The sequence below is a fragment of the Streptomyces sp. NPDC004284 genome (assembly GCF_042874035.1).
Classification (GTDB): domain Bacteria; phylum Actinomycetota; class Actinomycetes; order Streptomycetales; family Streptomycetaceae; genus Streptomyces.
This window is the reverse complement of the sequence record NZ_JBIAMJ010000008.1, coordinates 111,149-165,605: the sequence shown is the minus strand read 5'-3', so window position 1 is coordinate 165,605 and position 54,457 is coordinate 111,149. Positions and strand designations below refer to the sequence as shown.

The 54,457-nt window shown below is 72.1% G+C and carries 52 protein-coding genes and 8 pseudogenes (1 of these 60 only partly in view); 20 read left to right on the top strand and 40 right to left on the bottom strand.

Features of this window, described 5'->3' with window-relative positions; translation table 11 throughout:
• The first annotated feature begins 195 nt into the window (after positions 1-195).
• A complete protein-coding gene (locus ACFYUS_RS22160) occupies positions 196-1,530 on the top strand; it encodes a globin domain-containing protein (RefSeq protein ID WP_388854573.1) in 1,335 nt (444 codons plus the stop codon).
• 607 nt (positions 1,531-2,137) lie between these two features.
• Here ACFYUS_RS22160 and ACFYUS_RS22155 read toward each other — a convergent pair.
• Positions 2,138-3,148 carry a hypothetical protein gene (locus ACFYUS_RS22155; protein WP_388855154.1) on the bottom strand — a complete coding sequence of 337 codons (1,011 nt, stop codon included), beginning with the start codon at positions 3,146-3,148 and terminating at the stop codon, positions 2,138-2,140.
• Positions 3,149-3,280: 132 nt separating this feature from the next.
• Here ACFYUS_RS22155 and ACFYUS_RS22150 point away from each other — a divergent pair, with 132 nt between their 5' ends.
• Positions 3,281-3,937 carry a TetR/AcrR family transcriptional regulator gene (locus tag ACFYUS_RS22150; RefSeq protein WP_388854570.1) on the top strand — a complete coding sequence of 219 codons (657 nt, stop codon included), beginning with the start codon at positions 3,281-3,283 and terminating at the stop codon, positions 3,935-3,937.
• A 177-nt stretch (positions 3,938-4,114) separates the two neighbouring features.
• Here the strand turns inward: ACFYUS_RS22150 and ACFYUS_RS22145 are convergent, their stop codons facing one another.
• Entirely contained in the window at positions 4,115-5,110 is a 996-nt protein-coding gene (locus ACFYUS_RS22145; protein ID WP_388854567.1) for a hypothetical protein, read from the bottom strand.
• An 819-nt stretch (positions 5,111-5,929) separates the two neighbouring features.
• Here ACFYUS_RS22145 and ACFYUS_RS22140 point away from each other — a divergent pair.
• The gene (locus tag ACFYUS_RS22140; RefSeq protein ID WP_388854564.1) at positions 5,930-8,353 is read left to right on the top strand and encodes an endonuclease/exonuclease/phosphatase family protein; all 2,424 of its coding nucleotides are present in this window, start codon (positions 5,930-5,932) and stop codon (positions 8,351-8,353) included.
• 633 nt (positions 8,354-8,986) lie between these two features.
• Here the strand turns inward: ACFYUS_RS22140 and ACFYUS_RS22135 are convergent.
• The 14 genes and pseudogenes from ACFYUS_RS22135 to ACFYUS_RS22070 all read right to left on the bottom strand — a co-directional run bounded on the left by ACFYUS_RS22135 (position 8,987) and on the right by ACFYUS_RS22070 (position 22,053).
• The gene (locus tag ACFYUS_RS22135) at positions 8,987-10,810 is read right to left on the bottom strand and encodes a complex I subunit 5 family protein (RefSeq protein WP_388854561.1); all 1,824 of its coding nucleotides are present in this window, start codon (positions 10,808-10,810) and stop codon (positions 8,987-8,989) included.
• 3 nt (positions 10,811-10,813) lie between these two features.
• Positions 10,814-11,161, bottom strand: coding sequence for a sodium:proton antiporter (locus tag ACFYUS_RS22130; RefSeq protein ID WP_388854558.1), 348 nt, complete (start codon positions 11,159-11,161; stop codon positions 10,814-10,816).
• Positions 11,161-11,913 (bottom strand): MnhB domain-containing protein, encoded by a 753-nt coding sequence (locus tag ACFYUS_RS22125; RefSeq protein WP_388854555.1) that lies wholly within the window; start codon positions 11,911-11,913, stop codon positions 11,161-11,163. Before ACFYUS_RS22125 ends, ACFYUS_RS22130 begins: the two co-directional genes overlap by 1 nt.
• Complete coding sequence (locus ACFYUS_RS22120; RefSeq protein WP_388854552.1) at positions 11,910-12,206, bottom strand: Na(+)/H(+) antiporter subunit B; 297 nt, start codon at positions 12,204-12,206, stop codon at positions 11,910-11,912. Before ACFYUS_RS22120 ends, ACFYUS_RS22125 begins: the two co-directional genes overlap by 4 nt.
• The gene (locus tag ACFYUS_RS22115) at positions 12,203-12,508 is read right to left on the bottom strand and encodes a monovalent cation/H(+) antiporter subunit G (RefSeq protein ID WP_388854549.1); all 306 of its coding nucleotides are present in this window, start codon (positions 12,506-12,508) and stop codon (positions 12,203-12,205) included. The genes ACFYUS_RS22120 and ACFYUS_RS22115 overlap by 4 nt, the downstream gene beginning before the upstream one ends.
• Positions 12,509-12,549: 41 nt before the next feature.
• Positions 12,550-12,834 (bottom strand): monovalent cation/H+ antiporter complex subunit F, encoded by a 285-nt coding sequence (locus ACFYUS_RS22110; RefSeq protein WP_388854546.1) that lies wholly within the window; start codon positions 12,832-12,834, stop codon positions 12,550-12,552.
• On the bottom strand, positions 12,831-13,283 hold the full coding sequence (locus tag ACFYUS_RS22105) for a hypothetical protein (protein WP_388854543.1): 453 nt from the start codon (positions 13,281-13,283) through the stop codon (positions 12,831-12,833). The genes ACFYUS_RS22110 and ACFYUS_RS22105 overlap by 4 nt, the downstream gene beginning before the upstream one ends.
• Before the next feature lie 179 nt (positions 13,284-13,462).
• Positions 13,463-14,419 (bottom strand): TIGR03557 family F420-dependent LLM class oxidoreductase, encoded by a 957-nt coding sequence (locus tag ACFYUS_RS22100; protein WP_388855151.1) that lies wholly within the window; start codon positions 14,417-14,419, stop codon positions 13,463-13,465.
• Complete coding sequence (locus tag ACFYUS_RS22095) at positions 14,416-14,835, bottom strand: glycoside hydrolase family 15 protein (protein ID WP_388855148.1); 420 nt, start codon at positions 14,833-14,835, stop codon at positions 14,416-14,418. The genes ACFYUS_RS22100 and ACFYUS_RS22095 overlap by 4 nt, the downstream gene beginning before the upstream one ends.
• 121 nt (positions 14,836-14,956) lie before the next feature.
• Positions 14,957-15,235, bottom strand: a pseudogene (locus ACFYUS_RS22090) (trehalase-like domain-containing protein); the annotation flags it as partial.
• Positions 15,232-16,431, bottom strand: a complete 1,200-nt coding sequence (locus tag ACFYUS_RS22085) for an enolase C-terminal domain-like protein (RefSeq protein ID WP_388854540.1) — start codon at positions 16,429-16,431, stop codon at positions 15,232-15,234. The pseudogene ACFYUS_RS22090 and the gene ACFYUS_RS22085, both read right to left, overlap by 4 nt.
• Positions 16,428-19,502 (bottom strand): FAD-binding and (Fe-S)-binding domain-containing protein, encoded by a 3,075-nt coding sequence (locus ACFYUS_RS22080; protein WP_388854537.1) that lies wholly within the window; start codon positions 19,500-19,502, stop codon positions 16,428-16,430. The genes ACFYUS_RS22085 and ACFYUS_RS22080 overlap by 4 nt, the downstream gene beginning before the upstream one ends.
• Positions 19,503-19,505: 3 nt before the next feature.
• A complete protein-coding gene (locus ACFYUS_RS22075) occupies positions 19,506-21,293 on the bottom strand; it encodes a thiamine pyrophosphate-requiring protein (RefSeq protein ID WP_388854534.1) in 1,788 nt (595 codons plus the stop codon).
• Between the two features lie 385 nt (positions 21,294-21,678).
• Positions 21,679-22,053: an STAS domain-containing protein gene (locus ACFYUS_RS22070; protein ID WP_388854532.1), complete on the bottom strand. Its 375-nt coding sequence runs from the start codon at positions 22,051-22,053 to the stop codon at positions 21,679-21,681.
• Positions 22,054-22,180: 127 nt separating this feature from the next.
• Here ACFYUS_RS22070 and ACFYUS_RS22065 point away from each other — a divergent pair, with 127 nt between their 5' ends.
• Both ACFYUS_RS22065 and ACFYUS_RS22060 read left to right on the top strand, forming a co-directional pair.
• The gene (locus tag ACFYUS_RS22065; RefSeq protein WP_388854530.1) at positions 22,181-22,495 is read left to right on the top strand and encodes a MarR family transcriptional regulator; all 315 of its coding nucleotides are present in this window, start codon (positions 22,181-22,183) and stop codon (positions 22,493-22,495) included.
• Positions 22,496-22,686: 191 nt separating this feature from the next.
• Positions 22,687-22,965 carry a hypothetical protein gene (locus ACFYUS_RS22060; protein ID WP_388854527.1) on the top strand — a complete coding sequence of 93 codons (279 nt, stop codon included), beginning with the start codon at positions 22,687-22,689 and terminating at the stop codon, positions 22,963-22,965.
• Positions 22,966-23,118: 153 nt separating this feature from the next.
• Here ACFYUS_RS22060 and ACFYUS_RS22055 read toward each other — a convergent pair whose 3' ends face one another.
• Together ACFYUS_RS22055 and ACFYUS_RS22050 are read right to left on the bottom strand one after the other, a co-directional pair.
• Positions 23,119-23,958, bottom strand: coding sequence for a class II glutamine amidotransferase (locus tag ACFYUS_RS22055; RefSeq protein ID WP_388854524.1), 840 nt, complete (start codon positions 23,956-23,958; stop codon positions 23,119-23,121).
• Between the two features lie 334 nt (positions 23,959-24,292).
• Positions 24,293-24,418: a hypothetical protein gene (locus ACFYUS_RS22050; protein WP_388854521.1), complete on the bottom strand. Its 126-nt coding sequence runs from the start codon at positions 24,416-24,418 to the stop codon at positions 24,293-24,295.
• A gap of 104 nt (positions 24,419-24,522) precedes the next feature.
• Between ACFYUS_RS22050 and ACFYUS_RS22045 the strand changes: the two genes are divergently transcribed.
• The 3 genes from ACFYUS_RS22045 (at position 24,523) to ACFYUS_RS22035 (ending at position 26,631) form a co-directional block, all read left to right on the top strand.
• Positions 24,523-24,678, top strand: a complete 156-nt coding sequence (locus ACFYUS_RS22045; protein ID WP_388854518.1) for a DUF6131 family protein — start codon at positions 24,523-24,525, stop codon at positions 24,676-24,678.
• A gap of 212 nt (positions 24,679-24,890) precedes the next feature.
• A complete protein-coding gene (locus ACFYUS_RS22040) occupies positions 24,891-25,475 on the top strand; it encodes a hypothetical protein (RefSeq protein ID WP_388854515.1) in 585 nt (194 codons plus the stop codon).
• A 541-nt stretch (positions 25,476-26,016) separates the two neighbouring features.
• Entirely contained in the window at positions 26,017-26,631 is a 615-nt protein-coding gene (locus ACFYUS_RS22035) for a hypothetical protein (protein ID WP_388854512.1), read from the top strand.
• A gap of 710 nt (positions 26,632-27,341) precedes the next feature.
• On the opposite strand, the gene ACFYUS_RS22030 is transcribed toward ACFYUS_RS22035, so the two are convergent.
• From ACFYUS_RS22030 to ACFYUS_RS22020, 3 genes are read right to left on the bottom strand one after another with little or no spacing between them, the layout of a single operon-like run.
• Positions 27,342-27,635 carry a DUF1330 domain-containing protein gene (locus ACFYUS_RS22030; protein ID WP_388854509.1) on the bottom strand — a complete coding sequence of 98 codons (294 nt, stop codon included), beginning with the start codon at positions 27,633-27,635 and terminating at the stop codon, positions 27,342-27,344.
• Positions 27,636-27,668: 33 nt separating this feature from the next.
• Positions 27,669-29,102, bottom strand: coding sequence for an MFS transporter (locus tag ACFYUS_RS22025; protein WP_388854506.1), 1,434 nt, complete (start codon positions 29,100-29,102; stop codon positions 27,669-27,671).
• Positions 29,099-29,461, bottom strand: coding sequence for a MarR family winged helix-turn-helix transcriptional regulator (locus ACFYUS_RS22020; protein ID WP_388855146.1), 363 nt, complete (start codon positions 29,459-29,461; stop codon positions 29,099-29,101). The genes ACFYUS_RS22025 and ACFYUS_RS22020 overlap by 4 nt, the downstream gene beginning before the upstream one ends.
• Positions 29,462-29,626: 165 nt before the next feature.
• Between ACFYUS_RS22020 and ACFYUS_RS22015 the strand changes: the two are divergent.
• Positions 29,627-29,757 (top strand): annotated as a pseudogene (locus ACFYUS_RS22015) (transposase); the annotation flags it as partial.
• Between the two features lie 202 nt (positions 29,758-29,959).
• Here the strand turns inward: ACFYUS_RS22015 and ACFYUS_RS22010 are convergent.
• The 7 genes and pseudogenes from ACFYUS_RS22010 to ACFYUS_RS21980 all read right to left on the bottom strand — a co-directional run.
• Positions 29,960-30,175, bottom strand: a pseudogene (locus ACFYUS_RS22010) (metallophosphoesterase); the annotation flags it as partial.
• A 251-nt stretch (positions 30,176-30,426) separates the two neighbouring features.
• The gene (locus ACFYUS_RS22005; RefSeq protein WP_388855143.1) at positions 30,427-30,981 is read right to left on the bottom strand and encodes a DUF6328 family protein; all 555 of its coding nucleotides are present in this window, start codon (positions 30,979-30,981) and stop codon (positions 30,427-30,429) included.
• 5 nt (positions 30,982-30,986) lie between these two features.
• Positions 30,987-32,288 (bottom strand): cytochrome P450, encoded by a 1,302-nt coding sequence (locus tag ACFYUS_RS22000; protein ID WP_388854503.1) that lies wholly within the window; start codon positions 32,286-32,288, stop codon positions 30,987-30,989.
• A 687-nt stretch (positions 32,289-32,975) separates the two neighbouring features.
• Positions 32,976-33,653: an HAD family hydrolase gene (locus tag ACFYUS_RS21995; RefSeq protein ID WP_388854500.1), complete on the bottom strand. Its 678-nt coding sequence runs from the start codon at positions 33,651-33,653 to the stop codon at positions 32,976-32,978.
• Positions 33,654-33,664: 11 nt separating this feature from the next.
• Complete coding sequence (locus tag ACFYUS_RS21990; RefSeq protein WP_388854497.1) at positions 33,665-34,087, bottom strand: hypothetical protein; 423 nt, start codon at positions 34,085-34,087, stop codon at positions 33,665-33,667.
• A gap of 113 nt (positions 34,088-34,200) precedes the next feature.
• Positions 34,201-34,851, bottom strand: a complete 651-nt coding sequence (locus tag ACFYUS_RS21985; RefSeq protein ID WP_388854494.1) for an SRPBCC family protein — start codon at positions 34,849-34,851, stop codon at positions 34,201-34,203.
• A gap of 58 nt (positions 34,852-34,909) precedes the next feature.
• Positions 34,910-35,095, bottom strand: coding sequence for a hypothetical protein (locus ACFYUS_RS21980; protein WP_388854491.1), 186 nt, complete (start codon positions 35,093-35,095; stop codon positions 34,910-34,912).
• A 514-nt stretch (positions 35,096-35,609) separates the two neighbouring features.
• Here ACFYUS_RS21980 and ACFYUS_RS21975 point away from each other — a divergent pair.
• The 4 genes from ACFYUS_RS21975 to ACFYUS_RS21960 all read left to right on the top strand — a co-directional run bounded on the left by ACFYUS_RS21975 (position 35,610) and on the right by ACFYUS_RS21960 (position 38,899).
• The gene (locus ACFYUS_RS21975; RefSeq protein WP_388854488.1) at positions 35,610-36,728 is read left to right on the top strand and encodes a glutamate--cysteine ligase; all 1,119 of its coding nucleotides are present in this window, start codon (positions 35,610-35,612) and stop codon (positions 36,726-36,728) included.
• A 65-nt stretch (positions 36,729-36,793) separates the two neighbouring features.
• Positions 36,794-37,438: a HemK2/MTQ2 family protein methyltransferase gene (locus ACFYUS_RS21970; protein ID WP_388855140.1), complete on the top strand. Its 645-nt coding sequence runs from the start codon at positions 36,794-36,796 to the stop codon at positions 37,436-37,438.
• A gap of 103 nt (positions 37,439-37,541) precedes the next feature.
• The gene (locus ACFYUS_RS21965; protein ID WP_388854485.1) at positions 37,542-37,871 is read left to right on the top strand and encodes a CDGSH iron-sulfur domain-containing protein; all 330 of its coding nucleotides are present in this window, start codon (positions 37,542-37,544) and stop codon (positions 37,869-37,871) included.
• Entirely contained in the window at positions 37,868-38,899 is a 1,032-nt protein-coding gene (locus tag ACFYUS_RS21960; protein ID WP_388854482.1) for an iron-containing redox enzyme family protein, read from the top strand. Before ACFYUS_RS21965 ends, ACFYUS_RS21960 begins: the two co-directional genes overlap by 4 nt.
• 297 nt (positions 38,900-39,196) lie before the next feature.
• Here the strand turns inward: ACFYUS_RS21960 and ACFYUS_RS21955 are convergent, their stop codons facing one another.
• The 4 genes and pseudogenes from ACFYUS_RS21955 to ACFYUS_RS21940 form a co-directional block, all read right to left on the bottom strand.
• Complete coding sequence (locus ACFYUS_RS21955) at positions 39,197-40,207, bottom strand: SDR family oxidoreductase (RefSeq protein WP_388854479.1); 1,011 nt, start codon at positions 40,205-40,207, stop codon at positions 39,197-39,199.
• Between the two features lie 1,219 nt (positions 40,208-41,426).
• Positions 41,427-41,750 (bottom strand): hypothetical protein, encoded by a 324-nt coding sequence (locus ACFYUS_RS21950; protein WP_388855137.1) that lies wholly within the window; start codon positions 41,748-41,750, stop codon positions 41,427-41,429.
• Positions 41,732-41,968 carry a hypothetical protein gene (locus tag ACFYUS_RS21945; protein ID WP_388855197.1) on the bottom strand — a complete coding sequence of 79 codons (237 nt, stop codon included), beginning with the start codon at positions 41,966-41,968 and terminating at the stop codon, positions 41,732-41,734. The genes ACFYUS_RS21950 and ACFYUS_RS21945 overlap by 19 nt, the downstream gene beginning before the upstream one ends.
• Positions 41,969-42,242: 274 nt before the next feature.
• Positions 42,243-42,512 (bottom strand): annotated as a pseudogene (locus ACFYUS_RS21940) (transposase domain-containing protein); the annotation flags it as partial.
• Between the two features lie 246 nt (positions 42,513-42,758).
• Between ACFYUS_RS21940 and ACFYUS_RS21935 the strand changes: the two are divergent.
• Positions 42,759-43,268: a hemerythrin domain-containing protein gene (locus tag ACFYUS_RS21935; RefSeq protein ID WP_388854476.1), complete on the top strand. Its 510-nt coding sequence runs from the start codon at positions 42,759-42,761 to the stop codon at positions 43,266-43,268.
• Between the two features lie 3 nt (positions 43,269-43,271).
• Here ACFYUS_RS21935 and ACFYUS_RS21930 read toward each other — a convergent pair.
• Positions 43,272-43,834: pseudogene (locus tag ACFYUS_RS21930) on the bottom strand (transposase); the annotation flags it as partial.
• Between the two features lie 171 nt (positions 43,835-44,005).
• Between ACFYUS_RS21930 and ACFYUS_RS21925 the strand changes: the two are divergent.
• From ACFYUS_RS21925 to ACFYUS_RS21910, 4 genes and pseudogenes are all read left to right on the top strand, one after another.
• Positions 44,006-44,242 (top strand): helix-turn-helix domain-containing protein, encoded by a 237-nt coding sequence (locus ACFYUS_RS21925; protein WP_388854473.1) that lies wholly within the window; start codon positions 44,006-44,008, stop codon positions 44,240-44,242.
• Positions 44,239-44,631 (top strand): hypothetical protein, encoded by a 393-nt coding sequence (locus ACFYUS_RS21920; protein ID WP_388854470.1) that lies wholly within the window; start codon positions 44,239-44,241, stop codon positions 44,629-44,631. The genes ACFYUS_RS21925 and ACFYUS_RS21920 overlap by 4 nt, the downstream gene beginning before the upstream one ends.
• A gap of 142 nt (positions 44,632-44,773) precedes the next feature.
• Positions 44,774-45,306: pseudogene (locus ACFYUS_RS21915) on the top strand (winged helix-turn-helix domain-containing protein).
• The gene (locus ACFYUS_RS21910) at positions 45,222-45,788 is read left to right on the top strand and encodes a transposase (RefSeq protein WP_388855134.1); all 567 of its coding nucleotides are present in this window, start codon (positions 45,222-45,224) and stop codon (positions 45,786-45,788) included. The pseudogene ACFYUS_RS21915 and the gene ACFYUS_RS21910 overlap by 85 nt, the downstream one beginning before the upstream one ends.
• A 971-nt stretch (positions 45,789-46,759) precedes the next feature.
• Here ACFYUS_RS21910 and ACFYUS_RS21905 read toward each other — a convergent pair.
• The 3 genes and pseudogenes from ACFYUS_RS21905 to ACFYUS_RS21895 form a co-directional block, all read right to left on the bottom strand.
• Positions 46,760-47,198 (bottom strand): annotated as a pseudogene (locus ACFYUS_RS21905) (response regulator transcription factor).
• Positions 47,186-48,430: a histidine kinase gene (locus ACFYUS_RS21900; protein WP_388854467.1), complete on the bottom strand. Its 1,245-nt coding sequence runs from the start codon at positions 48,428-48,430 to the stop codon at positions 47,186-47,188. Before ACFYUS_RS21900 ends, ACFYUS_RS21905 begins: the two are co-directional and overlap by 13 nt.
• A 133-nt stretch (positions 48,431-48,563) precedes the next feature.
• Positions 48,564-48,705, bottom strand: a pseudogene (locus ACFYUS_RS21895) (IS5/IS1182 family transposase); the annotation flags it as partial.
• A gap of 80 nt (positions 48,706-48,785) precedes the next feature.
• On the opposite strand from ACFYUS_RS21895, the gene ACFYUS_RS21890 reads away from it, so the two are divergent.
• Positions 48,786-49,292, top strand: coding sequence for a protein NO VEIN domain-containing protein (locus ACFYUS_RS21890; protein ID WP_388854464.1), 507 nt, complete (start codon positions 48,786-48,788; stop codon positions 49,290-49,292).
• A gap of 96 nt (positions 49,293-49,388) precedes the next feature.
• Here ACFYUS_RS21890 and ACFYUS_RS21885 read toward each other — a convergent pair whose 3' ends face one another.
• Positions 49,389-49,922 carry a hypothetical protein gene (locus tag ACFYUS_RS21885; protein ID WP_388854461.1) on the bottom strand — a complete coding sequence of 178 codons (534 nt, stop codon included), beginning with the start codon at positions 49,920-49,922 and terminating at the stop codon, positions 49,389-49,391.
• Between the two features lie 550 nt (positions 49,923-50,472).
• On the opposite strand from ACFYUS_RS21885, the gene ACFYUS_RS21880 reads away from it, so the two are divergent.
• The gene (locus tag ACFYUS_RS21880) at positions 50,473-51,000 is read left to right on the top strand and encodes a hypothetical protein (RefSeq protein WP_388854458.1); all 528 of its coding nucleotides are present in this window, start codon (positions 50,473-50,475) and stop codon (positions 50,998-51,000) included.
• Between the two features lie 248 nt (positions 51,001-51,248).
• On the opposite strand, the gene ACFYUS_RS21875 is transcribed toward ACFYUS_RS21880, so the two are convergent.
• The 3 genes from ACFYUS_RS21875 to ACFYUS_RS21865 form a co-directional block, all read right to left on the bottom strand.
• A complete protein-coding gene (locus ACFYUS_RS21875; RefSeq protein WP_388854454.1) occupies positions 51,249-52,913 on the bottom strand; it encodes a hypothetical protein in 1,665 nt (554 codons plus the stop codon).
• A gap of 205 nt (positions 52,914-53,118) precedes the next feature.
• Positions 53,119-53,664, bottom strand: coding sequence for an MOSC domain-containing protein (locus tag ACFYUS_RS21870; RefSeq protein ID WP_388854451.1), 546 nt, complete (start codon positions 53,662-53,664; stop codon positions 53,119-53,121).
• 713 nt (positions 53,665-54,377) lie between these two features.
• On the bottom strand, positions 54,378-54,457 hold the end of the coding sequence (locus ACFYUS_RS21865; protein ID WP_388854448.1) for an MFS transporter. The gene runs 730 nt beyond the window's last position; the window shows 80 of its 810 coding nt (coding positions 731-810); the start codon falls outside the window, past its right edge; it ends in the stop codon at positions 54,378-54,380.

The window sequence follows — 54,457 nt, the reverse complement described above, 5'->3', positions numbered from 1 at the left end:
GCAGAGGGACAGCGGTGCAAAACTGATGCGTCTTCCGGTCATGGCCACGGCGTTGTCGCTGCCGCCGTGTCCGTTCGTTGGACGTCTGCGTCCACGGTGTGTCATCCCCCGAGACGGCACTGGAGAGGCCCCGCCGACGTCCGCCGGGCGCGGGGCGGAGACGCGGGACATACGGCAGGGAGAGAGAGCCAGCCCTTGAGCACCATCACAAGCAACGCGTACGACGAGTACCACGCGCTGCTCGCGCGCCAGGATGCGATGCGGCTGCGCCAGCAGCTGCTCCACCCGGCCGGGGCCGTCAGAACGGCGGAGGCCGTCAGAACGGCGGGGGCAGGGCACTCCTTCGACTGGATTCGCGATCAGGAGACGATCAACCGCCATCTGCCGTCGGTGACCCCCTTCGGTGACCTCATTACTCACCTCTACCAGGCGATGTTCGAGCAGCACCCGTATCTGCGCGGGCTGTTTCCCGACTCGATGGCCTTCCAGCAGGCTCATCTGGAACGTGCCTTCTGGTATCTGATCGAGCACCTGGACCGGCCGGACGAGGTGGCCGCGTTCTGCGCTCGCCTGGGCCGGGACCACCGCAAGCTGGGAGTGCGGCCCGTGCACTACGAGGTGTTCGAGTCCTCGCTCGTCGCGGCTCTGCGCCGCAGCGCGGGCGAGCGGTGGGTCGAGGAGCTGGAGCAGGCTTGGGTGCGGATGGTGAGGTTCGCCGTCGCGTCCATGGTCGAAGGCGCGCGCGAGGCATTGGGCGAGCCCGCCTACTGGAACGCGACGGTGACGGAGCACCGGGTGTGCGGTCCCGGTGTCGCCGTCCTCCGGGTCCGCACCGCAGAACCGTTTCCGTACAAGGCCGGGCAGTACGCCAGGCTTGAGTCCCCGCTGCTGCCGCACGCCTGGCGACCGTACTCCGTCGCCTGCGCGCCCCGGGCGGACGGAGAGTTGGAGTTCCACATCCGTCGTACCGGCCCTGGCGGGGTGAGCGATGCGCTGGTGGCAGGCACCCGCGTCGGCGACCTGCTGCGCCTCGGACCGGCGCAGGGATCCATGACGCTGGAGGAGGGCCTGCCGCGCGATGTACTGATCGTGGCGGGCGGGACCGGATGGGCCACCGCCAAGGCACTCCTCGACGAGCTGGCCGTGCGCGGTCCGCGCGGCCGCAGCGCACACCTGTTCCTCGGCGCCCGCACGCTGGACGATCTGTACGACACCGCCGCCCTCTCCGAGCTGGAGAGCCGCCACCCCTGGCTGCGTGTCGTTCCGGTGATCGGCGAGGGCTCCGGGGCCTCCGAGGACGGCTCGCCGGCCGACGCGGTGGCCCGGCACGGCGACTGGTCCGGACACGTCGCCTACGTGAGCGGCCCGCCCGGCATGGTGATCGACACGGTGCAGCGGCTGACGGCCATGAACCTGCCCGCGAGCCGCATTCACTACGACCCGGTCGACGGCGCATCTCTCCCTGTGCCTGGCGAGTCGGTGCAGGGATGGGCGGAGCTTCCCCGTATCGGTGTGGAGCGGCTTGCCTGAACTCAGTCAGGAAGCAGGTCGTGAAGAGGCCGATCGGCCCTTGCCGGTCTTCCGCCTCATGCTGGTGATCGTGACCAGGTCGCTCAGGGGGCAGGGACAGTCCTCGGGCGTGTAGGCGCAGAAGTACATGATCTGGCTCGGGGCGGCGATGGAGCGGCGGATGAGCAGCCATCGGCGGGGGTGGTCGGTGGTGATCCACGCCCTGTCGTAGGAGCGCCGGCCCTTCGCGCCCGCTCCACGCGAGTGGCGGTTCCCTTCTGTCCGGCTCGACCAGGTGCAGTGTCTGGTCCGCGTGCATGCGCCTGCCGTCGGAGGTGGTGAGCTGGTGGTCGACGGGCATCGCGAGCACAGGGCCGATGTCGGCGCCTTCCAAGGACTCGCTTCGCTCCCGGCCGCGTTCGACGTCGCCGACCGGCTGCGTCCGTACACCTCGTCCCCGGTCGTCCGCTTCGGTCTGATCCCGGTGGCCGGCGCGCGTTTCGCATGCGCGAGGGCGAGTGCCGGCTTGGTGGCGAATGCGTGATCCTTGGGATGCCGCTTCCGTCTGCTCGGGATCTGCGCTGCGGCGCAGTGCAGATCCCGAGCCGTGGTCACCGTGCGGGGGCTGTCACCTCCGATACTGCTGCGCCACCGCCGCGAAGGCGGCCTTGGGTTCCCATTCCATGTCGGGGTAGGTCTGCCCCCGGCGCCCTTCGAGGAGTTTGACGATGCCCAGGCCGGCCCGGTCCAAGTCGTCCCGGGGGTCGCCGTCCGGGCGGTGCGGGTAGCCGGGCAGGGCGAACAGGAACACGAACGCGCTGTCCACGCCCTCGGTCTCGAAGATCTCCAGCAGTTCGCTCAGATAGGCGGCCTGGCCGGCCTCGTCACGCTCGTATATGCCGTCCAGCCGTACGGGGGCCTTGGTCTGCGGGTCGTACTCGACCACTTCCAGCACCCGCCCACCGCGGTCTCCCGCGCCGCGGTAGGCCGCGGTGCCGAATCCGGTGATGGCGAGCGGCTTCGGGCCTTGGGCCAGGGTGCGCACCGCGTCCCGGAACCGGTCGGCGACCTCGGCGGAGCGGATCAGTTCGAACGTCACCAGGTCGAAGGGAGTCCAGTCGACCTGCTCGAACTGGATGGATGAGTAGGTGAGTTTGCCCTGGAAGCGCTCGCGGACCGTGGCCGCGGCGTCGCCGAGGAATGCGTTGATGCGCACGCCGAGCTCACGCATCGCTTCGAGTCGCCGCTCGGGGTGGCTCATCAGCTGCTCGACCCGCTCTTCCGGGCTCTCTCCGGGGAGGAACCCCCGGTTCATCACGCTCAGCTCCACCCCTGCGACGAACACGACTGTGGCTCCCTGCTGCCGGAGCCGTTCCGCTCGCTCGGCACAGTCACGGAAGAGCGCGAGGATCTGCTCCGGATCCAGCTCCAGCGGATAGGGCGAGAACCAGACCTCGAGGCCGAGCTCGGCGGCGGCACCGGCGGCCAGCTCCAGTCGGTCCGGGTCGCCGCCGATGATCTGGACCGCGTTGCAGTGCAGGTCGTCGCGGATGATGGCGAGCTCGCGCCGGACCACCGCAAGGTCGAAGTCCTCGCGGGACATCCGGCCGTGGACGACGAATCCGGTGTCGTAGGTCATTCCTCTTGCACGCATGGTGACGTCCTCTCTGTCGGTCTCGGGCGAATCGAGGCTGACAGGAAAACTGCGCACACGCAAGTTTTCGTACACGCAAGTTTGCGCGCGCGCATTCCTGCGTGGGAGGCTGACATCATGACGACACCGCCATCAGGGCTGCGGGAGCGGAAGAAGCAGGCCACGCGCGAGGCGCTACGCGAGGCGGCCCTGCGCCTGGCCGTGGAGCGCGGACCGGACCAGGTGCGGGTCGAAGACATCGCCGAGGCGGCCGGGGTCTCACCGCGCACCTACAACAACTACTTCGCCAGCCGCGAGCAGGCGATCGTCTCCGCTGTCACCGCGGACCGGGAGGCACGGATCGCGGCGGCGGTCGCGGCCCGGCCCGCAGGAGTACGCCTGGCCGACGCCGTCACGGAGGCAGTGGTCGAGCAGTACACGAACACCGGTGAGCGCGAACACCAGGCACTGCTGCTGATCACCACCCGGACCGCGCTGCGCGACGCGTTCCTCGAGGCCACCGCCGGCATCGAGCACCCTCTCACGACGGTGCTCGCCGAACGCCTGGACGACGCCGGAACCCACACGGCCCGCGTTCTCGCGGCAGGCGTGGCCGCGGCGGTGCGCATCGCGCTGGAAGGCTGGCTCCAGCCGGCCGGAAACGCAGAGGCCGCCGGAAGCTTCGGCGCCGGAGGACTGGTCGTGCCCTCCGGCTCACTGCCCGACCAGCTCCGCGCGACGCTGGCCCCACTCGCGCCCGCGTTCGACGCAGCCGAGCGACGCACCCAGCCGTGAAGTCGACCCGCCCGGGGCATCCGCTGGACAAGCAGTAGAGACGGAACACGTCGACGCGCCCGGCTTGGTGACGGAGCCTTGAGGATGGGCGTCCGCCACGGGTAACCGCTCACGGAACCGGCCCGAAGCGCTTTCCATGTGGTGGGCAGCCGTTCACGTCCGTCGCCCTGAAGCCTCTCAGGAAAGCACCCATCGGGGCGGGTGTCCGGGGTCGCCCGGGCAGGTGAAGACGTGCAGGTCCCGGTCCCGGCCGAATCGGAGCCGAGTGGGCGTGCCGACGGACCGGCCGCCCAGGATCGAGGCTTTCCCTTCCAGGGACGGGTCTCGGTCCTCCAGAGGCACCCAGCTGTGCGAGCCGGCGTCCATCTCGTCGCCCCCAGCGGTCAGTAGCAACCGCATCGGGGTCGCGCAGGTCGCGCAGTCGATGGCCATGGGGCCCGTCGACGCCCAGCTGGGAAAGCCACCGACCCGCCAGCCGGGCGGGATCGACAGGTCTCCCTGGTAGCTCGGGGCGTCGGGGCCGTGCTCCGCCATCTGGGCGTCCTCCCAGGCGTCGATGAGGTCGATCAATGGGGCGGGCAGCGTGTCGTCCTCCGCCCAGGGGTAGGTGTCCACCTCTTCGGGGTGCAGGACGCACGGTTCGGGGAGTTCATGCTCCCATCGCAGCATGGGCACTTCGGGCGGGGCGACGAGGAAGCGTTCCGCGCGCTCGGTCTCCGCGGCCTGCCGCCACCGCAGGAGGTAGCGACGCTCCAGGTACGGGCCGTGGGTGAACGGGCAGCGGAAGAGCTGAACGAGGTCCGCACCGTCGGGCCCGGCCGTCAGGCCGGGGATGTCCCGGCGGAAGAACTGGGCAAGCCCCGCGAACGGCACCGGCCCGTCCTCCCCGGGAGCACCTGCTCCGGGCCACGGTCGGCTCCGCGGCCGTACGCCCGCAGCCCGGGCACTGCGGATCTCGGCCGGCGCGTACCCCTCGGTCTCGGGCCGGTGCGGCTCGTCGCAGACCGGCCACGGCTCGCCGTACGGCCACAGCATCGGCCCGCCGACATGACTGTCGCGCATGCCGGGCCGCCCCGGCCTCGGGTGCAGGCGGGTCGTCCGGCCCCGCTGAGCGGCCAGTTCCGGGAACACGGCCTCCACGGATACCGGCCTGGCCGGCGTGGTCCTGGTCATGCGCAGACCGTACGTGGCCGGGAAGACGCCACGCGAACGGATTCCGCGAGTCACCCGAGCCAGGCCCTCCGTGGTGTTCTTCGCCTCCGGCGGCGGCCCCAGGCTGCTCCGATGTTGAGCAGCGGTTCCAGGGGATGCGCGGAACCAGACGCGTCGAGCGCAAGCAGGGGTAGGGCAGGTGGCTCCAGCGCGCCCCGCCCGGGCTTGGGCCTGCGGTCGCCCACCCGTCCGCCCGTCCGCCCGGCCTCCCGCAGTCGGCGCCGAACCCCACCAGCCACACTGAGCGCATGCGATACGAAGAGAAGGCCAAGCTCGTGTTGGTGAAGGCCCTCGTCCCGGTGGCCGTTCTCGTCTGTTCGCCGGTACTGCTGGTTGCGGGAGCGCCGATCCGCCGCCGGTACCTCCGCCACGTCCACCGGGAGGGGGCTTCGCAGATCCTGGACAAGGAGGGGGGCCGGGTCAGCGCCCACTACTCTGTGGTCACCAGCCCCCTTCTCAGATGGCTCTGCGGGCCCACGGAGACGCTCACCCGTCTCGTCTCGCGCCGAGGCCGGGAGGCGGACCGGGCGTCCTGGGGAGGCGGTCGACGGTACGAACCGGGCGGACCTGCGGGAGCACCGCTCATGTGGCGTGGGCATGGTTCTGAAAAGTTCATGTTCGGCACCTTGATGCGTCAAGTTCTACGCGCGTATCTTCACGCCTGGATCTGATGTGAGACGCCCGTCGGCGTCCTTCATCAACACTTTGACGACCTCTCAGCGACCTGGCGCGCCGGCGCGGCGGCCGGGTCTTGTCCTGTCATGAAGGAGCTCCGCAACGGTGCCCAGCCCCATAGCCACTCGCCGCTCCCACCACTTGCTGCTGCGTGCCGCCCTGCCTGTCGCGGTCACCGCGTCCCTGGTGCTCGTCCCGCTGCCCGGCGCCGTCGCCGCCCCGTCGGCGGGGGCGGTCATCGCGGAGGTGTACGGCGGCGGCGGCAACTCCGGCGCGACGCTGAAGAAGGACTTCGTCGAGCTCGCCAACCCGTCCGCGGCCGCCTTCGGTCTGACCGGCTACAGCGTGCAGTACCTGCCGGGCAGCCCCAGCGCCACCAGCAAGTGGGGGGTCACCCCGCTGAGCGGCTCGGTCGCCCCCGGTGGCCGCTACCTGGTCGCCGAGGCACCCGGCGCGGGCGGCACCGTGGACCTGCCGGCCGCCGACGCCGCCGGCAACCTGGCCCTGTCCGCCACGACCGGCACCATCGCGCTCGTCAACGGCACCGACGCGCTGACCTGCAAGACGGCCGCGGACTGCGCCGTCGACCCGCGGGTCGTCGACCTGGTGGGCTTCGGCACCGCCGTCGTCCACGAGGGCTCCGCCTCCGCCCCGGGCGCCTCCAACACCGCCTCGGTGGCCCGCGCCGCGTCCCTCGCCGACACCGACGACAACGCCGCCGACTTCCAGGCCGGCGCGCCCACGCCGGTCAACAGCAAGGGCGAGTCCACCCCCGGCGGCGGCTCCGACAGCGGGCCGACCGAGCCCGGCACGGTGCGGATCCACGACATCCAGGGGACCACCCGTCTTTCGCCACTGGCCGGCAAGACGGTCACGGGCGTCCCCGGCACCGTCACCGGCGTGCGTACGTACGGCTCCAAGGGCTTCTGGATGCAGGACCCGAACGCGGACGCCGACCCGGCCACCAGCGAGGGCGTCTTCGTCTTCACCGGCAGCGCCGTCCCCGCCGTCAAGGTCGGCGACTCGGTCCTCGTCACGGCCAAGGTCAGCGAGTACTACCCGAACAGCTCGGGCGGCTCGCAGTCCGTCACCGAGCTGACCAGCCCCAAGGTCACCGTGGTCTCCTCGGGCAACCCGGTGCCCGCGCCGGTCGTGCTCGACGGCTCGAACATCCCGGCGGCGTACGCCCCGGACGCGGCGGGCGGCTCGATCGAGCCCCTGCCGCTGCGGCCCGGCGCCTACGCGCTCGACCTGTTCGAGTCGCTGGAGGGCATGGACGTCGAGGTCCGCGACGTGCCGGTGACGCAGGCCAGCAACACGTACCACGAGCTCTGGGTGGACGCCCGCGAGCAGGACCCGCGTTCGTCCCGCGGCGGTGTCGTCTACCTCGGCTACGACCAGCCGAACTCCGGCCGCCTCATGGTCCAGTCGCTGGGCGCGGCCGCCGACTTCCCGGTCGCCGATGTCGGCGACCGGCTCACCGGTGCCACCGGAGGTCCGCTGGACTACACCTCGTTCGGCGGCTACGCGGTGGCGGCCACCCGGGTCGGCGCCGTCCAGTCGGGCGGGCTGCAGCGGGAGGTCACCGAGTCCGGCCTGCCGAGCGAGCTGAAGATCGGCACGTACAACGTCGAGAACCTCGACCCGGGCGACCCGGACGAGAAGTTCGCCGAGCTGGCGGCCGGCGTGGTCACCAATCTGCGCTCCCCCGACATCCTGGCCCTGGAGGAGATCCAGGACGACAACGGCCCGGTCCAGGACGGCACGGTCTCGTCCGACGCCACCGTCGCCAAGTTCGTCGAGGCGATCAAGGCGGCCGGCGGCCCGGCCTACGACTGGCGCTCGATCGACCCGGTGGACGGCAAGGACGGCGGCGAGCCCGGCGGCAACATCCGGCAGGTCTTCCTGTTCAACCCGGCCCGCGTCTCCTTCACCGACATCCCCGGCGGCGACGCCACCACTCCGGTGGACGTGGTCGGCACCGGCAACCGCACCTCGCTGACCGCCTCCCCGGCGCGGATCGACCCGGCCGATGAGGCCTGGACCAGCAGCCGCAAGCCGCTGATCGGCCAGTTCAGCTTCCACAACAAGCCGGTCTTCGTGATCGCCAACCACTTCAACAGCAAGGGCGGCGACCAGGGCCTCGACAGCCGCTTCCAGGCCCCGACCCGCAGCTCCGAGGTCCAGCGCACCAAGCAGGCCGCGGTGGAGCAGGCCTTCGTCGCCAAGCTCCTGGCCGCCGACCCCCGCGCCCGGGTCGTCTCCCTCGGCGACTTCAACGACTACCAGTTCTCACCCGCGCTCCAGACCCTCACCCAGGACGGCGTCCTGCGTGACCTGGTCGCCGAACTGCCCGAGTCCGAGCGCTACTCCTACGTCTACCAGGGCAACTCCCAGGTGCTCGACCACATCCTGGTCAGCCCCGCGCTGAAGCCGCAGCACGTCCGGTACGACGTCGTCCACATCAACAGCGAGTTCGCCGACCAGGCCTCCGACCACGACCCGCAGGTGGTCCGGATCAAGCCCTGACACGGTGAATCGCCGCAGCTCCTCCGCCCGGTCCTCCGACCGGGCGGAGGAGTTCGTCCACCGGTCGGCGAACGGGCACCCGATGCGGGTCCGGTGGTCGAGTTCCCACTCGCCGGTGACCGCCGCGAGCGGTCCGTTCGGCGGCCTGCGGGCGACGGGCGGGCGGCTCCGGGAGGGGGCGTCAGTCTGGGCAGGTGTTCCGGTGGCCGGGGGCGGGCAGGTAGCGGCTCCCTTCGTCGGGTTCCAGGCCGCCTCCGGTGACCAGGCAGGCCGTTCGGGTGTGCCGGCGATGTGGACGAGTTCCTGAAAGGACGGTCCGGGGCCCTCCTGGTGCCCGTCGATGGTGGCCGGATGGCCGTGCAGATCCCACTCGGGGATGGGCGACGAAGTACTCGGTTCCCAGCTCGTCCACGACGTTGTGGTCCACGATGACGACGCTGTGGCCCTCGGCGAACGGAAGGCGGAAGACCGGCCGTCGTTCCTCGTCGGTCAAGGCCGCGTCCGCCGCGTCGGGGTCGGCCCCGTCAGCTCCGAACCAGAGCGGGTCCGGATCGTTCTCCGCGGACGACCGCCCTCGGAGGGCATGCGATCCAGCGGCGTCGGTTCGGGCTCGCGGCCCTCTTTCGCGCTCGTTCAGGTCTGGGTGACGAGCGCGACGCAGAGGGCGGTGAGGCCGAGGGTGAGCCAGGCGAGGTAGTCGCCGAGGTGTCCGGAGTGCAGGCGGCGTAGTGTTCGCACCGCGCGGACGACCGGGTGGTGGGGGGACAGTGCGGGGCCACGATGGTGGACCGCGGCGGTCGCCAAGGCGGTCGCGAGGAGGGTGGACAGCAGGCCGAGGAGCACTCCCGGTACGGTCCACTCGGATTCCGGTGCCGTCACGGCGGCCGGTGGCGCGCCGGGCCCGGTGAGGACCGCGGCGGCGTAGTGGGCGGGGTCGGTGAAGACGGCCGCCGCGTGGGCGAGGGCGCCGGCGACGGCCGGGAGGCAGCCGATGAGCGCCGCGAGGGCCAGCAGGACGCCCGGGATCACGATCATGGTGGGTGGCAGGGTGCGCCGTGGTGAGCGGATCTCGGGTTCCTCGCCCTCGCCGGTGGTCTCCTCCTCTCCCGGACGGCTGCGGGGTACGGGACCGATGCCGAAGAAGACGCGCAGGCCGGCGCGGAGCACGGCGGCGCCGGTGACGGCGGAGGCGGTGACGAACACGGCGGGCAGCAGCCACGGCTGCCCGTGTCCGGCGGCGTCCTCGCCGAGTGCTTTGCCGAGGCCGGTGCCGAACGGCGGCAGCCCGGCCAGCGCCAGGGCGCCGGTCGAGAACAGCACTCCCACCAGGCGCAGTTCGCGGGCCTCGCCGTGCAGGCCGTGTTCGTCGACGGAGCCGTAGCGGTCCAGGAGCACTCCGGCGAGGGCGAAGAGCGCGGCTTTGACGCAGCCGTGCGCGGCGACGTACACCGCCGTGCCGGTGATGCCCGCGGGGGTGAGCAGGGCGATGCCGATGAGGAACAGGCCGACGTGGCTGACGGTGGAGAACGCGAGGAGTCGCTTGAGGTGGCGCTGCTGCCAGCACATCAGGGCGCCCACCAGCGCGGTCAGCACGCCGAGGGCGGTGAAGGTGGTGCGGAAGGCGTGCGGGGGGATGCCGCCGGGGCCTGAGAAGACGGTCCAGTACACGCGCCCGATGCCGTACACGCCGAGTTCGACCATGACGCCGGACATCAGCATGCACACCGGGGTGGGGGCCACCGCGTGGGCGTCGGGCAGCCAGAAGTGGAACGGTACGGCCGCGGCTTTGACCAGCAGGGCGGTGCAGATGAGGGCGAACGCGACGACGGTGAGTACGTCGGTGTGGTGGGAGGCCAGGCGCAGCCCCAGGCGGGCGAGGTTGAGTTCACCGGTGCGGGCGTAGAGGAGGCCGATGCCGAAGAGGGAGCAGTAGGCGGCGAAGGAGGTGACGATGCCGAAGGTGAGGGCGCCGTGGAGGGGGCGGGGGTCTTCGATGCGGTAGCCGGTCAGCGCGTAGGCGGCCGCTCCCATGAGTTCGAAGAAGACGAAGGCGTTGAACAGGTCGCCGGTCAGGGCGAAGCCGGCCATGCCGGCCTCGAAGAGCATGATCAGGGCGGGGAAGGCTCCGGCGTGTTCGCCGACGGGCTCGTCGAAGTACCGCCAGGAGTAGACCACGACGGCCAGCACCAGGACGGCGACCAGCAGCGCGAGGCCCGCCCCCACCGGGTCGGCGGCGAGCACGATGCCCAGGCGGGCGGGCCAGCCGCCCAGGTCCGCGGTCGCGAGGTGCCGGCTCTGCGGCCAGAGCAGGGCCAGGCAGACCACTTCGGCGGTCGCCGACGCCGTCGCCAGGATGTCGCAGCCGAGACGGGGCAGCGTCCGGCCGGCGAGGGCGAGCAGCGCGGCGCCGAGCAGGGGGATCGCCACGGCGAGCGGCAGCAGGACGGTCTCGGTCATGTGTCAGCCCCGGAGGCCGGTGAGGGACTGGGGGTCGACGGTGTCGTGGCGTTTGCGCAGTTGGATGGTGAGGGCGAGCAGCAGGGCGGTGACGGTGGCGCCGACGACGACGTCGGTCAGCGCCAGCGCCTGCACGACGGGGTCGACGACGGGCCGGCTGCCGGGCGTGAGGTCGGAGTACACGGGGGCGGTCGCGCCGCGGCGGTAGCCGACGCCCAGCAGCAGGAGGTAGGTGGAGGACTGGGCGACGGCCAGGCACCCGATGGCGTGGACGAGGTTACGGCTGGTGACCAGGCCGTACAGGGCGATCAGCAGGACCCATCCGGCGGCGAGGTAGGGCCACGTCCCCATCAGTCGTCCCCGTTCTCGTGCCGGTCGGGATCGGTGAGTTCGACGGCCTGGCTGAGGAAGTGGGCGAGCAGGACGATCAGGCCACAGGCGACCTCGACGCCGACAGCGGCGTTCAGCACCGGAACGGTGCCGCCGGAGGTGATGGTGTTGAAGGTGCCCAGGGGCAGCACGTTCTCGAGGAACGCTCCCCCGGCGACCAGGCCGGCCAGGCCGATGAGGGTGTACGAGGCGGCCGCGAGCGAGTCCGCCACGTCCAGCGCGGTCAGTGGCCGGAGCCTCTTCAGGGCGCGGTGGTCGGCGGCGACGTAGGCCAGGTGCAGGGCGGTGGCGAGCACGACGCCGCCCTGGAATCCGCCGCCGGGGCTGAGCTGTCCGTGCGCGACGACGTACACGCCGACGACCAGGGCGATGGGCAGCAGCAGGGTGCCGAACAGCCGGGTGGTGGGCATGACGCGTTCCGGCTCGGCTCGGCGGTGGCGTTCGTCATGGGCCCGGCGGAGCAGCAGGGTCGCCGCGAGGACGGTCCCGAAGAGGATGGACTCCTCGCCGAGCGTGTCGAAGGCGCGGATGTCGAAGTTGACCGCGGAGACGGCGTTCGCGGTGCGGTGGGCCAGGGCCGCCGCCACCGCCCGGTCGCCGTAGGGGTGGTCCGGTGTCCCGAACGGCGGCAGATCCGCGCACGCGGCCGTGAAGAAGCCGGCGAACAGCACGGCGGCGAACAGGAACACGGCCAGCCGGGCACGCGCCGTCACCCCTGCTCCTGCCCCTCGGTGCTGCCGTGTCCGTCGGCGTCGCCGTTCGCGCGCGTGGGGTGACGGGTGATCTTGCGGACGGTCAGCAGGATCAGCAGAGGCGTCAGCGCGGTGCCCACGGCCAGCTGGGACAGCGCCACGTCGGGGGCCTGGAGGACCGCGAAGAGGATCGCCAGGCCCAGCCCCAGGACGGAGAGGACGACGGCCTGCCGAGCCGGGTCCCGCGTGAGGACCGCGACGGTCGCGGCGAGGACGACGAAGGCGGCGGCGGCCCCGACGAGCCACTCGTTCACGGCTTGCCCCTCTCCTCGGCTTCTTCGGTCTCGACGGCGGCGCGGCCGACGGCGATGGTGGTCACCGTGCCGCCGACGGCGAAGAGCAGGCCGATGAACAGCGTCTTGGCGGCCGCCCGGCCCACCCCCTGGTCGACGGCCACCGCCGCGGCGATCAGCGGTACCCCCGCGCAGGAAGCGGGCGCCAGGGCGTGCAGCCGCATCAGTGTGCCGCGCAGGCGCAGCACCGCCACCGCGGACAGGAGCGCGCACGCCACACCGCTCCACAACAGCACTTGTACGAGCACGTGATGCGCCGTCAATCCGTGTTCCCTCCTGGGGGGCCGGGGTCGGTGTGGTGCGGTCAGTTCTCGGGCACGGAACCGTGTGACCGGTGGTGGCCGCCGGCGACGAAGCGGGTGAAGACGAGGGTGCCGGCGGGGGCGAGGACGCCGAGCATCAGCGCGAGGTCCTGGTAGGAGGACCGGTCGAAGGCCTGGGGCAGTACGAGGAACACCGCGCCGGCCACGCCGGAGAGCAGCGAGGCTCCGACCAGACGGCGCACTGTGCTGCCCCGCGCCGCCACCCACAGGCACGCCGGCGCCGGGACGGCCAGGAGGACCAGGGCCGCCGCCTCCCAGGCGTTCACCGCGCACCGCCCGCGCGGGCCACGGCTCGTTCCATCGGGCCGGGCCCCCGGCTCAGGGTGTGTACGAGGACCTCGTCGTCGTGCGGGACGTCGAGCACGCAGGTGTCCGGCGCCGTGGCGAGCATCGTGCCGGCCCACCCTGCCCCCGCCCCGGGCCTCAGACGGATGCGCCGCACGGTCGCGCCTCCCGGATCGGTGACCAGGGCGGCCGTCAGTACGGCCAGACCGCGCACGACCGAACCCGGCAGGGCGACGAGCGCGCGCACCGCGCCCCGGCCTCCCTTCGCCCGGCCGCCGACGGCCAGACGCACCCTGCGGGCCGCGAACGCCCCGGCCAGTGCGGCGAGGGCGGCCACCAGCAGTTCGACGGGGGACACGGTACTGATGAACACCACCGTCGCCGCGGTGAGCACGGCCCACCACACCACGATCTCCGACACCTCGCGCACTCTCGGCCTCCCGTCGCCCGTGAGCATGGTCTCCGCTCCGCGGCGTACCGGCACGGGAGGCACGTCCAGGGTCACCCGCCCGGCCCAGCCCCGGTGAGGGGGACCGCCGGCCGGGCGGCTCCGGAGGCCCGGGCCCGGCTCTGCCTCCCCGATCCTGCGAGGCGGGCGGCCGACGCGGGTCAGCCTCGCAGCGCGGGCAGAACCCGCTCCCGGTAGGCGTCGAAGAAGGCTTCCTGCTCGGGGCCGATCTGCCCGACGTACACCTCGTCGAATCCGGCCCGCGCATAGGCGCGTACGGTCTCGACGTGCTCTTCGGCCTCGTCGCCGCAGGTGACCGCGTCGGCGACCATCTCCCGGGTGACGAGCTCGCTCGCCTGCTCGAAGTGGGCCGGGGTCGGCAGGACCTGGGCGAGTTCACCGGGCAGCAGCTCGGTCGGCCACAGGCGGTGCACCAGGTCGACGGCCTTGTCCCGGTCGCCGCTCCAGCACACCTTCACTCCGCCCACCACCTTCTTGTCCGCACCGCCGTTCTCCCGGAAAGCGCCCACCAGGCCGGTGTCGGGGGCCATGGTGACGAAGCCGTCCCCGATCCGGCCGGCCAGCTCGGCGGCCTTCGGCCCGAACGCGGAGACGTACACCGGCAGACGGCCCTCGGGGGCGGTGTAGAGGCGGGCGTTGTCGACGGTGTAGTGCCGGCCGCGGTGGCTGACCGGATCGCCGGTGAACAGCCTGCGCATCACCTCGACGGCCTCGTCGAGCATCTCGGCCCGGTCCTCGAACGACGGCCACGCATCGCCGTGGACGTGCTCGTTCAACGCCTCTCCGGTCCCCACGCCCAGGGCGAAGCGGCCGCCGAGCAGGACGCTGGAGGTCGCGGCGGCCTGAGCGGTGACGGCGGGGTGCAGACGCACCGTCGGACAGGTCACCAGTGTGGTGACCGGCAGGTCCACGGTCTGGGACAGCGCGCCGATCACCGACCACACGAACGCGCTGTTGCCCTGGGCGTCGTTCCACGGGTGGAAGTGGTCGGAGATCGCCAGCCTGGTGAACCCCGCCTGCCGCGCCCACCGGGCCTGGTCGATCAGCTCCCCGGGAGTGAACTCCTCGCACGACAGGAAATAGCCGTATTCGGTCATCGCCATCCCGCTCCTCTCCTTGTCCCCCCTCGCTTCCCCGTCCGCCCGAGGCGGGCGGCCGTCTCGAGCATCAGCGCGTGGACGAAGGCCTGCGGCAGGTTGCCGCGCAACTGGCGCTGGGCGACGTCGAACTCCTCCGCGTACAGGCCCGGCGGGCCGCAGGCGGCCCGGTCGCGTTCGAACCACCGCACGGCCTCGACGTCGTCGTGCTGCTGGTGCTCGGCCGTCGCCAGGGCGACGCCGCACAGCAGGAACGCGCCTTCGGCGTCCTCCAGCGGCCGTCGGTCGTGGCGGAGCCGGTAGACGAAGTGATCGCGGGCCAGGTCGGTGCGGACCGCCCGCAGGGTCACGAGGGTGCGGGGGTCCTCGGCGGGCAGGGCCCCGCGAAGGGCGGGGAGCAGCAGGGCCGCGTCCACACCGCCGTCGGTGCGCGATGCTCAGTCGCACCGTCAGGCGGGCTTCGCGGTCGACGGCCAGGATCCGGCGCAGCACCACGGCGCGATGCGGATCACCGGGATGGACCAGGGCCTCCCGGCATTCCACGACGCCGTCCGGCGTGATCCAGCGGCTGCGCCAGATCAGGCTGCCCGGCTCGTAGTAGCCGCCCCGCACGAACGGTCCGTCGGGGGTGGCGCCGAACCGGCCGTCGCCGCCGATCAGCGCCGCGAAGACGGCATCGTCGTCCCAGGCCGGTGCGCACATCCACACGACATCGCCGCGCGGCCCGACCAGTGCGCCGCGCTCGCCGTCCGCGAGCAGGGCGTAGTCCCGCAGCGCGTGCGGGTCGGGTCGGCCGCGGCGGGCGGGCTGGGTCATCGGCGCGTCCCTTCTGGGCCGGTCGGCCCGGTTCCGGCCGATGGCCCACGGACACGGTGTCGATCCGCGACGTCGGGCCGGATCGTCAGGCCCAGGCCCGGCTCCCCGCCCCGGCCCGGTCGCACGGTGCCGCCGGCCGGGTCGAGGACGCCCTCGAACAGCAGGTTCTCGATGCGGACGTGGTCGTGGAACCACTCCTGGTGGCGGAGGTTCGGCACGGCGGCGGCGGCGTGCGCGTGGAGGTGCGGGGCGCAGTGTCCGGACAGCTGCAGGCCGTGGGCCTCGGCGAGCGCGGCGGCGCGCAACCACACGGTGATGCCCCCGCAGCGGGTGGCGTCCGCCTGCAGACAGTCGACGGCCGGGATCATGCGGGCGAAGTAGGGCAGGTCGTAGCCGTACTCGCCGGCGGCGACGTCGGCCGCGACGGTGTCGCGCACCTGGGCGAGGCCGGTGAGGTCGTCGGAGGAGACGGGCTCCTCGAACCAGCCGACGCCCATGCCGTCCAGCGCCCGCCCGATCCGGACGGCCTGCTTGCGGGTATAGGCCCCGTTCGCGTCCACGTACAGCTCGGCGTCGTCGCCCGCCAGGGCCCGGGCCCGTTCGGTGCGTTCCAGGTCGCGGCGCTCCCGGGTCCCCCGGCCCTCACCGATCTTGATCTTGAAGCGGGTGATGCCCTGGCCCGCCCATCCGTCGAGCTGCTCGGCGAGCCGCCGGTCGGTGTACGTGGTGAAGCCGCCGCTGCCGTAGACGGGCACGTCGGTCCGGGCTCTGCCCAGCAGGTCGGCGAGCGGCAGTTCCAGGAGGCGGGCCTTGAGGTCCCACAGGGCGATGTCGACCGCGGAGACGGCTCCGGCGACCAGGCCGGGCCGGCCGGCGTTCCGCACCGCCCGGCTCATCGCCTCGTTCGCCGCCGGGACGTCGAGGACCGGCCGGCCGACGACCACGTCGTGGAGGAGCCCGGTGATCACGCCGGCGGTGGCCCGGTCCCCATAGGCGTAGCCCAGGCCCGTCGCGCCGCCGCCGTGGGCCTGCGCCAGGACCATGGTCGTACGGTCCCAGGCGAACGTGCCGTCCGCCTCGGGGACATCGGTCGGGAACTCGAGGACGCGCGCCCCCAGGGCCTCGACCGTCGGGGCGCCGGTGGTCGTGGTCTTCGGCGCGGGCCCGCGCCGCGCCGCTTCGGGCGGGGATCTCATCGTGTCGTGTCCCTCCGGGTCCGGCGGCGCTCGCGGACGGCGAGGACGCCGCGTACGGCCAGACCGGTCATGGCGCCGACGAGGCCTGCGGTCAGCAGGCGAGGCGGTGCCGGACGGAGCCGGGGGCGCGGAGCCGCCTTCTCGGGGCGGTCGGCGGGCAGCGGCCCGTCCCGTGCCAGGGCGAGGGCCTCGGCCAGGTGCAGGGCCCTGCGACCGGTCGCGGCCTGTTCGATCTGGGTGCGACAGCTGAATCCGTCGGCCAGGACGAGGGCGCCGGGCGGGGTGTCGCGCACGGCGGGCAGGACGCCCTGTTCGGCGATCGTCAGCGACAGGTCGTAGTGGCCTCGTGCGAAGCCGAAGTCGCCGGCGAGGCCGCAGCAGCCCTCGTCGAGCACGTGCGCGTCCAGGCCTGCCCGGCGCATCAGTTCCCTGTCCGGGTCGGCGCCCAGGACGGCGTGCTGATGGCAGTGGGTCTGCACGGTCGCGGCCCGGTCGACCGTGGGCGGCCGCCAGTCGTCGGGGGCGTGACCGACGAGGTGCTCGGCGAAGGTCCGGGTCCCCGCCGCGAGACGGGTGATGTCCTGGTCTCCGGGAAGCAGTTCCGGGGCGTCGGCACGGAAGACCGCCGTACAGGACGGTTCGAGGCCGATGATCGGCGTCCCGGCCTCCAGCCAGGGTCGCAGCACGCGTGTGGTCCGTCTCAGGACGCGGCGGGCGGTGGCGAGCTGTCCGGTGGAGATCCACGTCAGACCGCAGCACACCGGCCCGTACGGCACCGCGACCCGGAAGCCCGCGTCCCCGAGGACACGGGTCGCGGCGTCGGCGATGTGCGGCTGGAAGTGGTTGGTGAAGGTGTCCGGCCAGAGCAGCACGGTGCGCGCGTCGCGCGGATCGGGCGGCGTGCCTGCGGACCGGTGCCAGGCCTCCTGGAACGACTCGGCGGCGAAGAGCGGTACGTCGCGGCGCGGATCGACGCCCGCCAGAAGTTTCCCCGTCCGGCCGAGGCCGGGTGCGTGCAGGGCGGCGTTCGCGAACCCGGGTGCCGCGCGGGCCAGCCGCGCCCACACCGGCAGCCAGCCCATGGCGTAGTGGGCGGGCGGGCGCAGTCGGCCCTGGTAGTGGTGGGCGAGGAACTCGGCCTTGTAGGTGGCCATGTCGACCCCGACCGGGCAGTCGGACTTGCAGCCCTTGCAGGCCAGGCACAGGTCGAGTGCGTCGCGGACCTCGGTGGAGCGCCAGCCGCCGGTGACCGGCGAGTCGTCATGGCCTCCGAGCATCTCGAAGAGCAGCCGTGCCCGGCCTCGGGTGGAGTGCTCTTCCTCTCCGGTGGCCCGGTAGGAGGGGCACATGACGCCGCCCTGGTGGGTGCGGCAGTCGCCGATGCCCACACAGCGCAGCACCGCCCGGCCGAAGTCGTCGCCGTCGTCGGAGTACGCGAAGTGCGTCCGTTGTGGCTCGGGCCGCCAGGCGGCGCCCAGGCGCAGGTCGTCATCGACGCGGTGGGGGTGGATGACCTTGCCGGGGTTCATCCGGTCACCCGGGTCGAACAGTGCCTTGACCTGGCCCATCGCCTTCATCAGGGCGGGAGTGAACATGCGTGGCAGGAGCTCGCCGCGGGCCTGCCCGTCGCCGTGCTCGCCCGACAGCGACCCGCCGTACGAGGTCACGAGGTCGGCCGCGTCGAACAGGAACGCCCGGAACACCTCGACGCCCTTGCCCTCGCGCAGCTCGAACGGGATCCGGGTGTGCACACACCCCTGCCCGAAGTGTCCATACAGGGAGGCCTGTTGGTAGCCGTACCGGTCGAAGAGCCGCTCCAGGTCGCGCAGGTAGTCGCCCAGCTTCTCCGGGGCCACCGCGGAGTCCTCCCAGCCCTCCCAGGTCTCGGAGCCGTCCGGTGGGCGGGCGGTCACTCCGAGGCCCGCCTCCCGGGCCTTGAGCATCTCCCGCTCCCGCGGGGGGTCGTCGGAGAGCGCCACTCCCGGGTCGTCCTCGTCGCGGCCCAGCGACCGCAACAGCTCGTACGCCTGCTCGTCCGCCTCTTCCGTCGTGTCGCCGGTGAACTGGATCAGCAGCCAGCTGTCGCCCTCGGGCAGGCTCTCCAGCGAGTCCGGACAGGCGTGTTCCTCGCGCATCAGCTGCGCCATGCGCCCGTCGACGGCCTCCAGTTGGGTGGGGCGGCTGTGTTCGAGCAGGGCGGGGACGGCGTCGGCGGCGGCGTAGATGTCGTCGAAGCCCAGGACGAGGAGCGCTTCGGCGGCCTGCACCTCGACCAGGTCCAGCTCGGCCCGCAGGACGGTCACCAGGGTGCCCTCGCTGCCCACCAGGGCCCGGGCCACGTCGAACCCGTTCTCCGGCAGCAGCGCGTCCAGGTTGTATCCCGAGACCCGGCGCGGGATCTTCGGGTAGCCCTCGCGGATCTCGGCCAGAGAGCGCCCGACGATGTCCTTCAGGTCCTGGTACAGCCGGGCGCGGGCCCCGCCTTCGGCCGTGATCCTCGCGAACTCCGCCCGGTCCGTACGGCCGGCCCAGAACCGGGTTCCCCCGTAGGTGAGGACTTCCAGGCGGCGGACGTTGTCGGCGGTCTTGCCGTAGGCCTGGGCGGAGGCCCCGCAGCTGTTGTTGCCGATCATCCCGCCCAGCGAGCAGTGGCTGTGGGTGGACGGCTCAGGTCCGAACCTCAGCTTGTACGGGGCGAGTCGCCGGTTCAGCTCGTCCAGGACGATGCCCGGTTCGACCACGCAGGTCCGCGCCTCGGGGTCCACCGAGAGGAGTCGGTCGCAGTACTTGGTCCAGTCGATGACCACCGCCTCGTTGGTGCACTGGCCTCCGAGGCTGGTGCCGCCCCCGCGGGACAGGACCGGCGCGTCGAACCGGGCGCACACGCCGAGCGCGACGGCGCCCGCTTCCACCGTGCGCGGCACGACCACGCCGAGCGGGACCTGACGGTAGTTGGAGCCGTCGGTCGCGTACGCCCCGCGGCTCCCCGGATCGAAGCGGACCTCGCCGTCCGCCTCGGTTCGCAGGGCTCGTTCGAGTGCGACGAGCTCGGCCTCCTGGCTGCCGGACATCGGTCAGCTCCGTCCACCGCCGGGCAGGAACTCCTGGATCTTCGCCTTCACGCCCCGCTTGACCATCGACGCCCGGTCGCTGTCGCCCTTGAGGGCCGACAGGGCCGCGGCCTTGATCTGGTCCCAGGTGGCGTGCGGCGGGATCGGCGGCACCGCCGGGTCGGTGCGGAAGTCGATGACGAACGGCCCGTCCGCCGCCAGGGCCTGACGCCAGGCCGGCTCCACGTCCTCCGGCCGCTCCACCCGCACCCCTTCCAGACCGAGCAGCCGCGCGATGTCGGCGTAGCGCAGATCCGGCAGGGCCTGCGAGGGCTCGAACTGCGGGGCACCCTGCATGGCGCGCATCTCCCAGGTCACCTGGTTGAGGTCCTGGTTGTTGAGCACCGCGACCACCATGCGGGGGTCGGACCACTCCCCCTGGTACTTCGCGGCGGTGACCAGCTCCGCGAGGCCGTTCATCTGCATGGCGCCGTCGCCGACGATCGCGATCGCCGGGCGGTCGGGGTGCGCGAACTTCGCGCCGATCACGTACGGCACTCCCGGCCCCATGGTCGCCAGGGTGCCCGACAGCGAGCCGCGCATGCCGTCGCGCATCCGCAGGTGGCGGGCGTACCAGTTCGCCGCCGACCCGGAGTCCGCGGCCACGATCGCGTTCTCGGGCAGCAGCGCGTCCAGGGCGTGCACGACGTACTCGGGGTTGACCGGGTCAGCGGAGACCTCGGCGCGGCGTTGCATGACCTCCCACCAGTGGGCGGCGTTGTCCTCGATCGTCTTGCGCCAGGTGCCGTCCGTCCGGGGTTCGAGCAAGGGGATCAACCGGCGCAGCGTCTCGCGGGCGTCACCGACGAGGTTCACCTCGAACGGGTAGCGCAGGCCCACCATGGACGGGTCCAGATCGATCTGCACCGCCCTGGCCTGGTCGAACTCGGGCAGGAACTGGGTGTAGGGGAAGCTGGAGCCCACCACCAGCAGGGTGTCGCAGTCCCGCATCATCTCGTAGGAGGGACGGGTGCCGAGGAGGCCGATCGCCCCGGTGACGTACGGCAGTGTGTCCGGTAGCGCGTCCTTGCCGAGCAGGGCCTTCGCCACGCCCGCGCCGAGCAGCTCGGCGACCTGCTCGACCTCCGGGCGGGCGCTGCGCGCGCCCTGCCCGATCAGCATGGCCACCTTCTCGCCGGCGTTGAGGAGTTCCGCCGCCTTCGTCAGCTCCTCCTCGGCCGGGACCGGTGTGTAGCGGGGGGTACCGAGACTCGAGGGGACCTGTTTGAACGCGTGGGCCGGCGGCTCGTAGTCCAGTTCCTGCACGTCCGCCGGGACGATCACCGCGGTGACCGTGCGCCGGGTCGCGGCCACCCGCAGCGCCCGGTCCAGCACGTTCGGCAGCTGCGCGGGGACGGTGACCACCTCACAGAACTCCGAGGCCACGTCCTTGTACAGACCGGCCAGGTCGACCTCCTGCTGGTAGGAACCGCCCATCGCGCTGCGATCGGTCTGGCCGACGATCGCCACCACCGGCACGTGGTCGAGCTTCGCGTCGTACAACCCGTTCAGCAGGTGGATCGCCCCCGGTCCCGACGTGGCCGCGCACACCCCGGTCCGTCCGGAGAACTTCGCGTACCCCACCGCCTCGAACGCCGCCATCTCCTCGTGCCGCGCCTGGACGAACCGCGGCCGGTCATCGGCTCGTCCCCAGGCGGCCAGCAGCCCGTTGATGCCGTCGCCCGGATAGGAGAAGACGTACTCCACCCCCCAGTCGCGCAGCCGCTCCAGCACGTAGTCGGAAACCTTCATCACCCGACTCCTTCCCTGCGGTTCCGGGCCGCGGGCGGGCCTACAAGCGCGGCTAACCGCTGACGACGCGCTGAAACCTGCCTCGGCGGCAGCGCGGCCCCTCGATGGTGGCGGCCCGGCTGCCGAGGCGCTTCGAACGGGCCCTGGACGCCGGTTCCGGAAGCGGTGATCTCGCGAAGCCCCTGGCCGGATGGCCGGACGAGCCGACGCCGTGAGGGCCGTCGATTCCGATCCGGTCCTCACCGATCGAGCTCAGGAACCGACTCCTGCCGCGCTGCCCGCGGCCTTCGGCGCCGCGGATGCGCCGGCCGGTTTCCCCACCGTCCCCCACGACGTCATCACGTGCGTCGCCACGATCCACCACACACCGTTCGCCCGGACCCCGTCACGTCTTGCCGGTGAAGAGCGGGGCCGCGCCGGTCATTTCCAGCAGGCGCATCACCTGGGGGCTGGCGGCTGCGATGGTCAGGGTGCGGTGCTCGCTCACAGCTCGTTGGCGCGCACGCAGCAGGACGTTCAAACCGGTGGAATCACAGAAGGGGACCTGGGACAGGTCCAGGGTGAGCCCGCCACCGTCCGCGCAGGCCGCCATGACCTGCAGCAGACTCGTCCGGAGATAGGGGGCGCTGCTGAGGTCCAGCTCTCCGCGGATGCTGACCGAAGCGCCGCTCTCGGTCATTCTCGCCGAGACGGCGATATCGCCTTCGGCCTCTCCGTCCAGTATGAGAGCGCGGCCGAAGGCGTCAGAGACGGAAGTCACTGGATCTCCTGGGCCGATCCAGTCCTGAAGTCAGAATTATCTCATTTACCGGATCGCATGACAATAATTGCCTGAAATCCACTTCGCGTACTTGCGGGGCCCTTCAGCCCAGGCGCACCATGCTCATATGGGCGATACCAGAGGCACTCACTCGGAGTGGACCTTCCTGACCAGCCACGCCCGAGTGCTGTTGGCGATCGCCCGTGATCCCTGCGTACGGCTCCGTGACATCGCAGTGAGCTGCGGCATCACCGAGCGGACGGTGCAGGCCATCGTCACCGACCTGGAAGAGGCCGGCTACCTCACCCGCGACCGCGCGGACGACGCCCGCCGCAACCGTTACGACATCGTGCGAGGCTCCCGCTTCCGGCATCCCGCCGAAGCCGACCACGAGATCTCCGGCCTCCTCGCCCTCCTCGCCGACCCGCACGACACTCCCTAGGCGGGCAGCGGCCGAAGGCCGTCCGGCGCATCGGCGGCGCCCTTCGAGGCGTGGGAACCGCCCGGCGCATCCGCCGGAGCTGCGCACAGGCCCCACCCCGCCGATAATGGACATCTCCCCCTTCGCCGCGCTCTCCGCGCAGAGCGGCCTCGCGCAGGGGCGGCCTCCCTCGTCCACGGAAGGAGACGGGCATGCTGTTCAGCCACGAGTACGAGGACGGCGTGCTACACCTCTCGCTCCACCGCGATCTCGACGTCACCAGTCGCGCGGCTGTCGCCATGCACGCCGAGATGCTGCTGCATGCCCACCGGCCGCGCCTCGTCCGCTTCCAACTTCCCACGGCTGAACCATCACCCGCGTCCCTCAGCGTGCTCGCCCGCTTCCGACGCCTGTGCGAGGCACTCGGCACCCCCATGGCCGTCTGCGCACGAACCGCTCCACCCTCGTCGTCGCGACCAGCCGCCGCATAGCCTCCCGGCGGTGGACTCCGGTCTCAGAGCCCGTTGCGCTCGGTTGACGCCGCCTCAGACGCCGACAGTCCGAGAACAAGCCCTCGCCGTGAACTCACCCTTCCCCCCTCACCCCTGAGGCACGGCACCGGCCGTGCCGGGCACGATCAGAGATCACGGGAATCTCGGGGAGAACGCGAGGTAATCGGCATCCGGGCCGGAAGGTACCGTCGTGTAACTGGCCTCGGGCAATTCGTTCCACACGCCGGGCAGATCGCCCAAGGGCTCGGAGACCACGATGCGGGTCTCATCAGAGATCTCCCTCAGGTAGTCCAGCTCCGGGTGAAGATGGCGGACGGTCTCCGCCCTGCTGCTGTAGAAGAGCGAGCGGGACTTTCCCTCGCTGGAATAGCGGAAGGCCCACACGCGCTCACCGTCGCTCACGGCCACCGTCATCTGCAGGGGATCCGGTACGCCGTGTTCCTTGCCGATGTGCTCGATCAGGCCCACCGTACTGGCCACCGCTCCCGGAACGTCCTGGTCGAGACCGAAGGTGACAGCCAGGTAGAACATCACCTCGGAATCCGTCGATCCCTCCATGAAGGGAAAAAGCACCGGATCGACGGCCATGCAGAGGTCGCGCTGCAACCGGGGGAAGTCCGCGATGGCTCCGTTGTGCATCCAGAGCCAGCGGCCGTGGCGGAACGGGTGGCAGTTCGTCTGCTGGACCGCGGAACCGGTCGAGGCGCGGACATGGGCGAAGAACAGGCGAGAACGGACGTGAGCGGCGAGCTCGCGCAGGTTGCGGTTGTTCCAGGCCGGACCCACATCGCGGAAGACCGCCGGCGTCCCGTCGCCGTCCGAGCTGTACCAGCCGACTCCGAAACCGTCGCCATTGGTCGTCTCGACGCCCATCCGCGCGTGGAGGCTCTGGTTGATCAGTGAGTGCTCCGGGCGGTAGAGCACCGCGTCGAGCAGCAGGGGCGAACCCGAGTAGGCGAGCCAGCGGCACATACGCACCATCCCCTTCAGCGCATAACCCGAGCCTACGCCGGAGCGGGCGACGGAACGCGACGACTAGCACGTCGGATGCCGGGTAGACGACCCGCTGTCCAGAAATGTCTGTGCCGGAACAAGGAGAATTCTCGTGGGCATGGCGAAGGATTCCGTCAACGCCGGCGTACCCCTGCACCACGTGTACGGCCAGTGGACGCGGTTCGAGGAATTCCCCCGCTTCATGGGGTGCGAGTTCGGCACCGAGATCGCCGACCGACCACCCGCCCATGTTCCTGGCCATGGACTTCCAGCCGGAAGGGTCTGCCGAAACGGCGGGCGACGTGACGAGAGTTCAGACGAAGCCGACGAGCTCGGCCGAGTGGCGTGGCAGCCCGGGAAGGGCGGGGCGCCGGTACTGGACGAATCCCGCGCCTGGCTCGTGGGCCGGATGCAGAAGCTCGTCGAAGGGGGAAACCATGTCGGCTTCCTTCTCGCACCCGTCACTCAGAATCCGCCAGGCCGCGTCAGGCCGCCCCTGCTCCGGCTCAGAGATGTGAAGCGCTCACAGAATCGGAGGACACCATGATCGTCCTCGGCATCATCCTGCTCGTGATCGGCCTCATAGCCGGAATCAACATCCTCTGGACCATCGGGGTCATTCTCGTGGTCATCGGTGCCGTCCTCTGGATTCTCGGCGCGGTCGGCCATGCAGTCGGTGGGCGCCGCCACTACTGGTAGAGAGTCGGCACTCGGCACTCACATCGAGGGAGTGGCAGGCGCCTCGGACCCGTCCCGTTGAAACCGCCGCTCGGATCCGCGAACGCGACCGGCGCGCAGACTCCTGCCGGCCTCGACGTCCGCGGGGGCACCGCACGGCTCGCCGGATCCGTGAGCGCTTCGAGCCGCGGTTTCCCGACGTCGCACCGCATCGGGGCCGGCACACCTTTGCCATGGCCACCCTGGAGAAGCTGGTGGAGGGCCACTACCGGCAGGCCGCCCAGCTCGCCGCGGCGACCGGCGATGCGTCCGGGTTGGCGCTCCACCTGCTGAAAGCCGATCCGCTGCTGATCCCGCGGGACCTGTTGGCGCATTCCAGCGTGGCCACGGCGGAGGTCTGCCTCAAGCGCCTGGACGTCCACCGGACCTACCGCGCGGCCTGGGAACGGACCCGCGCGGTCATCGGTGCGGCCGATCCGACCGAGGGCCTCGCTGCCACGGTCCATCCCCATGGGCCGCTCGCCAAGCTGACCACGGTGAAGAGCTTCGCTCACACCCTGCGCCGGATGGTCCGGGAACTGGCGGGGGACGGCTTCACCGGTTCGGCGGCTGAGCTGACCCGAGCCGTGCTCGGGGCGTTCTGGCTGCGCTCGCACTACCTGATCGAATACCGCACCCGACGATCCTCCGGGCCTTGGACACCCGGCATCAGGTGCTGCCGGAGCCGGTGCGGCAGATGGCGTCCGGCAAGAACCACACGCGCCCCGCCCTCAGCGGACCGCTTCCTCCCTGCGCGCCGGCCGAGTGGAACCGGCTGATCGACCTCTACGGGCAGGAGGTACGCCCCCGGGGGAGGCACAGCGGGCGATGGTCGTGCTCGCCCAGGGCGGGCAGGATCCGGCGGTCGGCGGCTGGAGCGAGGTGAACGGGGCCTGACTGATGCTGCGGATGGGGCCGGTGACGCGGACGGAGGTCGCCGCTCATCTGGGCTTGACGCCGAGGACGTTCACCGGGCGGCATCGGGGCATCGAGCGGGCCAGGGCGGCGCTGTTCCCGTCCCACGAGGAGGCGATTCCCTACAGCCGCTGGCGGCCTGGACCGGCATTGTCCCGGACGGACTGACCGGTCTGCAGGTGTCCGGGATCCACTGGACCGGGAGGCAGGCGACGCTGCCGTCCTACGCCAAGGGCCGCACGGCGGACGAGAGCTCGGTGTTGTCGCCGCGGGCGTCGCGGCTGCTGGAGCAGTGGCTGCAGCACAGCGCCCTGCTGCGCAGGCATGCCCCGGCCGAGCCGGCCGAGCACGTGTGGCTGGTGACGCGGCAAGGCGGGCTGGCCCGGCGCGGCCTTCGAGGAGTACATGATGCGCGGCTGGGTCAAGGCCCGTGATCTGCGCGGGGACGACGGCAGTCTGTTGCCCATCGACCGCCGGCGGCTGCGCGTGACCGGGGCACCGTCCCGGACCCAGGTGGCGATCAGGACGGAGCCCTTGGACGACGAGGTCCTGCGGCCGCTGCTGACGGCGTGCTCGCACCTGGTCGGCGTGCTCGGACCGCACATCGTGGACCTGCGGACCCAGCTGCAGACCGAGCGCGATTCCTGGCGCAACGTCGAGTGGTCGAGGAATCTGCGGACGGGGCAGCCGCTGCCGCGGATTGAGGACTTCCAGATGACCAAGCGCCTCCGCTTGGGGTGGGCTCCGAAGGATCCGTTGCTGACAGCCAACTTCCAGCACCCGCTACGGCTGACGGGACACCGGGACATTCACAAGGCTCTCTTCGCCCAGGCCCGGCCGCTCTGGCCGGCACCGCCTGGTCAGCAAGGGCGTCTACGGGGCGGCGAGGTCGACGAGTGGGTCGTCATCGAGGGAGTCGTCCGTGGCATCGCCCTGGCCGAACAGCTCACCGACTCCGGGCCTGGACAGCCGTTGTTCGGCGCGTTCAACGGCTTCGATTCCAACGGGGCCATGACCTGACTGCGGCAGTGGGTCGCCTCGTCCGCCGGCCGCCGCATGGGCCTGGAGCCGATCCCCGACGAGCCGGTGCACCCCGCCGCCTGCCGCGGACGCTGTCTGCCGAGTCGGCCGCCCGCCCCGGGGGACTGCTGGCCGTCGAGGCGTACCGGCAGTTCGGACAAGACCAGATGCCCGCAGGCCCGGGAGCCGACGCGCTGCCGGCTTCCTTCCGCGCCGTCGAGAAGGAACTGGCAGACCACGAGCCGGGCCCGGCGAAGGTGGTCACCGACCGGCAGATCGAGCTGCCGCCGGCCGGGCAGATCCCGCCCGGCGGCGCCTGCGACGTCAAGACGCTCGCCCACGAGGCGGACGACTCCCGCGCCTCCCTCCACCGGACCTGGGGCCACCTCAAGGGCGAGTTCGAGGAGCGGCGGGCAGCAGCCCGACCCCCGCGAGGCCCGCACCACCCGACTGCGGGACCTCAAGCAGCGGCTCGCCGGCAGACTCGCCCGCACACACACCGCGCTCACCCAGCTCATGGAGCGACAACGGCTCTCCTTGTCCGTCTTGGCCGCCGAAGACGACGAGCTCCAGCGGCTCCGCCGCGAGCTGAGCACGTTGAGCCGCACATCCCTGGCTCCCATCCCGAAACGGCGGGAGGACGCCTCCACGGGCGCCCTCCCCATGCACCGGACCCGAGAGGGTTCCGCATGGATCCGACTGGACCTCGGTCAGTCGATGCCCTCGACGATGCGGAAGTCGCGCTCGACGCCGTCGGAGAGGGCGGCCAGCGCCTCCTGGTAGGCCGCGCTCTCGCGTGCCGCGACGGCCTGCTCGAAGCTGTCGAACTCGATCAGGACGGTGCGCTCGGCGATTCCGGCGTCATGCGCCACGACCCGACCGCCACGGACGAGGACCCGGCCGCCGCCGGCCTCGACGGCCGGACGGGCCAGCTCGTTGTAAGCAGCCAGCTTCTCAGGGTCTGAAATGGTGCGGTAGACGCTGACCCAGTAGCCCTTGGGCATGGAACCTCCAGTGTGGGGACGAGTGCATCTGACTCACGGGTTGGTCTCGGACGAGCGTCGGCGGGCGAGAGCGAGGCTTGTCAGCGTCGTGATCGCCATGGCGCCGATGCCGACCAGCGCCGCGGTGGTGTAGGCGCCGTCGTCGGGGAAGAGGTGGCCGGGACCGGTGCCCGCGGCGAGGATCAGGCCGCCGATGGCGCTGCCCAGGGAGTACCCGACGCTGCGGACGACGTAGTGGAAGCTCATGGCGCTCGACGTCTCGCTCTTGGGGGTGACGGCCAGGATGACGCCGGGCATCGCGGCCGAGAAGCCGCCGACGCCGAAGCCGAGCACTCCCATCGCCGCGAACAGCTCGGCCAGGTCCGACCGGGCCGCCGCGAACAGGGCGAACCCGCCGCCGACCACGACGGCGCTGCCGGCCAGGACCAGGGGGCCGGCGATCCGCGTCCGGACCCGCGGCGTGAGCTTGCCGGCGACGAACCCCAGCACCGAGAACGGGATGAGGACCAGTCCGGCGACGAAGGTCGTCAGCCCGAATCCGTAGCCGGCGCCGTGCGGCGTCTGCGCGTACCGGGTGATGAGCGTGAGCAGGAGGTACATGCCGATCCCGCCGACGAACATGGCGAGGTTCGCCCCGGCGACCGCGGGGTGCCGCACCGCCCGCACGTCGACCAGGGGCGTCGTGCTGCGCAGCTCGATGACGGCCCAGAGGCAGAGCAGCACCACCGCGACGACGGCGAGGGCCACCGCCACGGCGAGGTGCCGACTCCACAGATTCCGTTCGCCGGCGAGGAACAGCACCAGGAGCAGCGCAGCGGCCAGGACGACCGCGCCCGCCACGTCCACGTGGGCGGAGCGGCCTGCGGGGGCTTCGGGCATGGAGCGCCACGCGGTCAGGAGGGCGGCGGCGGTGACGACCAGGCCGAGGCCGTAGGCGGCCCGTACCCCGCCGAGCTCGGCGAGCAGTGCGGCCAGCGGGTAGCCGACGCCGGCCCCGATGATCGAGACCACCGAGATCAGGGCGATCACGGCCGCGCTGCGCTCCTCGGGGAGGTGGTCCCGGGCCACGCCCATCATCAGCGCCGTCAGCCCGAGCCCGACGCCCTGGGCCGCCCTGCCGGCCAGCAGCCACGCGAACGGCAGCGGCAGCACGGTGAGCGCGCTGCCGACGACGACGACCGCCAGCGTGGCGAGGATCGTGGCCCGCCGGTGCGGGCCGGCTCCGAGCCGGCCCAGGACCGGCGTGGCGACGGCGCCGCTGAGCAGCGCGACGGTCAGCGTCCACTGCGCGCTGCCGAGCGAGACGTGGAACGAGGTCGCCACGCTGGTGATGAGCGGCGTCCCGAGGCTGGCGACCGCCGCCACGACCAGAGCGATGAACATCAGGGCCGGGACCAGCAGCCGCGCCTCGGAACGCGCCACCGGGAACGCCTTCACCGCGGCCCCGCCGACCGGCTGCCCGGTCACTGCTTCGGCCCTTCGCGGTCCTGCCTTTCGAGCTCTGCCAGATGCGTCAGGGCCGGAAGGGCCGCCACCAGCGCCTCGACCTCGTCGCCGGTGAGCTCGCCGATCAACCGCTCGAACGCGTGGACACCCGCCTGGCGCCGCGTCCGGACGTAGGAGGCACCGGCCTCGGTCAGGCACACCAGCGTGACCCGCTTGTCGGACGCGTCACCCCGCCGCTCGACCAGGCCGGACTCCTCCATCACCCGGACCAGAGCGGTCATCGCGGGCTGGGTGACGCCCTCGACCGCGGCCAGATCGGTGATGCGCCGCGGGCCGGTCCGGTCCAGGGTGGCCAGGGTGGCGGCGGACGTCAGGCTCATGTCCCGGGGCAGGCGTCTCGCGGCCCTGGTGGCCAGGCCGTAGAGGGCTGCCCCGATGGCGGCGGACGCGCCAGGAGCGGTGTCGTGACGACTCATGCCAGAAGCATAGCGTTTTTATATTCATCACTTATGGAAATGGTCGACCGGCGCCGGCTCCACGGGCTGCGCCCAGGGGTCGAGGGCAGCATCGAGGGGGCCGCGGACGGCCACGCGGACGCCGGTGCCGCTACCGCGGCCTCGCGAAGACGCACGTCCAGCACGTCCTGACCGCACTCGCGATCACCGTCGAACGGCTGAGCCTTCAAGAACCCGCCGACGGGCCCCTGCCGGCCGCGCCCCCCCATGGCGTTCCAGCAGTACCTCGACAAACGGCGCAACGTCGGCGCTCTACAACCGAGACGCACGAGCGTCACCTGGGGCACTCGGAGAGATCCGACGTCCCCTCGGAATCGAGACACCGAGGAAGGTGGACACGGCTTTCGCCGCGTTAGCCCCGTGGTCGCGGACCTCCCCGGCGACCGCCTCCGCCTCCGCTTCCGCCTCCGGGACGGTGCCGTGACGGGTGAGGTCGCCGACGAGGAGGAGCAGGTCCGCGCGGAGCGGCAGGTTCTCGAAGGACGGGCGCAGCAGGCCCCGGCAGTCCGTGCTCAGACGGATGCCGCCCACGGCCGCCACCCGGACGACGGTCCGGTTCCGAGCGGGCCGGGAGGTCACGACAGTTCCTCGGGCCGGTCGGGCGGGGCGGGGCCGGGCAGGCGACCAGGAGGTCCGTGTGCACCGGGATGCCGGTCAGTCCGGTGTCGGCGGGGCGGAGGATCTCGTCGCGGCGGTCGGCCGTCGGGGGTGTGCCCGTCAGGACGACGGCCGCGCCATGTGCCTCGACGCGCACGCCGAGTTCGGCCACGTCCTCGTGTGCGAGGCGTTCTCCGAACCGGGCGATCCGGTGGTGCCGCTCTCGCCGCCGTTCATCGCGATGCTCCGTCCGGGGAGTCCGACAGTGCCTTGCGCCGCAGGCGGTAGGGGACGACGTACCAGCAGAGCACGAACCACAGCATCACCCCGCCGACGACGATCCCGGCGGCCAGCGCGTCACCGAGGACCACGTTGAGGATCAGCATGAGCGTGCAGGCGATGGTCAGGGCGAGGAGGACCATGCCGCAGACCATGAGCCGCCCGGCGGCGGTCACGGCCTCCTCCTTCAGCCGCAGCCCGGAGAGGTAGCGGTGGAGGGAGACCGGGGCGATCAGGGCGGCCGTCGTGAAGGCCGCGAGGACGATGGTGACGACGTACAGTCCGTGGTCGAAGTCGCCGAGTTCACGGAAGCGGGCGGTGAAGGAGAGGCTCAGCAGGAAGCCGAACAGGATCTGCACGCCGGTCTGAGCGACCCGGGTCTCCTGAAGGATCTCCTGCCACCGTCTGTTCACCCGTTCCCGGGCGCCTTCCGGTGGGCGTGGTGCCTGTGGCCGACGCGCTGTCTCCTCCTTCTCGGTGCGCCGCTCGGCATCCGTCAGGCGTCTCATCGCGGTCATGACGTCCTCCTCGGCTCAAGGCCCGCCCCGTTCTGGGGAGTGCCCGTCGGACGGTCTCGTGAACAGGCAGGAGCGAGGGCGATCCGGAGGCCGCTGCGGGGCGCGGTCGGGATCCGTCGCAGGGGGATCCGCAGGTCTTGCGGGGGAAGCGTCCGGTCCTGCCGGGCCAGTGCGCGCGACAGGGCCGCGAGGACGGCGACCGTGATGTCCTCACCGGGGCAGCGACGGCCGGTACGGGTGTCGCCGCCGCCCTGCGGGATCAGGGCGTCCGGGGGTGGTGGCCGGGCGAGGAAGCGCCTGGGGTCGAAGCGGTACGGGGCCGGCCAGAGGGCCGCGTCGTGGTTCTGCCCGTACACGTCGAGGAGGATCAGCGCGCCCTCGGGGATCGGTTCGCCGTGCCACTCCAGGTCACGGGCGGCGATGCCGCCGACGAACGGCACGAAGGGGTAGAACCGGCGGACCTCGTGGGCGAAGGCCGTGGCGTAGGCACCTGGTCCGTCCTCGCGCAGGCGCTCCCGGGTCTCGGGCCACCGGTGCAGCGCGTGTCCCGCGAACGTCACGAACCAGGCGATGGCGATCGCGGGACGGGCGATGTTCAGCGGCTCCACGGCGGTGGTGTGGAGGTCGAGCAGACCGCCGTCGGCATCCCGGTGCCGGACGAACGCGGCGAACGGCGTGTCCGCCGCCGGTGCCGCCGCCACCCGCGCCTCCTCGACCGCACGGGCGAGGAAACCCTCCTGGCGGGACCGGGCGCGGCGGGCCCGCGGGGGGCGTGGGCCCGGGGTGGCGAAGCCGTCGACCATGGCGACACAGTCCCGCGCCAGGCCGCCGACGCGTGCGTCGTCGTACGGCAGCCCGGCCCAGTCCCGGACGCCCCGCGCGAGCACGAGCGCCGCCTCGTCGAAGAGCACGGCCTCGCGCCGGACGGCACGGGCGTCGAACGCCTCGCGCCAGGCGTTCTCGGCGTGCGCGACGAGGGAGGCGACGGCGGCCGGCCCGGTGAGCCGGCCGCCGAAGAGCGCCTTGCGTACGCGGTGGTCGGCGCCGTCCAGGGTGTGGACGGCGCCCCGCCCGAAGAGGGTGCCGAGCACGGGTCCGGGCAGCGCGCCGGCCCGCCGTACATGGGCTTCGTCGTAGAAGAAGCGCACCGCATCGGGTCCGCTCGGTCCGACGGCGGCCCGGCCGATCAGCCGGGTCCGGACGACGTCGCCGTTCGGCGCCCGGCGGCGCGCGTCGGGCAGCCGGCCGTATCCCTGGAGCAGCAGCGCGGCGGTGCGGTCCTGGATCAGCGGGTTCATGCCCCTGCGGCTACCCCGTCGAAGCGGGGGCACGCGCGCGTGTCGGGCGTTCGGTCCCCAGGGGGCGGCCGCCGGGCCCGGGAAGGTCGTGCCGCAGGGGGCGAGACGGGAGCCGTGGCACGGGCACTCCCCGGTCTGTCGGGCCTCGTGCATCGCACGCTCGTCGCCGACCGGTTCGAGGACGGCGCCACGATCGCCCCGGCACTGGAACGCCTGGGCGAGCGCGGTCGCTCCGGCCGCCCCGGGCGCGGTCGGACGCGCGGTGCCGCGCCTGCTCCGCGGAGGGCGGACCCTCGGGTGGTCCCGCTCGGCACCACCGAGGCCGGCGGCAGCGGCGCGTCGTCGGCTCGTCCCGCCTCCGGGCGGCCGATCCCCCAGGTCCTGGCCTCCGTACGGCCCAGGGCGATGTCGTACGCGCGTTGGCCTCCCCGCACCGGGCAGGCCACCTCGGAGGCCGCCTGGTCGAGCGGCAGGGTGGCGATCCGGTGCTCTCCGGGCCACCCCCGCCGCCGGGTGGGTCGTCGAGGCGCTGCGACCCCCTTCTCGTACGTGTCGGGAGCTCTCGGGTACGGGGAGCACCGTACGAGCTCGACGGCGACGACGGCGACGACGGCGACGACGGCGACGACCGCTACGGCGGCGACGACGGCTACGGCGATCAGGGGCCGTCCGCATCGCTCGCTCCGGTCATGTGGTTCGTCTCCCCACGGTCCTGAAGGGGCTGGTGTGGAGGTGGGTGAGGAGGTCGGCCGGGTCGTCGTACACGGCGGCGGCGCCCGCCTCGGTGAGGTCGGCGCGCGGGATGCCGCCGCACAGCAGCCCGGCGCACACCACGTGGGCGCGGCGCGCGGCCTTCATGTCCCAGACGCTGTCGCCGACGAACACGGCCCGGCCGGCGGGCACGCCGACGAGCGAGAGGGCGTGTTCGATCGGGTCGGAGGCGGGCTTTCCCTTCTCGACGTCGTCGGCGGTGGAGGTGTCCGTGAGGGCGTCGTCGGCGTCGACGGCCCGGCGCAGGGCGTCCAGCTCCCGGTCCTGGGCCGAGGTGACCAGGACGACCTTCCAGCCGTCGCCCGCGAGGGCCCGCAGCAGTTCGCCCGCCCCGCCGAAGGCCTGCAGGCGCTCGAAGAAGGTGCTGTAGAGGGTGTCGTGGGCGGCGCCGAGCCGGTCGTCGTCCGACCGGTCTCGGGACCGGCCGAGCAGGTGGTCGATGAGCTGCTCCCCCGGCAGGCCGATGGCCCGGTGCACGGCATGGGCCGGCACCCGGTGGCCGTTCTGCCGGAAGGCCTCCCACCAGGCCACGACGTGCAGGTGATTGGAGTCGACGAGGGTTCCGTCGACGTCGAAGAGTGCGGCGCGGTCCATGTCCGGGCCCCCTACAGGTCGCGGAGGGCGGGCGGCGAGGCCGTCTCCGCCCGGTGGTGGAAGGGCATCTGGTGGGCGCCGCCGACCGGGACGAGGGCGAGGCAGGTGAACCCGGCCTCGGCGAAGGGACGGTCCGCCGCCACGGCGGCGTCTGCGCCCCCCCCACGGGGGATGCTCGCCACGTCCTCCGGCCGGGTGTGCTCGGAGGCCTGGTCGCACCCCGCCGGGAACGGGAGTTCGGCGCCGAGGAGTCCGCGTTTCGGCTCGGTGGTGATCACCACGTCGGCGTGGCGGCCGTGCCGTGTCGCGTACTCGCCCGTGAGCAGGGCGCGGATGATCCGGAACCGGCCTTCGGAGCGGAGGCCGCATCCGGCCCGTTCCGCCTCGGCCACGTGTCCGACCGACTCACGGGGGCCGGTCTGCCCGGTCGTCATCGTGTACTCGATGCGCGTCGTGTCCCGCGACGTGCCGCGATCGAGGCGTCCGGGACGGGAGCGGGCCGGCCCCGATGAGCCGGCCCTCGCACCGGGGCGCGGGAGACGAACGGTCAAGGCGTGTCCGGTCCATCGTCGGGCGGCAGCCTCCAGGTCTGCGTCCCCCGGGCCGTACGCGGTCCGGGTGTCTCCATCGGGCCGGGTGTCTCCATCGGGCCGGGCGGTTCCCTCATCGCTTCGGGCCCCTTCTCGGCGGCCGTGTCCATGGACGAGCCCGTTCCCCCGGCTCGCCTGGCGCTGTCGGCCTCCTCGGGCCGGATCCGGCCCCGCCAGCCGCCGGTCGCGTCCCCGCGCGCCTCGATGAAGCCCTTGAAGCGCTTGAGGTCGCCCTGGACCCGCCGGTCGAGGATCCCCAGCGCCGCGGCGGCCTTCCCCGCCATGCCGTCGGATCCCATGTCCATCATGAGCCGCACCCGGGTGTGCCCTTCCTCCAGGGGCTGGAAACTGACGACGCCCATCTGCCGTACGTCGCCTCCCGTCGTGCGCCACGCGATGTGCTGGTCCGGAAGCTGGTCGACGATCTCGGTGTCGAACTCACGCCGGACCCCGGCGACCTTGGTCCGCCAGTGGCAGTGCCGGTCGTCGATCTGCCGGACGTCCTCGACGCCCTCCATGAAGCGCGGGAACTCCTCGAACTGCGTCCACTGGTCGTACACGTTCCTCAGCGGTACGTCCACATCGATCGTCCGCTCCACCTTGCTCATGGTGCGGCCTCCTTCGTGTTGTCAGGGCACTACTGGATCCGGACGCCGGGACTCGCCGTCAATGGGCGGCGGCTCCGAACTCGGCGTGCTGAGTCCGCAGGGCGAAATCGGGTTCCGCCCAGGTCGGTCGGCCGAGGCGGCGGTGTCGGGCCTCGACGCGTGCCTCCTTCATCAGCGCCCGGAACTCCCTGTCGCCCGTCCCGCCGCTGTCGGGTTCCGTCCTGTCGTCGGCGTTCCCACGCATGGGATCCGCCTCCTTCCAGCCGTGCTCTCGTCCCCGCGGCCACCCCTGCCGGGGTGCACGCGGACGGAGTACGGCCTGTTCGTCGGCGCTCGGCGCGTCGAGCGGGTTCTCCGGCGCGTCCTCCTCACGGGCGACTGCCCACTGCGGCGCTCCCGAATCGCCCTGCGCCGGCCCGACCGCGCGTTCACAGGGCGCCCACCGCGATACGGAGGCCGGCGAGGAGGCCCGCGTACGCCTCCTGCCGGTCCCGGACCCGCCGTACGGCCCAAAGGCGGACGGCCGCGAGGACCCGGGTGCCGTTCCCGGCGCCGGGCAGCGGTCTCGGCGCCCCCGGGCGGTGCCGACGCGAAGTCGGGGCCGGGCAGGGCACGGCCTGCGGTGGCGCCCGAAGTGACCGCCGGCCCGGGCACCACGGGGCGGAGTCCGGACCCGGGCGGGCGGGCACGGGGCGTGCGGGGCACCGGCATGGCGGGCCCGGGGGCGGGTAGACGCGCGCCGAGACGAGGAGCCCGCGATGAAGATCCTGACGATGGGTGTCGAGGAAGAGTTCGTACTGGTCGACCGGGTGACCCGGGCCCCGGTCAACCGGGCGCCTGAGGTCATCCGGCGGGCGGGCCGCGAGCTCGGCGAGCAGATCCAGACCGAGTTCTTCAACGCGCAGGTCGAGATCTGCACCGTGCCCACCGCGAGCCGCCGGGACCTGCGCGACGAACTCTCCTGGCTGCGCGCCACGGTGGGCGCGGCCGCGCGGGACGTGCGCTGCGTACCGGTCGCCTGCGGCACTCCCGTACTGCCGCCCGAGGAGCCGCTGACCGTGACGGACACCGAGCGGTACCGGCTGATGGCCCGGCGTTTCGCCTCCCTGGTCACCCGGGAGGACGGGGTCGCGCGGGACGACGGTCTGGTCTGCGGATGCCACGTCCACGTCGGGGCGCTCGACCGCGAGCGTGCCCTCGCGCTCGCCCAGCACATGCGGCCGTGGCTGCCCGTGCTCCAGGCGCTGGCCGGGAACTCGCCCTACGCGGGCCGGCACGACACCGGCTACCAGAGCTGGCGGGCCGTCGAGCACGCGAGGTGGCCGACCGTGGGCCCGACCCCGGTCCTCGACGAGGCCCAGTACCTCACCCATGTGGCGCGCCTCGTCAGGGACGGGACGCTGCTCGACAGCCGCATGGTGTACTGGCACGCCCGGCCCTCGGAGCACGTGCCGACCCTGGAGATCAGGGTCGCCGACGCCAACGCGGACCTCGACACGGTGGTGCTGCTCGCGATCCTGGTCCGCGGGCTCGCCGCCGCCCTGCTGTCCCGCGTCGACGCCTCGGTCCCGCCGCCCCGGGTCCCCGAGCCGGACCTGCTCAGGGCCCACCGGCTCGCCGCCGCCCAGGGCATCACGGGCATGGGCCTGGACCCGGTGGACGGCAGGGAGCGGCCGGCCGCGGCGCTCCTGGACGCGCTGATCGCCCTCGCCCGGCCGGCGCTCGACGCGACCGGTGACGCCGACTGGGCGCGCGAGCAGTGGCGGCGGATCCGCACGGACGGCGGGGGCGCCGCACGGCAGCGCGCCGTCTTCCGCCGGCACGGCCGGCTCAGCGCGGTGGTCGACGCACTGGCCGCCGCCACGATGAGGAGCTGACCCCCGTGGCCGTCACCGCCTCGCTCCCCCGGCTCTCCGGGCCGGGACGCGTCGGCGGATTCCGGATGTGCCGTCTTCCCGGGGTGTACGCGCCCCAGGCGGACACCGCCCTCCTGGCCGCCCAGTTGCGGCGCGAGGAGCTGCGGCCCGGGGCGCGCTCGCTCGACCTGTGCACCGGCACCGGCGTCCTCGCGGTCCTCGCCGCCCTGCGGGGCGCGCGGGCCACCGCCGTCGACGTCTCGCGCGCCGCGATCGCCGCCTCCCGGGTCAACGCCCTGCTGTACGGCTGCCGGATCCGGGCGCTGCGCGGAGACCTGGATGCGCCGGTGGCGCCCGAGCGCTTCGACCTGGTCACGGTGAACCCTCCCTATGTACCCAGCGAGGAGACGGAGGCGCCCGCCCGCGGTGCGCGGCGGAGCTGGGACGCCGGGACCGACGGCCGTCTGCTCCTCGACCGCGTCTGTGCGCGGGCTCCGGTCCTCCTGGCTCCGGCCGGGGTCCTGCTCCTCGTCCAGTCCTCGCTGACTGGGGTCTCCGCCACCCTCGACGCGCTCGCGCGCGGCGGGCTGCGGGCCCGTGTCGTACGGCGGCGCACCGAGCCCTTCGGCCCCGTGATGGCGGCCCGTGCGCACTGGTTCGAGGCCCGGGGGCTGATCTCTCCGGGGACGCGCTCGGAGGAACTGGTCGTGATCCGCGCGTGCCGGGAGTGATTCGCACGTGCTGGAGCGATTCGCACGTGCTGGAGCGATTAGGGCGTGCCGGAGTGATTCGGGCCTGGTGGGGTGGGCAGTCGCACGGTACCTACGCGGTTCGATGCGATGGGCGGTGTGTGTGATGTCTGTTTCCCCGAACGAGAACGCCCCGCGGGTCGGGGAGCGGCAGGACGGCGGAGCGGGCGGGGACGGGCGCGGTCGGGCCCGCACGGAACCGCCCCGTCTCCGGCCGCTCCCCGAGGGACCGCTGCTTCTCGAGGGGCCCGCGGAGATCGTCATGCCGGACGGGTCGGTGGTCCTCTGCGAGCGCCCCGTGATGGCCCTGTGCACCTGCCGTCGGAGCCTGCGGGCGCCGTTCTGCGACACGAGCCACCGGCCGCGCCTGCGGCGTCGCCCCGGTGGTCCGGCCGAGGAGGAGGCGACGTCATGACGATGCTCCGGGCGGCCGTCGCGGCGCGGGCAGAACTGCCCGGGGCCCGCGGCGAGGTCTCGGGCGCCGTACGGAGCCGGCTGCTCGGCGGCGGCCCCGCGAGCCTGCCGGGGGCCGCCACCGTCGCGCGCTGTTCACCGTACGGCGAGGATCTCCAGCTCGCCCTCCACCTCTGCTACGAGCTCCACTACCAGGGCTTCGCGCGAGTCCCCGACGGCCTGGAATGGGACCCCGGCCTGCTCGGGGTCCGGGCCCTCCTGGAGCACCGTTTCGAGAGCGCGCTGCGCCACGACTGCCGGGATCGCCCCGACGTCGACGAGGCGCTGGCGGCCCTGCTCGTGGAACCGTCCGACGGCAGCGGCGTCTCCCACTTCCTGACGTCCCGGGGCGAGTCGTGGCACCTGCGCGAGTACGCGGCCCTGCGCTCCGTGCACCAGCTGCGGGAGGCCGATCCGCATCTGTGGGTCGTCCCCCGGCTGCGCGGCCGCGCCAAAGCGGCCATGGCGGCCGTCGAGTACGACGAGTACGGCTGCGGGCGGGCGGAACGGATGCACTCCCAGCTCTACGCGGACCTCATGTCCGGCCTCGGTCTCGACCCGTCGTACGGGCGGTACACGGACGCCGTCGGTGCCGAACTCCTGGCGGCCTCGAACCTGATGTCCCTGTTCGGCCTGCACCGGAGGCTGCGCGGGGCGCTCGTCGGACACTTCGCCGTCCTGGAGACGACCTCGCCGCCCGCCGCCTCGCGCATCGCCGCGGCGATGCGCCGAACGGGGGCCGGACCGGCCGCCGAACGGTACTTCGACGAACACGTCGAAGCCGACGCCGTCCACGAGCAGCTGGTGCGCCGAGAGGTCGTGAACGGTCTCCTGGACGACGAGCCCGACCTCGCACCCGACGTCTCCTTCGGCATCGCCGCGACCTGTCTCGTGGAGGACCGTTTCAGCACTCACACGGTGAACGCCTGGTCCCGGGGCGAGAGCGCCCTGCGCACACCCCTGCCGCCGCTGCCCGGGGACGAACGGTGAAGCCCCGGGCGACTGCCGGGGACGTACTCCCCGACGGCCTGCGGCCCTTGGGCTCTGCCATGACTTCGGCAGTCCCGATGATGGCGTGGACGGCGTGGACGGCCTGATGCCCCCATGGGCACGGGCGGACGACGATCCACGTCTCGTACGAGCCCACCGCGAGGACGCGGCGGCCTTCGAGGCCGTCGGGCACACCACGTTCTCCGGTCACGTCGGCGTCTGCGCCGCCTCGTCCGCGGCGGGCTCCGTCCGCGGCCCGCCCGGAGATCACCGACCTGCCCGTACGGCCCGTCGCCCTCAGGCCCGGGCGGCCCGAGGCCGCAGCGCGCGGGCCGCGATGACCGCTGCCCCCACGACCGCCGACAGCAGGAAGCGGTGCCGGGCCGCCACGGTGTACGGCGACCGGGCGGCGGCCTCCGGGCCGAACGAGCCGTGGGCGCCGTGGTCCCGGCCCCGGGGGCCGTCCAGCGGCTCCCACAGGTTGTGCGGGGCTCCGGGCCGCGCGGGTTGGGCGGTCTGCTGCGCGTCGTATCCGGTACGGGCGAGACAACGGTCCAGGAGGACGGGGACGAACCGGTGCGCGAGGACGCTCCCGGCCGTGGACGCCCCCACCCGGTACTCCGCACGGCCCGGACGGCGGGCGGCATGGAGTACGGCGCGGGCCGCCACCTCCGGCTGGTAGACCGGCGCCACGGGGCGCGGGCGGCGGGGCAGTCGGGACAGCACCCAGGAGAACTGGGGGGTGTTGAGGGCGGGGAGCTGGACGACGGTCACGGCCACGTTGCTGCGCTCGTGCCGGAGTTCCATCCGGACGGAGGCGGTGAAGCCGTTGATCGCGTGCTTGGCCCCGCAGTAGGCGGCCTGGAGGGGCACGGACGCCTCGCCGAGCGCGGAGCCGACCTGGACGACGACCCCGGAGTCGCGCGGGCGCATGCGCCGCAGCGCGGCGCGCGTGCCGTTGACACAGCCGAGGTACGTCACCGCGGTGACCCGCTCGTACTCGTCGGCCGTCACATCGGGGAAGCGGGCGAAGACCGAGGTGAACGCGGAGTTCACCCAGACCTCGATGGGACCGAGGACCTTCTCGACCCGTTCGGCGGCCTCCTCCACCCGGGTGGGCTCCGCCATGTCCACCGGCACCACGAGGGCCCGCCCGCCGGCCCGCTCCACCTCCTCCGCAGCGGCGTCCAGCCCGCGGCGCCCGCGCGCGAGCAGCGCGACGCTCGCCCCCTGTTCGCCGAAGACACGGGCGACGGCCCGGCCCACGCCGGCGCTCGTCCCGGTGACGACGACGGTCCGACCGGCCATCGACGGCCCTCCGCGTCGGCGCGCGTGGATCACGAACAGGCCTTCCATGAAAGTCCCGAGAGCGAGGCCCGCACGGCGGGGACGAGGAGCTCGCGGGGCACGCTTGCGGGGTGTCATCGGCGTCCTCTCCATCGGATGGGGGGGATACGAGGCCGGATGGGGTACGAGGCCGGATGGGGTACGAGGCGCCTGCCCGTTCCGGCAGCGGACAACCACGGCGGGGGCGGGATCCCCGGAAGTGGCTTCGGGAGGTTCCCGGGGGCCCGGGGCCAATGCAGTTGCTTCAGCGTCCCGGCCACCTGTTGCCCCGTGCAGCTCACCGGACGACTGCTGACTGACCTTCCCCGTGGGGTCGGTTCTGGCATGAAGCAGCAGTCTTCGTTGCCAGGTTGAGGCAATGACCGAGGAAGCTTGCCCTGGCAGGGTGTGACCCATGGGCGAGAGGAAGCTGACGGCGGGAACGAAGTGGGCCCTGCGGGCGCTGATCGTCCTGGTCGGGGCGTTCGCCATGGCTGGCGGGGTATCGGCGAGTCTGCAGGCGTGGGAAGAAGCCAGGATCGGTATGGGCTTCGACGGGAGACCGGGTCGGTTCGTCGCCACGGCCTGCAAGACCGAGAGCAGCGGGCGTGGCGGTTCAAGCACTGTTTGCACCGGGACGTTCACCCCCGACGACGGGCGCACAGTTGTAGCGAGTCGCCTGAGGTCGGGAGACGCGGGCATGGCGGTCGGGGACTCTCGCAAAGTACGGTGCGACGACGATGGCACATGTGTGTTCGCCGGACAGACGGCTGCGGTGGCGACGGTCGGGGGCGCTCTGGTGCTCCCCCTCGTTACGGCCCTCGTGCCTATTGCGACGTTCTCGCTCGCGCGGCACGTTGGATCCCGGCGTAAGCATGTCCGTTGGTCCGAGAGGTGACCGGGAGAGATCTGCTAAGCCGGCGCCGGGGTTCGCGTTCCCTTGAGCACCGGTTTTCCGGCCCGGCGGGTACTCTCCGGCTTCGCGGTTGGGTTGTGGGACCACGGTCGGGTTGGACGGTGCCACGTCTGGCGTGGGTCCTCAGCACACGCCAGCGGTTCGGCTTCTTGATCGCGCGTGGGCAGTCCCGGCTGCGACGGGTCGGTAGGAGGCGGCTGGGTGCTTCCTGCCCGGCGCCGGTGTAGGAGCGGGTGAGCTTGGTGGCGGTCGATCCGAGTAGGGACGGGATGACGCGGACGCACTTCAGGCAGGAGACACGGTCGGCGTCCACCGTCGGGCGGGCGAGCGCCGCTGTGTGGGCGAACCGGCGGATCGCGTGGTGGACGGCGAGGCAGGCCCGCAGTTCCTGCCGGACGCCCTCCGGTGTCCGCGACCTGATCGGCCCGCCGGGGCCGGGGGGTTCTTGATCTCGTCGAAGGCGAGCTCGCTCTCCCAGCGCTCCCGGTAGAGCGCGACCAGCTCGGCGGCCGGGTACTGCTCGGGGTCCAGCAGCGTCGTGCCCAGGTGGGCGACCTTGCCGTCGTTCGCGAAGGTGATGACGCGGTAGATCACGTGCCGGGACAGCATCCGGCCTTCCCACGCGGCGCGGAGCCGGACCTCCTGCCCGGCCGCGCCATCGACAGGTACGAGCCGTCCGGAAGTTCTTCCCGGGCGGTGCCGAGGTGGCTGGACTGGAGCCTGACCAGCAGATCCGCGCCCGCCACGGTGAAGACGTGAGCGAACTCGACCGCCCAGAAGCCGCGGTCGGCGATGACCAGGCCGCCGGGGCCGGTGGAGCCGGCCAACGGGTAGGCGAGGCTGCGCTCGCCGTCGCGGTAGCCGCCCAGGCGGGCATCGAGACTCCGCGCGCTCCGATCTCGGCGAGGACCACCGCCCTGACCTGGGGGAAGCCGAAGGGGACGCCGCCGGTGGCGGAGGGACCGTCGAAGGTGTCGCCGTTGCTCGTCGAATCCGGGAGATCGAACTGGGTGCCGTCCAGGCGAGGAGTCGCAGCCGCCGCCACCACGCTCCGGGCGTGTCCGGGGTGGCGAGCGGGCCGGCCACCTGGCGGAACACGGTCTCCAGCACGTCCTCCCCGGGCCGGGCGCGAGCCCGGCACGACGACGACCGGTTCACCCGCGCGAGGGACCGGCCGCCCGGGATGCCGCTGGTCAGCACCCGCAGCACCTCCCCGTACGACTCCCTGACGAACAGACACAGGGCCAGGACGAAGTACACGACCAGCCGCGCCGGCAGGAGACGACGGCGCCGCTCGGCTCGGTCGTGCTCGGCTGTCGCCGCGTGCACCGGCTCGGCGGTGAACACCTTCGTCAGGATCCCGATCCGCACCCGCTGGCCCGCGTCCCGCCCCGTCACACGCGGGGCAACGATCCCCGTAACTCAAAGGCAACTACATTGGCCCGGGGGTTGCCGGGGGGTCCCCCCGGGGGGCCCGGGGGTCGGTAGACGCAGTTCCCCTCCGAGAGCGGCGCCTTGGGCGAGGAGCGCGAGGCTCCCGACCGCCCGGTCGACGCATGGCATGGCGCCCCACGGGCAGTCGCCCATACAGAGGCCCCGCCGCAGAGGAGCAGCGCCATGTCGACCGACGCCATCGTGAAGGCCAGAGAAGAACACAAGATGATCAGGAAGCTGATCCGGGCCTACCGCTCCAACCGTTACGACGCGGGCACGGACGAGACCGACCCCCGGGCGAAGATCATGGACCAGCTCGTCGAGGCCGTCACCGTGCACCAGTACGTCGAGGACGAGGTCATGTACCCACGGATCCGCACCGCGGCCCCGGACATACGCCCCACGACCCTCGAACTCCACGAGGAGCATCACGTCTGCGACATGCTGGCCGGCGAGCTCTCCTCGATGTCGCCCGAGGACCCCGCCTACGACGCGAAGGCCCGCGTCATGATGGACACCATCGAGCGGCACCTGCACAGGGAGGAGCAGGACTGGTTCCCCCGGGTACGCGAGGCGGTGAGCCGCAAGGAACTGCAATCGATCGGCGTGTCCATGGAAACGGTCAGAGAACAGGCCCCCCATCACCCCCACCGTCCGCTGCTCCGTAAACTCTCGGACGCCATCGCCGCCTGACCGGCGCTCCAGGCGGTTGCCGCAGCGCTCGGCAGCCTGGTCGAGCAGGGCGATGCCGGCGGTGTTCTCGTGGGCGGAGGCGGCCAGGACCACCACGCCGATGACCAGGTCGAGCACGTCCACTGCCAGGGCGCGCTTGCGCCCCGGTGGCTTCTCGGCCGCGTCCAGTCCGGTGCTCCTCTTCGGGTCCTCTTCGCCACTCCGGCGGCCGTCCGCAGCGACTGGGTGTCGCTGACGACCAGGGACGGGTCCGCTAATCGGCGGACCCGCTCGCGCACCTGGCAGCGCAGCAGTTCCTGAATCTGCTGGTCCAAGCCGTGCTCGCGCCACAGGGTGAAGCAGTAGAACGCCGCCGACCAGGCCGGCAGGTCATGGGGCAGGTAGCGCCACTGGCAGCCGGTCCGGTTCTGAGGGAACAGCGCGTTCACAACCTCCCGCAGGTCGCACGAGCCCGCATCGCCGGTCGCCGACCGCGCCACTCCCTCCTGCTTCCACGACGTGATCACGGGCTCGATCAAGGCCCACTGATCATCCGCCGGATCACTCGGATACGCATGTCGTCCTATGGCAACTGTGGCGCCACCTGGGATCCAGCAGGCCTTCCCCGGAACCACAGTGGACACCACGATCGAGCGATACCGAACCGTCAAAAACGGCACTTACTGACTTCGGCTCGTCAGGGTGAACCTTCGCGATGGCCCTGATGGGTCTGGAGCGGTGGCTGTATCCGGTGGCGTGTGAGATATGCGGATGGGGGCGGGCTGACCGCCGCGGGCCGTGAGCGCCGGGAAGTGGTACGGATCCAGGCGGCCGAGCTGTTCGAGCGGGGAGTCAAGGCACCGGAGGTCGCGCGACGACTGCGGGTGAGCCCGAAGTCGGCCTACCATGCGAGGGGGGTCCCCGTGGACGGGACGATCACGGCGGACGCCCGCGAGCGCGCCGCCGGACGGACGAACGGACGGCGGACGGCATGAGCGAGGTCTGGCGAGGGCTGCAGCCCCTGCGCGTGGCACCCGGCTGGCGGATCGACATCAACAGCCTCTACGCCGTGGACCCTTCACCGGAGACCATCGAGTGGTTCTACGGCTCCGCGCTGGTGAGCGGCCACCGGGTGCACGACGGGCTCTGCTTCGACGCGCGCTGGGAGCCGGAGGGCGATCCCAAGGGGGCCTACGGCGTCGACTTCCTCCGGCTCGCCGGATTCGGACGGAAGGGACGGAGCACCCGCGAGCCCGCCCCTCTCGGCACCTGGACCACCAGGAGCCGGACCGCGCTCGTGACGGCCCTGGAGGAGTTCATGTTCACCGGGAACCTCCCCGCCGGCCACACCGCTCCGCCGCCGTTCCCGAACCATCACGATTGACTACCTGACTTCGGCTCGTCAGGGTGAACCTTCGCGAAGGCCCTGATGGGTCTGGAGCGGTGGCTGTATCCGGTGGTGTGTGAGATATGCGGATGGGGGCGGGCTGACCGCCGCGGGCCGTGAGCGCCGGGAAGTGGTACGGATCCAGGCGGCCGAGCTGTTCGAGCGGGGAGTCAAGGCACCGGAGGTCGCGCGACGACTGCGGGTGAGCCCGAAGTCGGCCTACCAGTGGCACCAATGGTGGCGGGAGGGTGAGGCCGGGGCACTGGCCTCCCGCGGCCCGAGCGGATCTCGATGCCGCTTTCCCCGCGCTGCCTGGAGAAACTGGCCGTGTACCTGGAACAGGGCCCAGCAGAACACGGTTGGGTGGAGGACCAGGTGTGGACCGCGGCGCGGGTGGCCACGCTGATCGGCCGGAAGTTCCACGTCTCCTACAGCGTCTCGGGCGCCACGAGGCTGATGCACCGGCTCGGCTTCAGCCCGCAGGTCCCCGCGCGGAAGGTCGCTGAGCGCGACGAGCAGGCCGTCACTGCGTGGAAGGAGGCGACCTGGGCGGAGGTAGAAGAGCGCGGGCGGCCTGCGGGGGCTACATCTGCTTCGAGGACGAGGCAGGCTTCACCCGCCGGCCGCCCAAAGGACGCACCTGGGGCCGACGGGGCCGCACCCCTGTGGTGACGGTCAGCGGCCGGCGCTCGGGACGTCTGTCGGTGGCCGGGCTGATCGCCATGCGGCCCGGCTCCCGTACCCGGCTGTGCCACCGTCTGCGATCCCATCCCGCGGGCAGAGGCAAGCGCCGCAGCATGGGCGAGCGCGACTTCATCGCGCTGATCGACGGCGTCCACCAGCTGGTCAAGGCGCCGATCGTGCTGGTCTGGGACCGTCTGAACACCCACGTCTCCCACGCCATGCGCGACTTGATCGCCGAACGTGCCTGGCTGACGGTGTTCCTGCTGCCCGTCTACTCGCCGGACCTCAACCCCGTGGAGTGGGTCTGGGCACACGTCAAGCGCAGCCTGGCCAACCTCGCCGTGGTCGCCCTCGACCGACTCGAGGCCCTCGCCCGCAACCGGCTCGAACGCCTGCAGTACCGGCACGAGACCCTCGACGGCTTCCTAGCCGGCACCGGCCTGACCCTCGACACCCCAACGTCATCCTGACAAGCCGAAGTCAGTAACGTCCTTCGAGAGGGGTGGTGGGGCGACGCGGCGGGAGCCGGATGGGTTCCAGGAGTACGTGAACGGGCACCAGGCCTCGCTGCTTCGTTCGGCTTACCTGATCACAGGTGATCCGCGTCCGGCGCATGGCCTTGTACAGAGCGCACCGGTGAGGGTGTGGCCGCGGTGGGAGCGGATCAGCCGGATGGAGAACGTGGACGGCTGGTGTCGGCCGCGATGCTGTCCGAGACCCCAGGTGAGGTGGCATGAACGAGCAGAACCACGAGGAGACAGTTGTCCGGGCCCTGCTGCGCGACGCCGCGGCGGCCTTCCCCTCTGGAGACGCGGACCTGTTCGCCGGCGTCGCAGCCGGTGCACGGCGCCGCCGGCGGCGGCTCACACTGCTCGGCACGGGCGGCGCGGTGCTGGTCATCGCAGCGGGCGCGGTGTCGGCTGTCACGATGTCGGCAAGCTGGCCTGGAGACACGGTGCGGGTGGAGGCGACGGGCGCCGATCGCCCGTGCCCGGCACAACTTGGGCCGTTGAACGCTTCGCAGCGCCCAGGAGCCGCCGACGCGATGGTTCCGGCCTCACCGGTCTCGGCCTGGGTCTGCCTCTACAAGCGGCCATCGTCCCCGGCCCCGGCCCCGGGGAGAGCGGACGCCCTGGTACTCACCCGCTCTGGCCGCCTGTCGAGCGCGCGGGTGAGTGCCCTGGTCGCCTCGCTCGACGCCGCGCCGAAGGGCGCGATGCGGTGTGTCAGCAACGCGCACACGGTCACGGACGTGCGGTTCGCCTACCCGAGCGGGCCCGACGTCGAAGTCCGCATCGGAGTGGACAACTGCCGCGACGCCTCCAACGGCAGCCGGGACGCCAACGCCACCGTGGTCAGCATCCCCGTGCCCCGGACGCGGCGCAGCGTGGGCCGACGCCGAGCCCGTCGCCGTGATGACGGCAGGCGTACCCCCCGGGGTTCAGCCCCTGGACGCGCCCAGGAAGCGCAGCACGGCGAGCACCCGACGGTGGTTCCGCATCGGCCACCGGCAGGTCGAGTCTGGCGAAGATGTCGTTGATGTGCTTGGCCACCGCGCTCTCACTGACCGTCAGCGCCTCGGCGATGCCGGCGTTGGACCGGCCCTCCGCCATCAGGGCCAGCACCTCCCGCTCGCGCGGGGTCAGGACGGCCAGGGGGTCGCCGCGGCGGATCACCGCGGCCGCCCGCACGCCCTCACCGGTGAAGGTGGGCGGCATCCGGACGTCCACCAGGGCGAGTTCGGGCTGGTGCTTCTCGACGGCGGCCAACAGCGTTTCCGCATCGCCGACTTCCGCGACGACCTGGAAGCCGCCCATCTCCAGCACCTTGACCAGGCCGACCCGCAACAGCACCGAGCCCTCGGCGATCACCGCGCGCACGGCAGCTCCACCGTCACGGTCGTCGGTCCCCCGACGGGGCTGCTGAGCCGGAAGGTGCCGTCGACGGAGCCCACCCGCTTGGCCAGCCCGCTCAGCCCCGTACCACCGGAGGGGTCGGCGCCGCCCAGCCCGTCGTCGGTGACGTTCACCCGCAGGACCGTCCCGACCCGTCGGACCGTCACCTCGACCCGCGAGGCGCCGGCGTGCTTGGTCACGTTCGCCAGCGCCTCGGAGATCACGAAGTACGCGACCGACTCCACGGCGGGCGCCGCCCGTTCCGGCAGCTCGACCCGCAGGCGCACAGGCAGCGGAACTCGGGCGGCCAGTCCGGACAACGCCGCGTCCAGGCCCCGGTCTTCGAGCACCGCCGGGTGCAATCCGCGTACCAGATCGCCGAGTTCGGCGATCGCCGCCTTCGCCTCCAGGTGCGCTTCTGCCAGTACCTCACGGGCCTCGCCCGGCAGGTCGGGGCGGGCGGCCATGGCCAGTCCCAGGTTGACCGCCAGCGAGACCAGCCGCTGCTGGGTGCCGTCGTGCAGGTCGCGCTCGATCCGGCGGCGCTCGGCATCGACCGCCTCGATCAGGTCGGTGCGGCTGTCCGCCAGGTACGCGACCCGCTCCTGGAGCCGATCGGCCCGGCTGGGTCCGAGCAGCGCCGCGGCGGAGCGGGACTCCGCCCGGGCCACCACCCCGGCGAGCCAGGGCAGGAGGGACAGCAGAAAGAGGCCGAGCACGGTGTAGCACGGCATCAGCGTCGCCCAGCCGAACCAGTCGCGCCGCACCCCGACCGGCAGCGCCCACACCCAGCCGTACCCGGTGGCGCCCGCCAGACCCACCACCGCCGCCACCAGCACCAATAGCTCCGACAAGGCCACCAGCGGGCCCAGCAGCAGGTGGTACCCGACCTGGCGCCAGGCGCGCGGCGAGGAGAGCCACCGCAGGGCCGTGGTCGGCGACCACCGCTGCGGCACGGGCGCCGAGCGATGGATGTCCACCCCGAGCAGCGCCCGGTGCCGGTACCGCTGAACCGCCGTCAGTACCGGGACGCCGCTCAGGACCAGGGCGACAGACACCGGGAGCGTGAGCGCCCAGTTCCCCGTCCTGGCAGTGGTCGTCGCGCCCCAGGCCCACACGGGCACCAGCGCCAGGTGCACCGGGACACCCGTGGCCAGGAAGCCGGTGTCCCGCCGCACCCGCCGTGCCAGGCGCCCCAACCGGGGTGGAATCGTCATGGCTCGACGTTAGAGCACCTCAACACGGGCCTGCCATGGATCTTGTATCCGCATCCATGGTGAACCCAGTACCACCACGCCGGGGCCGGGTCAGAGGGTGCTTGAAGCGGGCAGGTCGACCTTTGACGCCCTGGTACACCCCTCGACGGGTCAGTTCCGTCTCGTCCGTCATGTGGTGGGCGAGGTTGTCGATCGAGGCGATGCGGATCATGGCTTCGGAGCCGGTGTGAGGGCCTCGCAGTCGCGGGCGAGAGGCGGCACAACATGATCCATCCGAAGCCGCCCAGGCGGCTGCTCTGCCACTCTGTTGCCTGACGTCCGAAGACTGTCGGTGGCGCATGGCAGGATCCGGCGCATGAGCACCAACCAGACAGAGCGGATCGCCGTGAGCCTGGCCGTCGAGTACGAGCAGGCGCAGGGCCGACGGGTGACGGACGTCGGCCACGGTTGGCCACCCGGCCTCGGGCCCCAGGTGCGGCAGTGGACATCCAGCCGACGGGTCACGTGCGATCTCGTCTCGCGAAATCCGGACGGTTCACTTGCCCGGCTGATCGAGGTCAAGGGGCGGGGCGGACCGACGAGCGTGTCGATCTACGACCGGCAGTACAGCGCGATGAGCGGCTGCGGCGAGAACTGGTGGCTGTACGTCGCGTTGGAGTGCCGCACTGACCATCCGAAGCTGGTGATCGTCCGCGAGCCGGCACGCCTTCCGTGGCGTCGGCTGCCCGGAGCCGACGGGACGCCGCACGGCCGTCCTCGTGTGCGGGACGAAGGCGAGTGGCACGTGAGTCAGGCCGACATCCTGAGGATGGGCCATGTTCACACTCCCCCGCTCTCCCCACTTCATCCATGCCCGGAATAAGCGAGGAGGAGGAGCAGCCGCTCTGGTTGTTCGTTCTCAAGGGTCTGGTCGCGGTTCCGTGAACGGTCTCGGTCTGTCGCTTGAAATCCCGACGGGTCAGTCGTCAGCTGCGACCAGCAGTGTCAGCAACGACCGTTCATGGTCGACGGCGACGTACTCGTGGAAGTCCATGTGCACACCGCCCCAGTCGTGAAACGCCCTCGGCCCCAGATCTCGGAGGTGGTAGCAGTGGGTGGCCGTGTCGATCACGGCGCACACCGCCGAGGCGAGCGCCTCCTCCAGGGACTCCGGGACGGACCCGTGCCGGTCGGTCCAGGCGCGGAGCGTCCGTAGCGCCTCGGAGTTGCCGATCGGCTCGTAGGCGCGCGCCGTGACGTTCCCGCGCCAGTACGGACCGTGCCGGATCCCCTCAGGATCGATGCCGCCGCCTGCGTAGTCATCGCGGAATTGCTCGTGCGCGACGAGCGCCGCCAGCAGCTCGCCGTCCGGAACGTTCCGTGGGAATCGGAACGACTTCCCATCGACCCACCGGTAGCCGTGAGGCCCGTGGCAGGATGGCCTCATGTTGATCCGAAAGGGCGATGCCGCGTAGGCGTCCCCAGGCCGTCCGCGCAGAGCGGTGGCGGCCACGACGGCGGTGTCCGGTCCTGAGGGTCCATGGTGTCTCCGCGCGGACTCGTGCGGCGATCCGCAGGGTCGAGGACCAGGAGATGTGGCCCAACGCGGTCGCTGACGCGCTCTCTTGTATCGAGTGGGCTTTCGCACGGCCCGGCCGGTACTTGGACGCCTCCGCGTTCTGCTCGCCCGGGGTGAACGATGCCCGTGACGACCTGGAGTGGGCGATGCGGCACCTTCCGCCGGGAGCCAAAAGGGACTTGGGCCGACTGATCACGCGCATCGACGAAGAACTGGAGCGCCGTACCTTGCCCGAGCCGAACCACATCGAGTCCGCGACGTTCGGTTGGTGGTGGACCAGAATGCGGGAACGCTGACGGACCCGGGCGCGTACACCTCCGCCTCCCTCCAACCGAACGGAACCGTCCCCCTCCACGACCGCTCCCCGAGATCTGTGCCGGAACCGAGCTTCAACAGCTCCTGATCGCTCGCCCCGCGGCGGTGTCATGCGCTGCCCGGGGAGGGCGGTCGGGCGGCCTGGCAGCGCGCCACGTACCGTCAGCGCATGCACGATCAGCAAGACCAGGATCAGTTCGTCGTCCCCGGGGCCGCGGGGGCCGAAGCGGTGGTGTTCGTCTGTACGGCATGTGGAGCCGCGCTGACGGGGCCGCTCACACGGCTGCCCTCTGTTCCCGAGGCTCCGTACTACGCGTGGTGGGACGCGGATGAACCGGGCCCGTCGCCGGCGACCGTGCCGTCGGGCTGCTACGCGATCGAGACGGAGCCGTACGGTGCGCCCTTGGCCGTCGCCGAGGTGCCCGGGCCCGTGATGCCGCGCCATGGGGAGCACTGGAACGTGGAGGGAAAGCCATTGGTGTCGCAGGGCCCGCGAGGGAACATCGTCATCAACCCGGACGATGCGCGCGGCCTGGAGCTGCGGCACGCATCCCCCGCCTGCTGCGGAGCGACCCCGGACGGCGGAATGAACCAGCTGTGCGCCTGCGGGACCCTCGTCGCGACCCTCTGCTCCGATTGCTGCCTGCCGTACGAGCTGCATCTCTCGGCCGACCACGTTCGCGCCGTTCGCCCCTGAACGGGGGTGGGCTGCCGCTGCTTCTCCTCGCCGGCATTCACGCGGCCGCCGGGCGACGCGTGGTGCCGAAGCCCACCGCTCCCGCCCTTGGGCCGGAGACATGTACGACGAGGGCGATGTGGTCGAGCCCGGCGCCGCGTTCTCCGCGTACAGCGGCGTCGACGGTGAGCAGGCCCGGTGATGGTCATGATGGTCGGCGTGCGAACGACAGGGCTGGCCGCCACTCGTGTCCGTACCGGCCCGCACGTTCATGCCCGCTCGCGGCGGCGCCGTCGGTCCTGGTGGCAGCCGTACGCCGCGGCCACCTCCGCCAGTCCCTCCAGGCCGCCGTCGGCGCCGCCGCCTCCGCCCACGCGGGCGAGCAGGAGCACCCGGGCCGGCACGCCGGCGGCTGCGTACGCGGCGAGCCGGTGATGACCGTCGAGTACCGCACCCACCAGCCACCGCTCCTTGTGGCGGGCCTCCACGTACCGGTCGTCGATCCAGCCGAGGACCACGGCGGCGGGACGCTTTCCCGCCGCGATGGCGGCCGCGTGCCGGGCGACGGCCGCCGGGTCGAACGCCTGCGGCGGCTGCGAGGGCAGGAGGGCGCCGTACGTGAACGGCACCCGGCCGCCCGGAACGGGCGCGGTGAGCTGGAAGTGCGGGACGCCGGGCCAGTGGTCCTCGGGACGGTCCTCGCCGTATTCGGAGTCGTCGCCGTCCTCCTCCGCCCGGGCCGCCACGCGGCGGTACCACCACGACCGGGCCGGATCGGACACCCGCTCCAGCGGGAGGTCGAGCAGAAGAGCACGGTAATGACCGGTCTCCAGCTCACCGAGTACGGGGCTCCATTCGGCGAGCAGCGCGGTGTCGAGCCGGTCCAGGTCGGCCAGCCGCCCACGCATGCCGGCCGCGATCCGGGCCGCCTCGTCGCCCGGCCAGCCCAGCAACGTCAGGCCCAGCTCGCACGTGCCGCAGAACGATCCGACCCGGTACAGCGGCTTCCCGTCGACCGTCAGGGACCGGTCCCAGCGCGGCCAGGAAGAACCGGGCGACGGCAGGTCGAAGGCGACCCTGATCCGGCCCGCTCCTCCGTCGACGGAGAACCGGGCCCACACGCCGGACTCGACGACGGCGTCCCGCACCACCACGGGCTCGCGCTCGGTGCGCCCGTCGGCCCAGACAGCACGCACGGCCGCCGCGTACGCCGCCCCGCTCGCCCGCTCCGGCAGGAGCGGGTCCCGCCCGGTGAGCCGTACGAGCGCGTGGTGGACGTCGTACACCCGCTCCTCGCCTCTCTCGGCCAGCCATCGAAGCAGGTACGGCACGGCGGTGGGATCCCCCATCAGCTCCAACGCGACGGTGAACGCGGCGTGGTCGAGTCCGGTCACCCCGGACAGCCGGCCGGCGATCGATGCCGTCCACTCGCGGACACCGAGGCGGCCCAGCGCGAGCGCGGCGCGGCCGCGCACAGCAGGATCTCCAAGGAGGGCACCGAGGCTCGGGGCGAAGGACGGGTCGCCGGAGAGTCCCATGGCATCGACGAGTTCAGGGGCGGGCGTGCCGTCGGCACGCCCATCGCTCCCACCGGACGCCGGCGCCTCCTCCCCGTACGTGCGCAGCAGCTCCGCGGGCAGCCGCAGCCCGCGCGCCACGGCGGCCCTCAGCAGGTCCTGACGATCGTCGGCGGTGAGCGCGGGCTCGGCGAACAACCGCAGCAACACCTCGTCCCCGGCCCCGCCGAGCGCCCGAAGGAGCCAGGCGAGGTGGGGGCGGAAGACAGCCCGGTCCGTATCCGACCGGTACAACTCCTCGACCGCCTCGGCGAGGCCACCGGGCCGGTCGGTGTTCAGCGCGTGCAACGCGCTCCACGGATCGTCGGCGCACAGAGCGGCGCGCAGACGCACCCGGACGGTGTCGTGATCCCCCATACAGGCAGTATCGACCACGGCCAGGCGGCATCGGCAGACAGGTACGCGGGTGCCGACAGCCACACCGCCAACGACCAGCCCGAGCCCGCACGAACGGGGAACAGACGGCCCGTGTGCGGGAGGGAGCGGGCAGATCACGTCGGATCTGATCTGATCTGATCTGATCAGGCAGGCTCCCCTTACCGGGAAGGTTTCTCCCCCCTGTCTAGACACGTTCCAATCGCCGGTGGGGAGTCGGCGGGAGTTCGATCACGACGGTGTCACCAGGCGTCACAGGGCCGCCCTGGCGGACGACCGCCATCACGCCTGACTTGAAGGTGAGTTCCTCTGCGTCGGGCTCGAAGGAGAACATCTCGCCGAGCAGTCCCGACCGGAAGTCGTTGATCTTCGCGCACGGATTCCGCAGCCCTGTCACCTCGACCACCGCTTCACCGCCCAGATGCAGCAGTGTTCCGGTCGGGAGCCCGAGCAGGTCGACGCCGCGCGTGGTGATGTTCTCCCCGAGCTGACCGGCGGAGACGTCGAAGCCCTTGAGCGCGAGCTCGTCGAAGAGCTCCGCATGCATCAGGTGGACCTGGCGCAGGTTGGGCAGATCCGGCTCGTAGGTCATGCGGAACTGATGGCGGATCGTCTCCCCCGCATGGACATCCCCCTCGACGCCCAGCCCGGCGAGAAGGTTGATCGCTCCTCGGTTCGGCTTGCTGAACGCATAGGTCGCGCTGCGGCTCACCGCCGTGACTGTGCCGCCCATCACCCAACCCGTCTCTCACCGAATCCTTACCCGGCCGATCCTAAAGGAGGAGCACCGCGGGACCCCCGCCCCCTGATTGCGGCTCCCGCCTGGTCGTACTGCCGCTCGTCCCAGAGGCGCGCGCCTACGACATCGGAGCAGCGGACGAGCCGCCCCCGCGACTGGCTGATCCGCTCGCCCCTGGCTGCCGCTCAGCTGTCTGCCAGGGACGAGCCGAGGATCAGCGGCCCCACGCCGTGCGAAGTACGTGGGGCCGCTCGGGAACGCGCTCATCGGGAGCGCTCCACCACCGTAACGGCCCGTTCCCGTACGGGCTCGTTGGAGCGCTCCCCGGGGCGGGGAAGCTCCGCGCGCTGCTTCTGGTCAGGGGGCAGGGCCTTCCCCTGCACCACCGCTTCGTCCGGAGCACGGAGCCATCGTATGAAGTCGTCGTCCCGGAGCCGCGTGGGAGGGAGTGAGTGAGGAGGGGCTGGCGCTTCTTCTCGTCGGTGGCGAGGTTCCGGCGGGGCTTGGTGGCGGCTCAGGTCGCGACGTAGGTGCGGTGGTGTGAGGTGTTCGGGGGCAGTCACCCGGCCGGGTCCTTGGCGGATGTGTTGCGGGGTTGGAGGCTGCGGTGACAGTGGTCAGGGTGTCGGGTCGGGCTGTCCTGGCCGTTCGCTCATGCCTCGTGCCGGGTGCGGCTCCGCGGGGGGCTGCTCAGCCGGCGGGGCGCGTCATTCGGTCCAAGTGGTGTTCCCTTTCCTCGCTCGGGACCTCTCGGTGGTTGCGTATGCGGGGCTGTTGCACTGCGTGT

Bases quoted from the DNA above. Each gene is read 5' to 3' on its own strand.
- ACFYUS_RS21880 (WP_388854458.1), top strand. From the start codon at position 50,473: ATGCACGATCAGCAAGACCAGGATCAGTTCGTCGTCCCCGGGGCCGCG.
- ACFYUS_RS22055 (WP_388854524.1), bottom strand. From the start codon at position 23,958: ATGTGCCGCTGGCTCGCCTACTCGGGTTCGCCCCTGCTGCTCGACGCG.
- ACFYUS_RS21980 (WP_388854491.1), bottom strand. From the start codon at position 35,095: ATGCGTGGGAACGCCGACGACAGGACGGAACCCGACAGCGGCGGGACG.
- ACFYUS_RS22080 (WP_388854537.1), bottom strand. From the start codon at position 19,502: ATGTCCGGCAGCCAGGAGGCCGAGCTCGTCGCACTCGAACGAGCCCTG.
- ACFYUS_RS22065 (WP_388854530.1), top strand. From the start codon at position 22,181: ATGGGCGATACCAGAGGCACTCACTCGGAGTGGACCTTCCTGACCAGC.
- ACFYUS_RS21890 (WP_388854464.1), top strand. From the start codon at position 48,786: ATGAGCACCAACCAGACAGAGCGGATCGCCGTGAGCCTGGCCGTCGAG.
- ACFYUS_RS21935 (WP_388854476.1), top strand. From the start codon at position 42,759: ATGTCGACCGACGCCATCGTGAAGGCCAGAGAAGAACACAAGATGATC.
- ACFYUS_RS21975 (WP_388854488.1), top strand. From the start codon at position 35,610: ATGAAGATCCTGACGATGGGTGTCGAGGAAGAGTTCGTACTGGTCGAC.
- ACFYUS_RS22030 (WP_388854509.1), bottom strand. From the start codon at position 27,635: ATGCCCAAGGGCTACTGGGTCAGCGTCTACCGCACCATTTCAGACCCT.
- ACFYUS_RS21875 (WP_388854454.1), bottom strand. From the start codon at position 52,913: ATGGGGGATCACGACACCGTCCGGGTGCGTCTGCGCGCCGCTCTGTGC.
- ACFYUS_RS21990 (WP_388854497.1), bottom strand. From the start codon at position 34,087: ATGACGACCGGGCAGACCGGCCCCCGTGAGTCGGTCGGACACGTGGCC.
- ACFYUS_RS21965 (WP_388854485.1), top strand. From the start codon at position 37,542: ATGCGATGGGCGGTGTGTGTGATGTCTGTTTCCCCGAACGAGAACGCC.
- ACFYUS_RS21950 (WP_388855137.1), bottom strand. From the start codon at position 41,750: ATGCTGTCCCGGCACGTGATCTACCGCGTCATCACCTTCGCGAACGAC.
- ACFYUS_RS22145 (WP_388854567.1), bottom strand. From the start codon at position 5,110: ATGACCAGGACCACGCCGGCCAGGCCGGTATCCGTGGAGGCCGTGTTC.
- ACFYUS_RS22150 (WP_388854570.1), top strand. From the start codon at position 3,281: ATGACGACACCGCCATCAGGGCTGCGGGAGCGGAAGAAGCAGGCCACG.
- ACFYUS_RS22035 (WP_388854512.1), top strand. From the start codon at position 26,017: ATGATGCGCGGCTGGGTCAAGGCCCGTGATCTGCGCGGGGACGACGGC.
- ACFYUS_RS21970 (WP_388855140.1), top strand. From the start codon at position 36,794: ATGTGCCGTCTTCCCGGGGTGTACGCGCCCCAGGCGGACACCGCCCTC.
- ACFYUS_RS22020 (WP_388855146.1), bottom strand. From the start codon at position 29,461: ATGAGCCTGACGTCCGCCGCCACCCTGGCCACCCTGGACCGGACCGGC.
- ACFYUS_RS22045 (WP_388854518.1), top strand. From the start codon at position 24,523: ATGATCGTCCTCGGCATCATCCTGCTCGTGATCGGCCTCATAGCCGGA.
- ACFYUS_RS21995 (WP_388854500.1), bottom strand. From the start codon at position 33,653: ATGGACCGCGCCGCACTCTTCGACGTCGACGGAACCCTCGTCGACTCC.
- ACFYUS_RS21960 (WP_388854482.1), top strand. From the start codon at position 37,868: ATGACGATGCTCCGGGCGGCCGTCGCGGCGCGGGCAGAACTGCCCGGG.
- ACFYUS_RS21920 (WP_388854470.1), top strand. From the start codon at position 44,239: ATGAGCGAGGTCTGGCGAGGGCTGCAGCCCCTGCGCGTGGCACCCGGC.
- ACFYUS_RS21955 (WP_388854479.1), bottom strand. From the start codon at position 40,207: ATGGCCGGTCGGACCGTCGTCGTCACCGGGACGAGCGCCGGCGTGGGC.
- ACFYUS_RS21985 (WP_388854494.1), bottom strand. From the start codon at position 34,851: ATGAGCAAGGTGGAGCGGACGATCGATGTGGACGTACCGCTGAGGAAC.
- ACFYUS_RS22005 (WP_388855143.1), bottom strand. From the start codon at position 30,981: ATGAGACGCCTGACGGATGCCGAGCGGCGCACCGAGAAGGAGGAGACA.
- ACFYUS_RS21870 (WP_388854451.1), bottom strand. From the start codon at position 53,664: ATGGGCGGCACAGTCACGGCGGTGAGCCGCAGCGCGACCTATGCGTTC.
- ACFYUS_RS21900 (WP_388854467.1), bottom strand. From the start codon at position 48,430: ATGACGATTCCACCCCGGTTGGGGCGCCTGGCACGGCGGGTGCGGCGG.
- ACFYUS_RS22050 (WP_388854521.1), bottom strand. From the start codon at position 24,418: ATGGTTTCCCCCTTCGACGAGCTTCTGCATCCGGCCCACGAGCCAGGC.
- ACFYUS_RS22135 (WP_388854561.1), bottom strand. From the start codon at position 10,810: ATGACCGAGACCGTCCTGCTGCCGCTCGCCGTGGCGATCCCCCTGCTC.
- ACFYUS_RS22040 (WP_388854515.1), top strand. From the start codon at position 24,891: ATGGCCACCCTGGAGAAGCTGGTGGAGGGCCACTACCGGCAGGCCGCC.
- ACFYUS_RS22130 (WP_388854558.1), bottom strand. From the start codon at position 11,161: ATGGGGACGTGGCCCTACCTCGCCGCCGGATGGGTCCTGCTGATCGCC.
- ACFYUS_RS22000 (WP_388854503.1), bottom strand. From the start codon at position 32,288: ATGAACCCGCTGATCCAGGACCGCACCGCCGCGCTGCTGCTCCAGGGA.
- ACFYUS_RS22075 (WP_388854534.1), bottom strand. From the start codon at position 21,293: ATGAAGGTTTCCGACTACGTGCTGGAGCGGCTGCGCGACTGGGGGGTG.
- ACFYUS_RS22155 (WP_388855154.1), bottom strand. From the start codon at position 3,148: ATGACCTACGACACCGGATTCGTCGTCCACGGCCGGATGTCCCGCGAG.
- ACFYUS_RS22060 (WP_388854527.1), top strand. From the start codon at position 22,687: ATGCTGTTCAGCCACGAGTACGAGGACGGCGTGCTACACCTCTCGCTC.
- ACFYUS_RS22100 (WP_388855151.1), bottom strand. From the start codon at position 14,419: ATGACCGAATACGGCTATTTCCTGTCGTGCGAGGAGTTCACTCCCGGG.
- ACFYUS_RS22085 (WP_388854540.1), bottom strand. From the start codon at position 16,431: ATGAGATCCCCGCCCGAAGCGGCGCGGCGCGGGCCCGCGCCGAAGACC.